General features: G+C 62.3%; 55 protein-coding genes (2 of these 55 running past the window's edge). 14 read left to right on the plus strand and 41 right to left on the minus strand.

What is annotated here, in order from left to right:
* Positions 1-608, minus strand: partial view of a 30S ribosomal protein S4 gene (gene rpsD / locus VX159_RS09655; protein ID WP_371322677.1) — the 5' portion only. Its footprint begins 16 nt before the window's first position; the window shows 608 of its 624 coding nt (coding positions 1-608); its start codon is at positions 606-608; the stop codon falls past the left edge of the window.
* 54 nt (positions 609-662) lie between these two features.
* Positions 663-947: a hypothetical protein gene (locus VX159_RS09660; protein WP_371322678.1), complete on the minus strand. Its 285-nt coding sequence runs from the start codon at positions 945-947 to the stop codon at positions 663-665.
* Positions 948-1,266: 319 nt separating this feature from the next.
* On the opposite strand from VX159_RS09660, the gene VX159_RS09665 reads away from it, so the two are divergent.
* From VX159_RS09665 to VX159_RS09700, 8 genes are all read left to right on the plus strand, one after another.
* Positions 1,267-2,133, plus strand: a complete 867-nt coding sequence (locus VX159_RS09665; RefSeq protein ID WP_371322679.1) for an ABC transporter ATP-binding protein — start codon at positions 1,267-1,269, stop codon at positions 2,131-2,133.
* 10 nt (positions 2,134-2,143) lie between these two features.
* Positions 2,144-2,653: a hypothetical protein gene (locus VX159_RS09670; RefSeq protein ID WP_371322680.1), complete on the plus strand. Its 510-nt coding sequence runs from the start codon at positions 2,144-2,146 to the stop codon at positions 2,651-2,653.
* Positions 2,654-2,666: 13 nt separating this feature from the next.
* Entirely contained in the window at positions 2,667-3,494 is an 828-nt protein-coding gene (locus VX159_RS09675) for an ABC transporter permease (protein WP_371322681.1), read from the plus strand.
* Positions 3,491-3,991: a TlpA family protein disulfide reductase gene (locus VX159_RS09680; protein ID WP_371322682.1), complete on the plus strand. Its 501-nt coding sequence runs from the start codon at positions 3,491-3,493 to the stop codon at positions 3,989-3,991. The genes VX159_RS09675 and VX159_RS09680 overlap by 4 nt, the downstream gene beginning before the upstream one ends.
* Positions 3,992-4,266: 275 nt before the next feature.
* Positions 4,267-4,788 (plus strand): PAS domain-containing protein, encoded by a 522-nt coding sequence (locus VX159_RS09685; RefSeq protein WP_371322683.1) that lies wholly within the window; start codon positions 4,267-4,269, stop codon positions 4,786-4,788.
* Complete coding sequence (locus VX159_RS09690; protein WP_371322684.1) at positions 4,763-6,043, plus strand: methyl-accepting chemotaxis protein; 1,281 nt, start codon at positions 4,763-4,765, stop codon at positions 6,041-6,043. Before VX159_RS09685 ends, VX159_RS09690 begins: the two co-directional genes overlap by 26 nt.
* 138 nt (positions 6,044-6,181) lie before the next feature.
* Positions 6,182-6,703 carry a PAS domain-containing protein gene (locus tag VX159_RS09695; RefSeq protein ID WP_371322685.1) on the plus strand — a complete coding sequence of 174 codons (522 nt, stop codon included), beginning with the start codon at positions 6,182-6,184 and terminating at the stop codon, positions 6,701-6,703.
* Positions 6,678-7,964, plus strand: coding sequence for a methyl-accepting chemotaxis protein (locus VX159_RS09700; protein WP_371322686.1), 1,287 nt, complete (start codon positions 6,678-6,680; stop codon positions 7,962-7,964). Before VX159_RS09695 ends, VX159_RS09700 begins: the two co-directional genes overlap by 26 nt.
* A gap of 40 nt (positions 7,965-8,004) precedes the next feature.
* On the opposite strand, the gene VX159_RS09705 is transcribed toward VX159_RS09700, so the two are convergent.
* Both VX159_RS09705 and VX159_RS09710 read right to left on the minus strand, forming a co-directional pair.
* Positions 8,005-10,584 (minus strand): EAL domain-containing protein, encoded by a 2,580-nt coding sequence (locus tag VX159_RS09705; protein WP_371322687.1) that lies wholly within the window; start codon positions 10,582-10,584, stop codon positions 8,005-8,007.
* 118 nt (positions 10,585-10,702) lie between these two features.
* Positions 10,703-11,014, minus strand: coding sequence for a hypothetical protein (locus VX159_RS09710; protein ID WP_371322688.1), 312 nt, complete (start codon positions 11,012-11,014; stop codon positions 10,703-10,705).
* Positions 11,015-11,198: 184 nt separating this feature from the next.
* On the opposite strand from VX159_RS09710, the gene VX159_RS09715 reads away from it, so the two are divergent.
* From VX159_RS09715 to VX159_RS09725, 3 genes are read left to right on the plus strand one after another with little or no spacing between them, the layout of a single operon-like run.
* Entirely contained in the window at positions 11,199-11,555 is a 357-nt protein-coding gene (locus VX159_RS09715) for an arsenate reductase (RefSeq protein WP_371322689.1), read from the plus strand.
* Positions 11,552-12,433, plus strand: coding sequence for an Hsp33 family molecular chaperone HslO (locus VX159_RS09720; protein ID WP_371322690.1), 882 nt, complete (start codon positions 11,552-11,554; stop codon positions 12,431-12,433). The genes VX159_RS09715 and VX159_RS09720 overlap by 4 nt, the downstream gene beginning before the upstream one ends.
* 11 nt (positions 12,434-12,444) lie before the next feature.
* Positions 12,445-13,815, plus strand: a complete 1,371-nt coding sequence (locus VX159_RS09725) for a sensor histidine kinase (protein WP_371322691.1) — start codon at positions 12,445-12,447, stop codon at positions 13,813-13,815.
* A 15-nt stretch (positions 13,816-13,830) separates the two neighbouring features.
* On the opposite strand, the gene VX159_RS09730 is transcribed toward VX159_RS09725, so the two are convergent.
* The 31 genes from VX159_RS09730 to rfbD form a co-directional block, all read right to left on the minus strand.
* Positions 13,831-14,352, minus strand: a complete 522-nt coding sequence (locus tag VX159_RS09730; RefSeq protein ID WP_371322692.1) for an OmpA family protein — start codon at positions 14,350-14,352, stop codon at positions 13,831-13,833.
* Entirely contained in the window at positions 14,349-15,806 is a 1,458-nt protein-coding gene (locus tag VX159_RS09735; protein WP_371322693.1) for an FAD-binding oxidoreductase, read from the minus strand. The genes VX159_RS09730 and VX159_RS09735 overlap by 4 nt, the downstream gene beginning before the upstream one ends.
* The gene (gene rimO, locus VX159_RS09740; RefSeq protein WP_371322694.1) at positions 15,781-17,094 is read right to left on the minus strand and encodes a 30S ribosomal protein S12 methylthiotransferase RimO; all 1,314 of its coding nucleotides are present in this window, start codon (positions 17,092-17,094) and stop codon (positions 15,781-15,783) included. The genes VX159_RS09735 and rimO overlap by 26 nt, the downstream gene beginning before the upstream one ends.
* Before the next feature lie 17 nt (positions 17,095-17,111).
* On the minus strand, positions 17,112-17,594 hold the full coding sequence (gene moaE / locus VX159_RS09745) for a molybdopterin synthase catalytic subunit MoaE (RefSeq protein ID WP_371322695.1): 483 nt from the start codon (positions 17,592-17,594) through the stop codon (positions 17,112-17,114).
* 81 nt (positions 17,595-17,675) lie between these two features.
* Entirely contained in the window at positions 17,676-19,262 is a 1,587-nt protein-coding gene (locus tag VX159_RS09750; RefSeq protein WP_371322696.1) for a peptide chain release factor 3, read from the minus strand.
* A 36-nt stretch (positions 19,263-19,298) separates the two neighbouring features.
* Positions 19,299-20,021 carry a DUF2189 domain-containing protein gene (locus VX159_RS09755; RefSeq protein WP_371322697.1) on the minus strand — a complete coding sequence of 241 codons (723 nt, stop codon included), beginning with the start codon at positions 20,019-20,021 and terminating at the stop codon, positions 19,299-19,301.
* A gap of 88 nt (positions 20,022-20,109) precedes the next feature.
* On the minus strand, positions 20,110-20,493 hold the full coding sequence (locus tag VX159_RS09760) for a hypothetical protein (RefSeq protein WP_371322698.1): 384 nt from the start codon (positions 20,491-20,493) through the stop codon (positions 20,110-20,112).
* A gap of 111 nt (positions 20,494-20,604) precedes the next feature.
* Complete coding sequence (locus VX159_RS09765) at positions 20,605-21,069, minus strand: DUF411 domain-containing protein (RefSeq protein WP_371322699.1); 465 nt, start codon at positions 21,067-21,069, stop codon at positions 20,605-20,607.
* 77 nt (positions 21,070-21,146) lie between these two features.
* Positions 21,147-21,530, minus strand: coding sequence for a hypothetical protein (locus VX159_RS09770; protein ID WP_371322700.1), 384 nt, complete (start codon positions 21,528-21,530; stop codon positions 21,147-21,149).
* A gap of 24 nt (positions 21,531-21,554) precedes the next feature.
* Positions 21,555-24,695: an efflux RND transporter permease subunit gene (locus tag VX159_RS09775; protein WP_371322701.1), complete on the minus strand. Its 3,141-nt coding sequence runs from the start codon at positions 24,693-24,695 to the stop codon at positions 21,555-21,557.
* 10 nt (positions 24,696-24,705) lie between these two features.
* Positions 24,706-25,857, minus strand: a complete 1,152-nt coding sequence (locus VX159_RS09780; RefSeq protein ID WP_371322702.1) for an efflux RND transporter periplasmic adaptor subunit — start codon at positions 25,855-25,857, stop codon at positions 24,706-24,708.
* Positions 25,854-26,396 (minus strand): hypothetical protein, encoded by a 543-nt coding sequence (locus tag VX159_RS09785; protein WP_371322703.1) that lies wholly within the window; start codon positions 26,394-26,396, stop codon positions 25,854-25,856. Before VX159_RS09785 ends, VX159_RS09780 begins: the two co-directional genes overlap by 4 nt.
* A 12-nt stretch (positions 26,397-26,408) precedes the next feature.
* Positions 26,409-27,656 (minus strand): TolC family protein, encoded by a 1,248-nt coding sequence (locus tag VX159_RS09790; protein ID WP_371322704.1) that lies wholly within the window; start codon positions 27,654-27,656, stop codon positions 26,409-26,411.
* A 137-nt stretch (positions 27,657-27,793) separates the two neighbouring features.
* The gene (locus VX159_RS09795) at positions 27,794-28,177 is read right to left on the minus strand and encodes a hypothetical protein (protein WP_371322705.1); all 384 of its coding nucleotides are present in this window, start codon (positions 28,175-28,177) and stop codon (positions 27,794-27,796) included.
* A 46-nt stretch (positions 28,178-28,223) separates the two neighbouring features.
* Positions 28,224-28,997 (minus strand): TrmH family RNA methyltransferase, encoded by a 774-nt coding sequence (locus VX159_RS09800; protein ID WP_371322706.1) that lies wholly within the window; start codon positions 28,995-28,997, stop codon positions 28,224-28,226.
* Positions 28,998-29,000: 3 nt separating this feature from the next.
* Positions 29,001-29,591, minus strand: a complete 591-nt coding sequence (rnhB, locus tag VX159_RS09805) for a ribonuclease HII (protein WP_371322707.1) — start codon at positions 29,589-29,591, stop codon at positions 29,001-29,003.
* Entirely contained in the window at positions 29,579-30,724 is a 1,146-nt protein-coding gene (lpxB, locus tag VX159_RS09810; RefSeq protein ID WP_371322708.1) for a lipid-A-disaccharide synthase, read from the minus strand. The genes rnhB and lpxB overlap by 13 nt, the downstream gene beginning before the upstream one ends.
* Complete coding sequence (gene lpxA / locus VX159_RS09815) at positions 30,724-31,494, minus strand: acyl-ACP--UDP-N-acetylglucosamine O-acyltransferase (protein ID WP_371322709.1); 771 nt, start codon at positions 31,492-31,494, stop codon at positions 30,724-30,726. The genes lpxB and lpxA overlap by 1 nt, the downstream gene beginning before the upstream one ends.
* A 1-nt stretch (position 31,495) precedes the next feature.
* Positions 31,496-31,930 (minus strand): 3-hydroxyacyl-ACP dehydratase FabZ, encoded by a 435-nt coding sequence (gene fabZ, locus VX159_RS09820; protein WP_371325509.1) that lies wholly within the window; start codon positions 31,928-31,930, stop codon positions 31,496-31,498.
* Between the two features lie 34 nt (positions 31,931-31,964).
* Positions 31,965-33,014 carry a UDP-3-O-(3-hydroxymyristoyl)glucosamine N-acyltransferase gene (gene lpxD / locus VX159_RS09825; protein ID WP_371322710.1) on the minus strand — a complete coding sequence of 350 codons (1,050 nt, stop codon included), beginning with the start codon at positions 33,012-33,014 and terminating at the stop codon, positions 31,965-31,967.
* On the minus strand, positions 33,014-33,523 hold the full coding sequence (locus VX159_RS09830) for an OmpH family outer membrane protein (protein ID WP_290896744.1): 510 nt from the start codon (positions 33,521-33,523) through the stop codon (positions 33,014-33,016). Before VX159_RS09830 ends, lpxD begins: the two co-directional genes overlap by 1 nt.
* Before the next feature lie 9 nt (positions 33,524-33,532).
* A complete protein-coding gene (gene bamA, locus VX159_RS09835; protein ID WP_371322711.1) occupies positions 33,533-35,812 on the minus strand; it encodes an outer membrane protein assembly factor BamA in 2,280 nt (759 codons plus the stop codon).
* A 3-nt stretch (positions 35,813-35,815) separates the two neighbouring features.
* Complete coding sequence (gene rseP / locus VX159_RS09840) at positions 35,816-37,192, minus strand: RIP metalloprotease RseP (RefSeq protein WP_371322712.1); 1,377 nt, start codon at positions 37,190-37,192, stop codon at positions 35,816-35,818.
* Positions 37,180-38,370: a 1-deoxy-D-xylulose-5-phosphate reductoisomerase gene (gene ispC / locus VX159_RS09845; RefSeq protein ID WP_371322713.1), complete on the minus strand. Its 1,191-nt coding sequence runs from the start codon at positions 38,368-38,370 to the stop codon at positions 37,180-37,182. The genes rseP and ispC overlap by 13 nt, the downstream gene beginning before the upstream one ends.
* Complete coding sequence (locus VX159_RS09850) at positions 38,367-39,200, minus strand: phosphatidate cytidylyltransferase (RefSeq protein WP_371322714.1); 834 nt, start codon at positions 39,198-39,200, stop codon at positions 38,367-38,369. The genes ispC and VX159_RS09850 overlap by 4 nt, the downstream gene beginning before the upstream one ends.
* On the minus strand, positions 39,193-39,954 hold the full coding sequence (gene uppS / locus VX159_RS09855; protein WP_371322715.1) for a polyprenyl diphosphate synthase: 762 nt from the start codon (positions 39,952-39,954) through the stop codon (positions 39,193-39,195). Before uppS ends, VX159_RS09850 begins: the two co-directional genes overlap by 8 nt.
* Positions 39,955-39,994: 40 nt before the next feature.
* Entirely contained in the window at positions 39,995-40,552 is a 558-nt protein-coding gene (gene frr, locus VX159_RS09860) for a ribosome recycling factor (RefSeq protein WP_371322716.1), read from the minus strand.
* A gap of 11 nt (positions 40,553-40,563) precedes the next feature.
* Positions 40,564-41,280: a UMP kinase gene (gene pyrH, locus VX159_RS09865; RefSeq protein WP_371322717.1), complete on the minus strand. Its 717-nt coding sequence runs from the start codon at positions 41,278-41,280 to the stop codon at positions 40,564-40,566.
* 16 nt (positions 41,281-41,296) lie between these two features.
* A complete protein-coding gene (tsf, locus tag VX159_RS09870; protein WP_371322718.1) occupies positions 41,297-42,196 on the minus strand; it encodes a translation elongation factor Ts in 900 nt (299 codons plus the stop codon).
* Between the two features lie 80 nt (positions 42,197-42,276).
* Positions 42,277-43,023: a 30S ribosomal protein S2 gene (rpsB, locus tag VX159_RS09875; RefSeq protein ID WP_371322719.1), complete on the minus strand. Its 747-nt coding sequence runs from the start codon at positions 43,021-43,023 to the stop codon at positions 42,277-42,279.
* A gap of 195 nt (positions 43,024-43,218) precedes the next feature.
* Complete coding sequence (gene rfbD / locus VX159_RS09880) at positions 43,219-44,133, minus strand: dTDP-4-dehydrorhamnose reductase (RefSeq protein WP_371322720.1); 915 nt, start codon at positions 44,131-44,133, stop codon at positions 43,219-43,221.
* Positions 44,134-44,265: 132 nt separating this feature from the next.
* Here rfbD and map point away from each other — a divergent pair, with 132 nt between their 5' ends.
* Both map and VX159_RS09890 read left to right on the plus strand, forming a co-directional pair.
* A complete protein-coding gene (gene map / locus VX159_RS09885) occupies positions 44,266-45,066 on the plus strand; it encodes a type I methionyl aminopeptidase (protein WP_371322721.1) in 801 nt (266 codons plus the stop codon).
* 51 nt (positions 45,067-45,117) lie between these two features.
* Positions 45,118-47,682, plus strand: coding sequence for a [protein-PII] uridylyltransferase (locus VX159_RS09890; RefSeq protein WP_371322722.1), 2,565 nt, complete (start codon positions 45,118-45,120; stop codon positions 47,680-47,682).
* Between the two features lie 50 nt (positions 47,683-47,732).
* Here VX159_RS09890 and VX159_RS09895 read toward each other — a convergent pair whose 3' ends face one another.
* From VX159_RS09895 to smc, 6 genes are read right to left on the minus strand one after another with little or no spacing between them, the layout of a single operon-like run.
* Positions 47,733-48,503, minus strand: coding sequence for an S-methyl-5'-thioinosine phosphorylase (locus tag VX159_RS09895; RefSeq protein ID WP_371322723.1), 771 nt, complete (start codon positions 48,501-48,503; stop codon positions 47,733-47,735).
* A 13-nt stretch (positions 48,504-48,516) separates the two neighbouring features.
* Positions 48,517-49,209 carry a class I SAM-dependent methyltransferase gene (locus VX159_RS09900; RefSeq protein ID WP_371325510.1) on the minus strand — a complete coding sequence of 231 codons (693 nt, stop codon included), beginning with the start codon at positions 49,207-49,209 and terminating at the stop codon, positions 48,517-48,519.
* Positions 49,210-49,214: 5 nt separating this feature from the next.
* Entirely contained in the window at positions 49,215-50,087 is an 873-nt protein-coding gene (gene galU, locus VX159_RS09905) for a UTP--glucose-1-phosphate uridylyltransferase GalU (protein WP_371322724.1), read from the minus strand.
* Positions 50,074-52,488 carry an NAD-dependent DNA ligase LigA gene (ligA, locus tag VX159_RS09910; protein WP_371322725.1) on the minus strand — a complete coding sequence of 805 codons (2,415 nt, stop codon included), beginning with the start codon at positions 52,486-52,488 and terminating at the stop codon, positions 50,074-50,076. Before ligA ends, galU begins: the two co-directional genes overlap by 14 nt.
* Positions 52,488-53,714, minus strand: a complete 1,227-nt coding sequence (locus VX159_RS09915) for a cell division protein ZipA C-terminal FtsZ-binding domain-containing protein (RefSeq protein ID WP_371322726.1) — start codon at positions 53,712-53,714, stop codon at positions 52,488-52,490. Before VX159_RS09915 ends, ligA begins: the two co-directional genes overlap by 1 nt.
* Positions 53,715-57,230, minus strand: a complete 3,516-nt coding sequence (smc, locus tag VX159_RS09920; RefSeq protein ID WP_371322727.1) for a chromosome segregation protein SMC — start codon at positions 57,228-57,230, stop codon at positions 53,715-53,717. It abuts the gene before it with no gap.
* Positions 57,231-57,328: 98 nt separating this feature from the next.
* Between smc and VX159_RS09925 the strand changes: the two genes are divergently transcribed.
* On the plus strand, positions 57,329-57,671 hold the 5' portion of the coding sequence (locus tag VX159_RS09925; RefSeq protein ID WP_371322728.1) for a nucleoside deaminase. The gene runs 131 nt beyond the window's last position; 343 of the gene's 474 nt are visible here — the first part of the coding sequence; it begins with the start codon at positions 57,329-57,331; the stop codon falls past the right edge of the window.

Raw genomic sequence — 57,671 nt, forward strand, 5'->3', positions numbered from 1 at the left:
TAGTACTCAACCACGCGCTGCAGGTCGAGCGGGAACGGGGCAGCAGTCTCGCCATCCGGCAAATGCACCAGCCGGGCCAGGCCGCTCTGGGCATCGACAGCAATCCATTCAGGCCGCTGCAGCGCAGGATCAGCCAGCGCCGCCTTGACAACGTCGAGGCGAGCAGCGGTTTCCGAGGGACCAAAAGCATCGCCGATCCGGATGCGGATCGATGGAATGGTGACTCGCCGGCCATTGAGCAGGATATGCCCGTGACTGACCAGTTGGCGGGCGGCGGGAATGGTGGTGGCAAAACCGGCACGGAAGACCAGGTTATCAAGGCGACGCTCCAGCAGTTCGACGATCTTGCCTCCGGTCGTTCCGCCGCGCTGGCGCTTGGCATCGAGCACGACGCGGCGCAGCTGGCGCTCGGAAACGCCGTAGTTGTAGCGCAGCTTCTGTTTTTCCAGCAGTTGCAGGCCGAACTCGGACTTGCGCCCGGCCAGCTTGCGGGCACCGTGCTGCCCCGGCGGCTGCGGCCGCTCCTGCATGCTCTTGCGGGCCAGGCCGGGTAGATCGACACCCAGCGCACGCATGACCTTGAGACGGGGACCGGTATAACGCGACATGAAATGACTCCTGAAACAGTTTTTAAAGGCTAGGAAAAAAGGAGGCTCGCCCGCCTAGTGCAGGCAGTTGCCGGGGACCATCGGGCAATGGCTGACCGGCACCGAGGCCGGATGACACCGGACCTGCAGCCAGCCGGCCAGCACCTCGGCCAGGGCTTCGCGCAAAGGCTCGGCCATTGCCTCCGGCGCGGCAGCGGCGGCTTCCAGGTGCATTTGCAAGGCAGCCGTCTTGTTGGCTGTTGCGCCGCGCAGGGCCGACGACGAAAGCAGGTTGAGAATTGCCGCCAGACGGAGATCGAGGGGCATTTCAGGCAAATCGCAAGGGATTGCGTCAGACATTTTCAGAATCCCCGGAAAAGCCACAGCGGCCAGCCACCACTCAGAAACAGCAACATCGCAACACTCCTGGCAGAGGAAAGCCCGGGCAGAAAAAACCAGCCGGCGCTTTCACTTCAATGATTGAAGAAGCTATCTGGCTGGCTGGCGGCAGGTGCTGGCTGGCTAGTTGTTGAGAAACATTCTCATATAAATAAAATACAAGGTCAATAGATGCGAACCATTCTCAACAATTTTTTACACCTTGCGCTGACCACCAGATGCCGGTCTTTTTGATCCAGGTTCAATGTCAGGCTGTTAGCCGCCTCCTATAATCCGCCGCATGATCGAACTCAAGAACGTAGCCAAGACTTTCCGCCGTGCCCAAGTGCTCGATGGAATCTCTCTCAACATCGGCCTCGGCGAACGCATCGCACTGATCGGCTCGAACGGTGCCGGCAAGACCACCCTGATTCGTTGCCTGCTCGGTGAATACACCCATGACGGCGAGGTCCGCATCGACGGACTCAACCCCCGCGACCACCGCACCACCGTTCTCGGCAAGATCGGCTTCGTGCCGCAGCTACCGCCGCCGCTTAAAATGCCCGTCGGCCAGCTGATCGATTTTTCCGCCTCACTGTGCGGTACCGATCCGGCGCGCATCCACGCCATCGGCCAGCGCCTCGGTCTCGATCTCGACGCCATCCTGACCCGCCAGTTCGTGCGCCTCTCCGGTGGCATGAAGCAGAAACTACTGATCGCCATCGCGCTCGGGCGCGACGCCAAAGTGCTGGTGATGGACGAACCGGCCGCCAACCTCGACCCGGAAGCGCGCAAGATTTTCTTCGATCTGCTCGCCGAACGCCTCGAAGACACCACCATGCTGATCTCCAGCCACCGTCTCGACGAAGTATCGGCACTGGTCAATCGCGTGATCGAAATGGACATGGGCAAGGTCGTGCTCGACGACAAGGTCGCCGACGATGTCTCGCTGACCGGCCGCCTGACCTGCCGGATCGAGCTCAAGCGCTTCGAACCGGCCTTCGCCAAGGCCCTTGATGGCTGGAATTTCAGCACCGACGAAGCGCAGTTGCGCTGGCAGGGCGAAATCGCCGGCCCCGACCGCCTGCGCTTCCTCGGCATTGTCTCGCGCTACACCGCGCTGGTCAGCGACCTGTCGCTGAGCGAAGCCGCCGGCAATCAGGCCTGAGGTCGGCGCCATGTGCCAGCATCACCGCCGTGAGCTTCGCCGCAACGCACTGCGCCAACTCGGCAGCCTCGGGCTTGCGCCGTTTCTGCTGTCGCCGCTGGCGTTGGCCCTTACCGGCTGCAACAAGGAAGCAGACCTGGCCGAAGGCATGGCGCCGATCAAATTTGACCGCGACACCTGCACCCGTTGCAGCATGGTGATCTCCGACCGGCGCTTTGCCGGCCAGATTCGCGGCGGCCCGAAAGACACGGTGTTCAAATTCGACGACGTTGGCTGCTTGATCTTCTGGCTGCGCGACAAGGCCGAGGCTTATCCCTGGCTGGCCGATGCGAGCACCCGGATGTGGATTGCCGACCTGAGCAGCAAACCCGGCGCTACGATCTGGCACGACCCGCGCTTGGCGCATTATTTGAACAAACTGTCGCCAATGGGCTACAACTACGCTGCCGTTGCCGCACCGCAGGCCGGCAGCCTCGACTTTGCCGGCATGCGCGACCGCGTGCTGGCAAAAGGTAAATAAAAGGAAAACAACAATGAAGCAATTGTGGCTGACCGCCCGGCTCGACATCGTCGAATCGCTGCGCGCCCGCTGGTTCCAGATCTACACTCTGGTTTTCGGCGGCATCGTCGCGCTGCTCTTCCTGTTCGGCCTGACCGAATCGCGGGTACTTGGCTTCATCGGCCTGTCGCGGCTACTGGTCACCTACATCCAGCTGACCATGGCGATCCTGCCGATCTTTGTCCTGATCACCACCGTCCGCTCGGTCGCTGGCGACCGCGAGGCGGGTGTCTTCGAATATCTGCTCTCGCTGCCAGTCGGCCTTGGCGCCTGGTTCTGGGGCAAGATTCTCGGCCGCTACATCGTCGTCTTCGCCCCGGTGTTCGCGGCAATGCTCTGCGCGGTAATCTGGGCTACGATCAGCGGCATTGAAGTCCCATGGGACATGTTCGGCTACTACACTGCACTGCTGGCGGTCATGGCTGCCTGCTTCCTCGGCATCGGCATGCTGATTTCGGCGGTCGCACGCAGCACCGACATGGCCCAAGGTGCAGCGTTCATGGTCTGGCTGGTATTACTACTGTTCCTCGACCTGATCCTGCTCGGGGTGATGATCCAGGGTAAAGTCTCGCCGGAGCTGGCGATCACGCTGGCGCTGGCCAACCCGCTGCAGGTCTTCCGCACCGCTGCGCTGGCCCTGTTCGACCCGCAACTGATCGTGCTCGGACCCTCCGCCTACGTCATCCTCGATCTGTTTGGCAGCTTCGGCTACAAGGTCTTTGCCTTGGTCTACCCGGCCCTGCTCGGTATACTCAGCGCCACTGCCGGCTACCTCATTTTCCGGCGCGGTGACCTGCCTTGAAAAAATTCCTCCTCGCCTGCCTTTTTCTGCTTTTTGGCCTGTCGACCGTAGTTAGTGCCGACGAGCAACCCTCGGCGGCCCCTCTCTTTGCCGCCACTCTGGCCGACCTCGACGACAAGCCAGTGGCACTGGAGCGTTACAAGGGCAGGCCGCTGGTGGTCAATTTCTGGGCTCGCTGGTGCGGCCCCTGCCGCGCCGAAATTCCGGAACTGATCAAGTTTCGCCAGGCGCACAAAGGCAAGGTCGAGGTGCTTGGCATCGGGATCGAGGACAAAGCCGAACCGGCGAAAGAGTTCGCCAAGGCTTACGACATGGACTACCCGGTCTTCGTCGCCAAGGATCAGGGTATCCCGCTGATGAAGGAACTCGGTAACAGCAAGGCCGGCCTGCCTTACACGCTATTCATCGACCGCCACGGCCAGGTCGTTCAGCGCAAGATGGGAACGGTCAGGAAAGCCGATCTCGATGCCATCGAAGGCGCCCTGCTGAAAAAATGATGCCCCCCGCCGGGTCCGAGGCCAGGTGCAATCCCCCGACCAAGCGGCGGCTGTCAAATCGAGCAGCCCGCACTGCCGATACCGAGAACGGCAGCACGCCCCGGTTAGTCCAATTGGACCAACAACCGGCGATTTAACCAAAGTCATATCCCGGCTCAATTCAATGAGCTAAAAAGGCTCCCGCATCAAACCGGCTCATCTCTTTCCTGCGAGCCGGGAGCCCTCCTTGGCGCCAGACTGCCCCCCAGCCGGTAGCCAGGAGGAAAGGACGCCCCGTGAAAAACAAAGCCATTCAGCCCACCTCAATCGAACGCCCGATGCGGGAAGGAGACTTCATCGTTTCCAAAACCGACACCAAGGGCATCATCACCTATGGCAATCCGATCTTCATCGAGTTTTCCGGCTACACCGAAGCCGAACTGATCGGCAGCCAGCACAACATCATCCGCCATCCCGATATGCCGCGTTCCGCCTTCAAGCTGGCCTGGGATACGATCCAGTCCGGCCAGGAGTTTTTTGCCTACGTCAAGAACCTGGCCAAGGATGGCAGCTATTACTGGGTGTTTGCCCACATTACCCCCGACTTCGATCAGCAGGGGCGAATTGTCGGCTACACCTCGATCCGCCGCTGCCCCAAGCGGAGTGCGATCGAGACGCTGACTCCGGTCTACAAACTGATGCTCGATGCCGAAAAGGCGGCCGGCGCGCGCGATGCGATTGCTGCCGGAAGCGGAGTCTTGCACGCGCTGTTGCAACAGAAAAAGGTGAGCTATGGCGCGCTGGTTGCATCGCTTTGAACGCCGGCATGGACTGTTGCCGCTGTGCCTTGGCTGCGCTCTGGCGGCGTTCTACTCCCCCTGGGCAGCGCTGGCCGTGGCCTTGGCTGCCGTTCCCTTGCTTTTTTTACCGGCAGGCCCACCGGCCTGCGACGAACTCAACCGGCTGCTCCGGGAAATCGTTGCGGGCAAACTGGAGGCTCGGCTGCCGCATGCCTTTGCAGATCCTCTCTGCGACCGGATCCGAATCACACTGAATTCAGCACTCGACCAGACGGAAACCGCCTTCCGCGAAATCCTCGGCGCCAGCGAAGCCTCAGCCCGCAACCAGCACCATCGCCGCCTGCAGCTAAGCGGGTTGCACGGCAGCTTTCGCTCCGTACTCGAAGAGATGCAGACGGTACTCGACCGGGTAGCCGACGCCCAGGCCGCCGTTGCCCGGGAAGCCCTGCTATCACGGATTTTCCTCCGCTCGGAAAAAGGTCTTTCCTGCGCCATCGCGCAAATCGGTGCAGCCTTGCACACCTTGAACCGGGAGGCTGGTGCAGTCGGCGAAATGGCAGCAGCCTTCGCCCAAACCACCAGCCAGCTTGCCTCCGACTCGGGCCGCATGGCCTCTGGGCTCGGGACTGCACGCAACTCGGCGGAAGCCGGCGTTGGCGCACTCGCAACGCTCAGCCAGGCAGCCTCGGGAATCGCCCGTCTGGCCAGCCAAGTCGATGGGATTGCCAAGCAGACCAACCTGCTGGCGCTCAATGCCGCAATTGAAGCCGCTCGCGCCGGCGAAGCCGGCAAAGGCTTTGCCGTAGTCGCCGACGAAGTACGCAAGCTGGCAGACGAGTCACAGCACGCCGCCGAGGCAATTGCACAAGCGATTGCCACAATGACCCGGACGGTGAGCGATGCCGGCACCCGGATCAGTGAGTTGAGTGCTGCGGTAGCTGCCGCGCGCGCAACCGCCGGAGTATTTGGCGAGCGCCTGGGGGCCTCGGCTACCTCGGCGGAGGAGGTGCACTTGCTGGCCAGGCAGATCGCTGCAGAAGCCGGCCAAATGGAAACTGCGATGAGCCAAGTCTCCGCCTCGCAAAAGGCCCGCAACGACGTCAACGCAATCCTGCATGGCGAAGTCATCGAAATTCACAGCCTGTCCGACATGGAACAACAAGCCTGCTCGCTGGCCAGTAGCGGACGCTGGATACAGGGAAGCGAAGACAGGGAAATGCTGATCCAGGTTTACGACCGGGTTTTTGCCAACATCGAGGCACAACTGAAATAAGCCGCGCCGGGTAGACCACACCAATGGACTAACACCAAAGGCCTAGTTCCGATGATTGGCTTCAACCCTTGCAACGTTTAGAATCGACAAAAGTGCGCAAAAGTTGCACCAATATCCAAATAATTCGGGGGAGCCGATTTGAAACGCAAGGACATTGTTCCTACCCAGACCGAACGTCTGATGCGGGAAGGAGATTTCATCGTCTCCAAGACCGATACCAAGGGCATCATCACCTATGGCAATCCGATCTTCATCGAATTCTCGGGGTACACCGAAGAAGAGTTGATCGGCAGCCAGCACAACATCATCCGCCATCCCGACATGCCGCGTTCCGCGTTCAAACTGGCTTGGGACACGATTCAGTCGGGCAAGGAGTTTTTTGCCTACGTCAAGAACATGTCCAAGGATGGCAGCTACTACTGGGTTTTTACGCACATCACGCCAGACTTCGACCAAAGCGGCCGTATCGTCGGCTACACCTCGGTACGCCGATGCCCGAAGCGCAGCGCCATCGAGGCACTGACCCCGGTTTACAAGCTGATGCTCGACGCCGAAAGAGCGGCTGGAGCGCGCGATGCGATTGCCGCCGGTACCCAGGTGCTGGTCGACATCCTGACGCAAAAAGGAATGAGTTATGAAGAGTTGGTCTTTGCGCTTTGACCACCGCTGGGGGATTCTGATCCTGCTGCTGGCTGGCGCTGTCGGAGCGTTCTGGACTCCGTGGGCAGCGGCCGCCGGCGCGGCTCTGGCAGCTGTGCTGCTGCTGTTCCCACAAACCGGGAGCAGTAGCCAGACCCGGGAAGTGCATGCGCTGCTCAAGGAAGTGGTGGAAGGCAAGCTCGAACACCGATTGCCACGCGCTTTTTCCGACCCGACCCTCGATGCCATCCGGATCAACCTGAATTCGGCGCTGGATCAGACTGAAACCGCTTTCCGCGAAATTCTCGGCGCCACCGAAGCCTCGGCGCGCAACCAGCACTACCGCCGCCTGCAAACCAGCGGCTTGCATGGCACCTTCCGCTCGGTACTGGAGCAGATGCAGAAAGTCCTCGACCGGGTCGCCGAAGGCCAGGAATCGGTTGCCCGGGAAGCCCTGCTGTCGCGCATCTTCCTGCGTTCGGAGCGGGGTCTTTCACGAGCCATTGATCATGTCAGCGGCACGCTGCAGGAGGTCAGCGGTCACGCGGACCAGGTCGGCAATCTGTCTGGAATTTTTGCCGAAGCAGCTCAATCAATGGCCATCGCTGCAGACAAGATGTCGCAAGCCCTGGGCACCGCAACCCACTCATCGGAAACTGGCGTCGCCGCCCTAGCCGCTCTGGGTAACGCCGCCGAAGGGATCAGCCGACTGACCGGACAAATCGACAGCATTGCCAAGCAGACCAACCTGCTGGCCCTAAATGCGGCGATTGAAGCCGCGCGTGCCGGCGAAGCCGGGCGGGGGTTTGCCGTGGTCGCCGATGAAGTCCGCAAACTGGCCGACCAGTCGCAGCGTGCAGCAGAGGAAATTGCCATCGCGATCAATACGATGACAACAACCATGAACGATGCGACTTCGCGGATTGGCGAGCTCAACCTCGCCGTTGGCGACGCCAAGCAGACCTCCGATCAATTCGGCCTGCAACTCGCCGACTCCGCCCGCTCGGCCGGCGAGGTTCGCTCACTGGCCACCAGCATCAGCGAAGGGGCTCTTGAGATGAATCATTCGATGGGCCTGGTTGCCTCTGCCCAGAAGGCCCGAGCCGACGTTAACGCCATCCTGCACGGCGCCGTGATCGAAATCAGCAATCTCTCGCAAATGGAACAGGAAGCCGTCGGCCTCGCCCAGAGCGGCCGCTGGACCAAGGGCAGCGAAGATCGCGAAGCCCTGATCCAAATCTACGACCAGGTCTTCGCCAACATCGAATCGCAAATGCGCTGAAACAAAAGCCCCTGAGCCCCCCCGGGGGCTTTTTGTCCGCTCAAGCGTGTCCGCACAGAACATAGGAGCCCTCGCAGGAAACACCAGCAGGGCATTGATGGTGATCGCTGCAAGCACAACTATCGGGTGTCCAGTTCTGCAAATGCGGTAGAAACTCCTGCTCGCTGAGCGGCCGCCCAAACTTATAGCCCTGCCCGATCTGATAACCCAGGCCACGAACCTTGATACATTCAGCACAGGTTTCGATCCCCTCGGCAACGACCTGCTTACCCAACCCCTCGGCAAGATGGATCACTGCTTTGGCAATCACCCCGTTAGTCGGACTGGCGTCGACCTCACGTACAAAGCGCTGATCGAGCTTCAAGGTATCGAAGGGCAAGCGACTCAGCGAACCGATGCTCGAATAACCGGTGCCAAAATCATCGAGCGCCACCGATACACCCAAACTGGCGATGGCCCCCAAGGTTCGGGCAACATCGACCTCATCACGAATGAACAAGGATTCGGTGACCTCGATTTGCAGTCGCTCCGCCGGTGCACCATGAGTAGTCAAGGCGGAACTAACCTCCTCAACCAAATTGGAGCGGGCAAACTGCAATGGGGAAACGTTAATCGCCAGATGAAAATCTTGTGGCAAGCAACCGGCCCAGCGCACCAAGGCTGAGCAAGCCTGATCGAGCACCCAATGGCCAATTTTGGCAATCAAATCGCTCTTTTCCGCTACAGGAATAAAGGCCCCCGGGGAAATCAGACCGCCGTGCGGATCTTGCCAGCGAACTAAAGCTTCCGCTCCAACGATCCGGCGACTGCCTAGATTTAGCTTGGGCTGAAAATAGAGTCGCAACTGGCCAAGCCGGATAGCGGCATCAAGCCTTGCTTCCATTTCGAGCTCCTCGACGGCAACCGCTGCCATGTTCGGAGAATAGAAACGAAAGAGATTGCCACCGGCCTGTTTCGCAGCATGCATTGCCCGCTCGGCATAAATCAGCAAGTCGTCAAACTGGCACGCAGGCAATGGATACGTGCCGACGCCAATACTTGCGGTCAGTTTCAACGCATGACCAGCCACCTGTATTGGCTGATCCAGTGCAGCCAATATCTTGCGTGCAACTAGTGCGGCATCATCGCGCTCAGCCATATCCGCAACGATTGCAACAAAGCGATCACCTCCCAAGTGCGCCAGAGTATCGTCTTTACGCATGGTGCGAACCAGACGCTGACCAACCTCGGTCAGAATCAGATCGCCAACATCGTGGCCCAAGCTGTCGTTGGTCAGGTAAAAACGATCCAAGTCGATATACAGCAGTGCCAGCGGATGACGATTACGTTCTGAACGCCTCAATGCGCGCTCCCCGAGCTCATTCAGGAACATCCGATTCGGCAAACCGGTCAGCGGATCGTGCAACGCCAGCTTCTGCAATTGTTCCTGCTGTCGCACCTGCTCCGATTCAACCGCAAAAACCCCGAGATAATTCGCCACCTCGCCATGCTCATCGCGCAGCACCCTTAAATCAAGCCATTCGAGATAGATCGAACCATCTTTGCGACGATTCCACAACAACCCACTCCAGGCATCACGCTTCTGCAACATCTGCCACATTTCACGGTAAAAAGACTCGGGATGCCGCCCCGAGGCCAGCAGGCGCGGCGTCTGCCCGAGAACTTCATTAGAAGCATAGCCGGTCAATGCCGAAAACGCAGGATTAACGTAGACGATACGCTGCTCAGCATCTGTCAGCATCAATCCACGGTCAATCCCCTCGATAATCCGCTGCGCTGAGAGCAAATCGAGAGCAGGAATAGTCCCTTGTTCTCGCGGTTGTTCGCTGGCCGCAGCTGAATCCCCCAAAGGAGCCAATGGTAGCGGAATCATCACCGCGCTGACGTCATCATGGGCTAACTCGCGATGCTGTTCTATCAACGAACACATCTCGGCAAAACCACCTTCACAGCCAACAAGCGTCATCTTCTCGCGGATTCGTTCGGCCAGAGAAGTGTCCTGCCCATACTCGGCCAAGCCGTCTGAATACAACAACAGCGCCGCTTGTTCGTCGCGTCCGAGCCGGTAGTATTCGCTTTCCGGGGGAGTCGACTGGGAGATGCCGAAAGGCAGATCACGCGAAACGAAGCGGTGCAAGGCTCGCCCCCGGCGATCCTGCAACCAGGCGTCGGGCATGCCGGCATTGACCACCTCGATTTCGCGACCGCGAATCCGCAGCAACATGCCGCAAACAAAATACTGCTCGATCTTCTGGCGCAGCAAAAACCGGTTGATCCGCTCGTAGATGGCCGCCAGCGACATGCCGAGCATCGCCGCCTCGCGAAACATCACCGGAATGTGCAGAGCAAAAATTGCCGGCGCCAGCCCATGCCCGGTCGCATCGGCCAGGAAGCCGAACCAACCGTGCTCCGGATGCTCGGCTGTACAGAAGAAATCAGCGCTGACCTTACTGGCCGGCAAGGACCAGTACAAAGCCTTTTCTTGCCCTGGATGCATACCGGCACTGCGAAGACTATGGATCAGCTCCACCGCTTGGGCATATTCGCTACTGATTGAATCCAGCTCGCGACGTGCCACTGCGCTTTTTTCCCGTCGATTTGAAACCTTGTCTTTTTTCATGGCGATCTCCTTGGATGCAATATGAATCTAGGTGATTGCCAACCGGTTTCACAATAGAGAAAAAAGACCACTCATATGAAGTGGTTTATTTTAAAAAATCGGAGGCGAGCAGAGAAGCTCAACGCAACTTGCGGCAAAACTCCGCCGCAGCCTCATCGAAAACCTCGCCTTGCTCCGGCGTCAGCAGCGGACGCAGTTTGCTGCAAAAATGGTTGAACGCCGCCCGTACCCGCACATCGTCCTCTCGCACCCGCCCCCCTCCTTCGCCCGCCGTTGGCGAGGCCTCGACATCAAGCGGCTTGAGATCGGCATAACGCGGAATCATCCGCTGCCCGCCCTGCTCGGCCGATGCCGTCAATGGCCCGGTCTTGACGTAAACCTGCCCCTCGTACTCGAAGCGGGCGCCAATCGCCAAATGCTGCAACCTCATGGGAAAACTCGCGCAAAAACTTAAAGGCGGAATTGTAGTGCGAAGCAAGCAACTTGCTTTTCCGGATGCTTGACCATGAACCTCAAGCAAAGAGCCACGGTCGACAGACGGATACTGAGCCCCCCCTATCTCACCCCGGGGCAAGCCAAGGTAAAATCCTGCCTTTGCCCGAATTTCGATTCCCATGAGCGTACCTCTCTGCCGTGCTTACGGCATCAAAAACTGCGACACGATGAAGAAGGCGCTGGCCTGGCTGGCTGAACACGGTGTGGCGCATGAGTTTGTCGATTACAAGAAGGCCGGCGTGGTCGAAGCGCATCTGGCGGACTGGATGACACGGGCGGGGTGGGAAACCCTGCTCAACAAGCGCGGGTTGATGTGGAAGAAATTGAGCGAGGCCGAGCGTGCCGATGTGGACGCGGCCAAGGCGGCGCAGCTGATGATCCAATATCCGGCGCTGATCAAACGGCCGGTACTGGATACCGGCAGCCAGTTGCTGGTCGGTTTTGCGCCTGAGGTCTATGCGGAGAAGTTGAAATGAGCGAGAGCACGGTTCGCCGTTTTTTGTTTGAGCATCTCGATATTCGGGGTGCCGTGGTGCATCTTGGCGATACTTGGCAGCAGATGCAGGAAGGTCGTAACTATCAGCCGACCGTGGCTCAACTGCTCGGTGAACTCGCGGCAGTGACGGCCCTGATTGCGGCGCAGCTGAAGCAGCCGGGGCGGCTGACCTTCCAATTGCGCGGCGGCGGCCCGATCCAGATGCTGGTGATGGACTGCGACGAACAGCTGCGCATGCGCGGCATGGCGCGCAGCAACCCGGTCGTGTTGCCAGCAGCCGCCTCCGAGCTGCTCGGCGCGCACCAGGGTGGCCAGTTGATGCTGACGCTCGATCTGCCGACCGCCCGCCAGCCCTACCAGAGCTTTGTACCTCTGGTTGGCGACAGCATGGCAACGATTTTCGAACATTACCTGGAGCAATCCGAGCAGCAGCCATCGCGGCTGTTCCTGACGGCGAATTCGCAGTCCGCTGTGTGCCTGTTCCTGCAGAAGATGCCGGAAGCCGACCAGCGCGACCCGGATGGCTGGCACCGCATCACCCAGCTGGCCAGCACGGTCAAGACCCAGGAACTGCTTGAGCTGGATGCCGAAGCGCTGCTCTCCCGACTGTTCCACGAAGAAGTCAGCGGCGAGGGGATTCGCGTGTACGATGCACGCCCGGCCGTGTATTACTGTCCGGAAAACCGGGCCAAGGTGGCCGACATGATCCGCGGCCTGGGCCGTGCGGACGCCGAAACCCTGCTTGCTGAACATGGTGAGATCGTGATCGCCGACGAAATCTGCAATCGTGAGTACCGCTTCAGTGCCGAAGAAGTTGCCGCACTGTTTGCCGAAAGCGAAGGCCACAAGCTGAACTGAATCCCCGGCCAATGACTGAACAGTCCCCCATTGTCGTCGCCCGCTGCAACGAACTGATCTACCGCAACCAGTGGCTGGGGCAGATCGTTTCGATCGTCAATGCACTGCTTTTGAGCGTCATCGCCTGGCTTGTCGCACCCGCCGGGCTGGCGCCAGTCCATCTGCTCGGCTGGTTGCTGCTGGCCATCGCGACGGCCGGCCTGCGCCTGGGCATGGCCCGCCGCTTTCAGCAACTCGGCAGCGAGGTCCGGCAGGCCGATGCTACCGGCTGGCGCCGCCGTGCCCTGCTCGGTGCGCTGGCCAGTGGCTGCGTCTGGGCGGCAGGCGGCTTGCAGATGATGCTGGCTGGCGACACCGTACTGCAGATTTTTGTCGCTTTCGTGCTCGCGGGGATGGTCGCCGGTGCAGTGCCGGTGCTTGCCGCCGACCGCATCGTCTTTCGCTGCTATGCCTGGCCGGTAGTAGGCGCCGCGATCATCGGCGGAATTGGCGGCGAACCGCTGCAAATCGCCTATACGGCGATGGCGGCAGTATTCCTGCTGACCGCCACCCGGAGTGCCGACAATTTCCATGCCGTGCTGCACGACAGCATCCGTCTCGAACAGGAAAAAGCCGCGCTGGTCGATGGACTCGAAGCCGCACGAATCGAGGCTGAATCCTCGAACCGGACCAAAACCGAATTCCTGGCCAACATCAGTCACGAGTTGCGTACCCCGATGAATGGCATCCTCGGGATGACCGAACTGCTGGCGCTGGAAGAACTGCCGCCCGAACAGCATGAAATGCTGGAGCACCTGCACGAAGCGGCTAGGCTGATGAACCGGCATGTCGACGCCCTGATCCTTCTCTCCAACCTGGAGGCCGGCCAGATCCAGCCTCGGTCGGCCCCCTTTGCCCTTGCTGAACTGGCGGAGGCAATTCTGGCCGGGCGACGGCTGCAGGCTACTGTCCGCCAGCTGCGGCTGATTGAAGAAATTGACCCAGCCTTGCCCGAGTTTCTTGAGTGCGATGCCGAGCAGCTGCGATCAGCCTTGCAACACCTGCTCGACAACGCGATCAAATTTACCGATCACGGTGAAATCCGCGTTGCCATCCGTCTGCTCAGCCGGTCAACAGAGCAGGCCGTGGTTGAATTCAGCGTTGCCGATAACGGTCCCGGAATTGCCGCGCCGATCCTCCAGGCCTTGCGCAAAGGCCTGATGCTGCAGGCTGATGGCTCCTCGATAAGGCGCCATGGCGGCATCGGACTCGGCCTGCCTCTGGCCCGCAAGCTGATCCGTCTGCTCGGTGGCGAATTGCAGATCGACAGTGAGCCAGGGGTTGGCAGCCGCTTTCACTTCAGCCTTGCGCTGCCGCTCGGACAGGCTCCGGAACAAGCCTGACCGCACCACCGCCGCTTACCGCGGGTACTGGAACTCGACTCGCCGCAACTTGCTGCGGCAGGTCTCCTGGCGGCAGCCGGCAGGGGCCTTTTCGCTACCCACCGGGTAACGACGCAGCTGATTGCGACCAACCCCCAGGCTGCGCAAGGCATCGAATACCGCATCCACCCGCTGCTGCGCAATCGCCAGGTTATAGGCTGGACTACCGAGATCATCGGTATGGCCGACCAGAGTCACGCAGAGTTTTGGATCGGCCTTGAGGCGGGCTGCATGGGCGGCCAGCTTGGGCTGTTCTTCGCTATCGATGCGCGCCTCGCCGAGGGCAAAAAAAACATCCTCGTCACTGATCCCCGGAGCCGGCAACTGGACACTGCTTGCCTGGCGCAAAGCCAGCGGTCGCCCGCCATCGGCCGGCGCAACGTCGTTGCGCCCCTGCCAACGCTCAATCAGCGGCTGCGGGCCACCGGCACAACCAGCGAGCAACAGCACGGCGACCAGCAGCAGTGGCGACAACAGGATCGGAGAGTCAGGTTTCATCGGTGTTCGGTGGAAGGCGGCAAAGCGGCCGGAAACGGGTCGGCAGCGGCGAACAGCTTGCCCGGATTCATCAGGCCCTGCGGATCAAAAGCCGCCTTGAGCCGGCGCATCAGCGCCAGTTCCAGCGACTCCTTGTAATGCTGCAATTCGCCGATTTTGAGCTGGCCGATGCCGTGCTCGGCGGAAATCGAGCCGGACAGCGCGTCGACCGTGTCATGGACGAGGCGATTGACCTGCGGCTGGGCGGCAAGGAAGGCGGCGTTGTCCTGGGCGTCGGCTTTCGACAGGTTGTAATGCAGGTTGCCGTCGCCGACATGGCCGAAGGCGACCACGCGGATGCCAGGAAAAGCTGCGGCCAATTCACCGTCGGCACGGCGCAAAAATTCGGGAATCGCCGAGACCGGTACCGCGATGTCGTGCTTGATGCTGACGCCTTCGATCTTCTGCGCTTCCGAGATGTTTTCGCGCAGCGCCCACAGCGCCTGCGCCTCGCGCTCCGACTGCGCCAGCACGCCGTCGGCGACCCGCCCGGCGGCGATCTGTGCCGCCAGCCAGTCTTCGACCGCTGCCGGCCCCGCGTCGGAAAACTCGGCGAGCACGTACCAGGGGCTGGCTGCCGTCGGCCGCCGGGTCTGCGGAATATGTTGCAAGACCAGCCCGAGCGCGACCTCGGAAATCAGCTCAAACGCGGTCAACTGCGCATTGAAGGCATTTTTCGCGGCCTGCAGCAGCGCCACGGCGGCGGCCGGATCGGCGACGTTGAGCCAGCAGGTGCTCTGCCGCTGCGGCAGCGGAAACAGTTTGAGCACGGCGGCGGTGATGATCCCGAGCGTGCCTTCGGCGCCGATGAAGCAGTGCTTCAGGTCGTAGCCGGTATTGTCCTTGCGCAGCCCGCGCAGGCCGTTCCACACCTCGCCGTCGGGCAGCACCACTTCCAGCCCCAGCGTCAGTTCGCGGGTATTGCCGTAGCGCAGCACCTGCACGCCGCCGGCGTTGGTCGACAGGTTGCCGCCGATCTGGCAGCTGCCTTCGGAGGCCAGCGCCAGCGGGAACAGGCGGCCGGCGGCGCGCGCAGCGGCCTGAACTTCGGCCAGGGTGCAGCCGGCGCCGACACAAATCGTGTCGTTTTCGGCGTCGACCGTGAAAATGCGCTTGAGCCGCGCCAATGAGATAACGACAGCGTCACCGCCGGTATCCGGGGTTGCCGCGCCGCACAGGCTGGTGTTGCCGCCCTGCGGCAGCATCGGGACGCCAGCCGCAGCGCAGGCCCGCACCACTGCCGCCACTTCGGCGGTATCGGCCGGGCGCACTACGCAGCGCGCCGCACCGCGATAACGCCCGCGCCAATCGGTGACGTAAGGTGCGACGTCGGCCGCCGCCGTCAGCACCTGCCCGGCACCAACGATGGCGACCAGCTCGGGGATCAGGTCAGACGACCTCGGCGTAGAGGTCATGGTGGTCGGCGTCGATGACCTTGACCTTGAGGAAGTCGCCCGGTTCGGCGTCGAAGTGGCCGTCGAGATAGACCAGGCCATCGATTTCCGGCGCGTCGGCCTTGGAACGGGCAATCGTGCCTTCCTCGTCGATTTCGTCGACCAGCACGTCGATCACGCTGTCGATCTTGGCCGCCAGCTTGTCGGCGGAAATATCTTCCTGCACCTGCATCAGCCAGCGGCGGCGGTCTTCGCGCACGCTCTCCGGCAGCAGCAGGCCGAGCTCGTTAGCCGCCGCGCCTTCGACCGGCGAATAGGCAAAGGCACCGACGCGGTCGAGCTTCGCGTCTTCAAGGAACTGGATCAGCTGGTCGAAATCCTCGTCGGTTTCGCCGGGGAAGCCGGTGATGAAGGTCGAGCGGATCACGATTTCCGGGCAGATTTCGCGCCACTTGGCGATCCGCTCCAGGGTGTTCTCCGCCGAGGCTGGACGCTTCATCGCCTTGAGAATCTTCGGGCTGGCGTGCTGGAAAGGCACGTCGAGGTAAGGCAGGATCTTGCCTTCGGCCATCAGCGGGATCACGTCGTCGACCGAGGGATAGGGATAGACGTAGTGCAAGCGGACCCAGATGCCGAACTGCGCCAGCGCGTCGCAGAGTTCGCGCAGTCGGGTCTTGACCGGCTTGCCGCCCCAGAAACCGGTGCGGTATTTGACATCGACGCCGTAGGCCGAGGTGTCCTGCGAGATGATCATGATTTCCTTGACCCCGGCGCGCGCCAGGTTCTCGGCTTCGGCCAGCACGTCGCCGACCGGACGCGAGACCAGCGGCCCGCGCAGGCTGGGGATGATGCAGAAGGTACAGCTGTGGTTGCAGCCTTCGGAAATCTTCAGGTAGGCGTAGTGATCCGGGGTCAGGCGCACGCCCTGCGGCGGCACCAGATCGGAATACGGGTCGTGCGGCTTGGGCAGGTGCTGGTGCACGATGCCCATCACCTCGTCGGCAGCATGCGGGCCGGTGACGGCCAGCACCGACGGGTGGGTGCTCTTGACAATGTCGCCCTTGGCGCCGAGGCAGCCGGTGACGATCACCTTGCCGTTCTCGGACAGCGCCTCGCCAATCGCGTCGAGCGACTCCTCGACGGCGGCGTCGATGAAGCCGCAGGTATTGACGATCACCAGATCGGAATCGTGGTAGCTCGACGACAGCTGATAGCCTTCGGCGCGCAGCTTGGTCAGGATCAATTCGGTATCGGTCGAGGCCTTCGGGCAGCCCAGACTGACGATACCAACGGTCTTTTCAGTACTCATAATCTTTACTCAATCTCTCAATCGTTCTGCGGGTCGGCCGGCATGCCAGCACTTTGCCAGCGGGCGGCAGCGGAATCGTCGCTGTCGCGGGCATCGACCCAGCGACCGCCGTCCGGAGTGTCTTCCTTCTTCCAGAACGGCGCGCGGGTTTTCAGGTAGTCCATGATGAATTCGCAGGCGGCAAAGGCTTCGCCGCGATGCGCGCTGCTCACCGCGACCAGCACGATCTGGTCGCACGGTTTGAGCGGCCCGACGCGATGGATCACCAAAGCGTCGTAAATGTTCCAGCGTTGTTTGGCCTCGGCGACGATGGCTTCCAGCGCCTTCTCGGTCATCCCCGGATAGTGTTCCAGGGTCATCGCCGAAACGCTGGCACCGTCGTTCAGGTCGCGCACCAGCCCGAGGAAGCTGGCGACGGCACCAATCCGCGCGTCGCCGGCGCGAAACACGGTCAACTCCGCACCGAGGTCAAAATCCGCCGTTTGTATCCGTACCGTCACGTTTGTCGTTCGCTGTTAAAAGTTGATGCTCGGCTCCGGGTCGCTCGCCGCCAATCACGGACAGCGAACCACCCCGCAGGATCAGGCCACTTCGCGCGCTTCGAGGAAGCGCAGGTTGGGGTATTTTTCCTGGACCATGTTCAGGTACACATTGTTCGGCGCCAGATAGACCGGATCGTCCGCGCCGTCGAGCGCGACGTTGGCGCTGTAGCGGTCGGACAATTGGCGCAATTCGCTCTGATCGCCGGTAATCCAGCGCGCCGTCGCGCAGTTGTAGTGCTCGAAGATCACCTGCACGCCGTATTCGTGCTCCAGACGGTGTGCGACCACGTCGAACTGCAGCGCGCCAACCGCGCCGAGAATCATGTCGGAACCGGAAATCGGCCGGAACAGCTGGGTCGCGCCCTCTTCCGCCAGCTGCTGCAAGCCCTTCTGCAGCTGCTTGATCTTGAGCGGGTTGGCGATCCGCGCCAGGCGGAACATTTCCGGCGCAAACGAGGGAATGCCGGTGAAGCGCAGTTCCTCGCCTTCGGTGAAGGTTTCGCCGAGACGGATGGTGCCGTGGTTGGGGATGCCAATGATGTCGCCGGACCAGGCTTCGTCAGCCGTCGAGCGGTCGCGCGCCATGAAGGTAATGGCATTGTTGATCGACAGGGTCTTGCCGGTGGCGACCTGCTTGACCTTCATACCCCGGTCGAAGCGGCCGGAGCAGACGCGCAGAAAGGCGATGCGGTCACGGTGCTTGGGGTCCATGTTGGCCTGGATCTTGAACACGAAGCCGGAGAACTTGCCTTCGTTCGGTGCCACTTCGCGGGACTCGCCCTTGACCACCGCCGGCCGCGCCTTGGGCGCCGGCGACAGTTCGACCACCGCGTCGAGCAGGCTCTGGACGCCGAAATTGTTCACCGCCGAGCCGAAGAAGACCGGCGTCTGCTTGCCCGAGAGATAAGCCTCGGCATCGAAGGGATGCGAGGCGCCGCGCACCAGTTCGATGTCGGTACGCAGTTCGTCGGCCTGGCTGCCGATCAGTTCGTCGAGACGCGGGTTGTCGAGGCCCTGGATGATTTCCGCCGTGCCCTTCTCGGCCTGCGGGTCGAAGAAGGCGATGGTGTCGTCGTAGAGGTGATAGACGCCACGGAAGCGCTTGCCCATGCCAATCGGCCAGGTGATCGGGGCGCACTGCATGCCGAGCACCGACTCGATTTCGTCGAGCAGGTCAATCGGCTCCTTGCCTTCGCGGTCGAGCTTGTTGATGAAGGTCAGGATCGGCGTGTCGCGCATGCGGCAGACGTTCAATAGTTTGATCGTCTGCGCTTCGACGCCGTTGACCGAGTCGATCACCATGGTCGCCGAGTCGACGGCAGTCAGGGTGCGGTAGGTGTCTTCCGAGAAATCCTCGTGGCCCGGCGTATCGAGCAGGTTGATCATGCACTCGCGGTAGGGAAACTGCATCACCGACGAGGTCACCGAGATGCCGCGCTGCTTTTCCAGCTCCATCCAGTCCGAGGTGGCATGGCGCGAGGCCTTGCGCGCACGGACTTCGCCGGCAACCTGGATGGCGCCGCCGAACCACAGCAGCTTTTCGGTCAGCGTGGTTTTACCCGCATCGGGGTGAGAAATGATCGCAAAAGTGCGGCGGCGGGAAATTTCGGTATCGAGGGCAGTCACGGCAAGTTCGGGCAGGAAGCGGGAAAAAACCCTGCATTATACCCCTGCCGGCAGCACCTCCTTGTAAAGTTCCCGACTGGCGCAAGCCAGCCAGGGCAGGGTCAGCGGCAACAAGGGCAACAGCAGTGCGCTGGTGATCAACAAGACGCCCAGCCAGGCGCCCCACAACAAGGACCAGGGCAGATTGCCAAAAACCAGACGAACGCTGGTCGCGACCGCCGCCACCAGACCGCAGCGGCGCTCGCAGAGGAGCGGCACGGCAAAGGCCGAAACGGCAAAGAGCAAGAGCGCGACGACCAAACCGGAAACCGCCGACCACAGCACAAAGCGCTCGACTCCGGCCGCCCCCCAGCTCAGCACCGGCTCGCCACCGACCATGTAGGCGTAGAGGATCGCCGCGTCGGTGACAAAGATCATGAACAGCAAGGCGCAAACCAGCGACAAAACCCATAGCGCGGGCGCTGCCGCGCGAAAACCGGCGAGTACCGCCCCCGCATCGGCCCGGCCGTCGCGCTCCCAGGCGGCGGCCATGCCAAAGAAACCGGCCAGGATTACCGGCCCGATCAGCATGAAAGCACCGGCCGCCGCCAGCATGAAGGGCAGCCAGCCCTGCCACAGCAGCAGACCGCCGATCAACGCGCCGCCCGCGACAAAGCACAGCGAATACAGAATGCCGACGCTGCGCGTCGCCGAGGCGACGACCCAGCCGCGCTGCAGGGCCTGGCGCAAACTCGCAGCATTAAAAGGGCGAAGCATCATCGAGGCGCTCTCCGGAAAAATCCCCCTGCAGTCGCAAGGGCAAAGGCGCAGCCTAGCGCCAGCCGCCGTCAGGCGACTGCGATGCAGATCAATTTCCGGCGTTTTCGTCGCTGGTGGCGAGCAGCCGGGCGCACTCGTCCATGATCGCCTCGCCGATCTCGGAGTGATAGTTTCTATCCAGCGATTCCATCATTTCATGAGCGGTAAACAAGCCGGCCTCGCGCGACACGCTGCCGGCAACCTGACGCGCCAACATATCGGCCAGCTCGGCCAGTTGCTTGCGCTCGGCCTGCGCCAGGCTGCGCTGCGAGCGAGCCAGCCATTCGGCACAGAGGCTGGCGCCCTGATTCACGGTCAACCACTGTCCATGTTCATAAAAGGCAGTCAAGGCCTCGGCAACCAGCGCATAAATCAGCGCCAGACGGGTGCCCTTGTCTTCAGCAGGCAGGTGTTCGGTTTTTTTCAGCAGCATGCGGCAGACCGGAAGAGAAAGCGCGGCAGTATAGCGGCTGCCGCCGACTGGCGCAGCCGGCGGATCCAGGCCTCAACCCGGCCGGCTGCCGGCCGCCTGCCGCACTGTCGTTCAGCGATGACTGGCAAAGACCCGGCTGCTGCCGTCAAGGTTCACCAGCAGAACGTCGTAGGCATCGCGCCGGCCACCATAAGCCGGGCCGTCCATCCCCGGCGCGCCGACCGGCATGCCCGGTGCGGCGATCCCGAGCGCCTTGGGTTTTTCGCGCAGCAGGCGGCGGATATCGGCGGCTGGCACATGGCCTTCGACCACGTAGTCGCCGACCTTGGCGGTATGGCAGGAGCCGTAACGCTCGGGCAGACCAAGGCGCTGGCGCGCTGCCTGGTTGCCCTGATTGAAGACGCGAACGGCAAAGCCCTCGCGTTCCAGATAAGTGATCCAGTCCTGGCAGCAACCGCAATTCGGGTCTTTCCAGACGTCGACCGTGATTTTTTCGCTCGTGGCCAGCGCCGGCATCACGCAGCCGGCAAGCAGGCCGCCCAACAGGCGGCGGCGAACAGGTGAGAACAAGGACATCGCATGACTCCCGACAAAATCCTGATCAAAAATTGGCGGCGGCCGGTGCATACTGCGCAGCCGGCCGCCGCCCCGGCTTATTTGGCGACAGTGCGCGCCTGCAGCGGCTTCTTGCCCGGCAACTGCACCTGCAGCAGCAGCTTGGCACCGGCGACGTAGGCGCCCTGCCCGCTCAGCCGGTTATCGCCTGCCGGTTTGAGCTCGACATCGCTTTTTTCGGCACCGGCCAGGATGCTCAGCTTGCCGCTGGCGCCGGCAGTCGCCACCGGTTTACCGTGATCGCTGACGTGGACCGTGATTTTCCCGTCCTTGCCGACGATTTCGAATTGCGCCTCGCCGGCCTCGGCAACGACGCCGCCAAATTGCGCCTGGCCGTGCTCGGCGTGGGCGTGAGCATCGCGCAGCGGCAGATTCAGGGCCAACAGCGCGGCAACTACGGTCAACAGGGTTTTTGCATGCATTTTCGGACTCCTTGAAAAAGTTGATCAGAAATTGTCGTCGCCGCCTTCGGCGAGCAGACGTTCGGCAGGCTTACGGCCAAACAGCCAGAACAGCGCCGGGGTGACAAAGGTGTCGAGCAGGGTCGAGCTGACCAGCCCGGAGAAAATCACCACCGCCACCGGGTGCAGGATTTCGGTCCCTGGCTGCTCGGCCTCGAATAGCAGCGGTGCCAGTGCAAAGGCGGCCACCAGCGCGGTCATCAGCACCGGCGCCAGGCGCTCCAGCGAGCCGCGCACAATCATCAGCACGCCGAAGACCTCGCCTTCGAAACGCATCAGGTTGAGGTAATGGCTGATTTTGAGAATGCCGTTGCGGGTGGCGATCCCGGCCAGCGTGATGAAGCCGATCAGCGCCGCGACCGACAGCGGCTGCCCCGACAGCCACAGCCCAATCACGCTGCCGACCAGCGCCAGCGGTACGTTGGCCATGATCAGCGCGGCGAGCACGCCGGAGCGGTAGCGGCTGTAGAGGACCATGAAGATCAGCAGCGCCGACCCCAGCGCCAACAGGGAAATCAGCCGCGCCGCCTCTTCCTGCGCCTGGAACTGGCCACCGAGGGTGATGAAATAGCCCTCCGGCAACGGGAAGGCGGCAACCGCGCCGCGTAACTCGTCGACCACGTCGGACAAGGCCCGGCCCTGGACGTTGGCCGAGATCACGATCCGCCGCCGGCCTTCGTCGCGGGTGATCTGGTTCGGCCCGTCGGCGTCCTCGATGCTGGCCAGCTTGGATAGCGGCACGCGGCCGCCCGGGGTTTCGATCAGCAGCTTGTCCAGCCCTTCGAGCGAACGCCCGCGTTCCGGCAGGCGGACGACCAGGTCGAAACGGCGGTTGCCTTCGACGATCTGGGTCACCTTCTCGCCATCGACCAGGGTCTGCAGGCTGCGCGTCAGTTGCGCGGTCGAGATCCCGTAGCGGGCGGCGGCGTCGAAATCGACGCGCACCTTGATCTGCGGCGCCAGCACCTGCTTTTCGATTTCCAGATCGGCCATCCCGGGAATCCGCGCCAAGCGCTCGCGCAGCAAGCCAGCCTGCGAACGCAGGGTATCGAGGTCTTCGCCGAACAGCTTGATCGCGATCTGTGCGCGGACACCGGAAAGCATGTGGTCGATGCGGTGGGCAATCGGCTGGCCGAGGCTGAGGCTGGCCGGCAGGTCCTTGAGGCGCTGGCGGATGTCGGCATAGACCGCCTCCTTGGGCCGCCCGCCCGGCTTCAGCTTGATCTCGAACTCGGTCACATGCACGCCTTCGGCATGCTCGTCGAGCTCGGCCCGCCCGGTCCGCCGACCCATGTGCTGGATTTCCGGCAGGCCGCGCAGGGCCTGTTCCGCCGCACTGGCGATGCGGATCGACTCGGACAGCGTGGCCCCGGGATTGAGACGCAGGCCGAGGGTGATCGAGCCTTCGTTGAACGGCGGCAGGAAGGTGGTCGGGAAGAACGGCACCGCCGCCGTCGCCAGTACCACGGCCACCGCCGCCGCAGCGACCGGCCCCTTCGGGGCGGCGAGAACGGCCTGCAGGGCGCGTTGGTAATGCCCCTTGAGCCAGAGCAGCAGCCGCGTTTCCCCATGCGCCTCGCGGACCAGGGCCGGCAACAGCAAGGAAGACAGCACCGGTGTCACCAGCACCGAGACCGCCAGCGAGGCCAGGATCGCAACGATGTAGGCGACGCCGAGCGGCACAAACAACCGCCCTTCGATTCCCGGCAGCGCGAACAGCGGCACGAACACCAGCGCGATGATCAGGGTCGCGTAGACAATCGCGGTGCGCACTTCCAGCGAGGCGGCGATCACCGTTTCGCGCAGCGAGTAGGCGACGCCGTTCGCGGTTTGGTTGGCAGCTTTCTCCTTCAGCCGGCGCAGGATGTTCTCGACATCGACCACCGCATCGTCGACCAACTCGCCGATGGCAATCGCCAGCCCGCCCAGGGTCATGGTGTTGATCGACAGCCCCAGCCATTTGAAGACCAGGATCGCGGTCAGGATAGACAGCGGGATCGCGGTCAGCGAAATCAGCATGGTGCGGAAGTTGCCGAGGAAGAAGAAGAGCACGCCGGCAACGAAGCACGAGGCGAGCAGCAGCTTCATCTGCAGGTTGCCGAGCGAGGCCTCGATGAAATCGGCCTGACGGAAGATCACCTGCGGCGCACTCATCCCGGCCGGGACGCTGGTCTTCAGTTCGGCCAGCGCATTTTCCAGGCGCCGGGTCAAGTCGACCGTGTCGGCCGTCGGCTGCTTCTGAATACTCAGGATCACCGCCGGCGTACCGCCCTCGGCATCGGCAAAACCGCCGTCGCCGCGCTTGATCGCCGCCGCGAAGCCGACCTCGGCGACCTGCCGGAGCAGGATCGCCTGGGCGTCGCGGGCGGTCAGCGCCAGATTGCGCAGATCGTCGAGACGAGCGCTACGGCCGAGGTGGCGGATCAGGTATTCGCGGCCGTTGAGTTCGAGGAAGCCGCCCGAGGTGTTGGCGGCAAAGCCGCGCACGGCGTCCTCGATCTGCGCCAGCGAAATGCCCAGCGTCGCCATCTTCTGGGTATCCGGCTGAACCTGGAACTGGCGCACTTCGCCACCGATCGGGATCACCTGCGAGACGCCGGCAATCGCCATCAACCGGGGCCGCAGCACCCAGTCGGCGTATTCGCGGGCGGCCTTGGGATCGGCCTCGACGCCGGGCTGGGCACTGCGGATCGGAATCGCCACCAGCATGATCTCGCCCATGATCGACGAGACCGGCCCCATGCGCGGCTGGCTACCGGGTGGCAGGCTTGCCTCCATCGCGCTCAAGCGTTCGCTGACCATCTGACGGGCGCGATAGACGTCGACGCTCCAGTCAAAGGTGAGATAGACGAAGGACAGGCCGGCGCTCGAAATCGAGCGCACGTTGGCGATCCCCGGCAGGCCGCTCATCGCGGTTTCGAGCGGGAAACTGAGCAGTTGCTCGACCTCTTCCGGCGCCATGCCGCCGGCTTCGGTCATCACCGTCACCGTCGGCTTGTTGAGGTCGGGAAAGACGTCGACCGGCAAGCGGGTTGCCTGCACCGCGCCCCAGACCATCAGCACGACGGCAGCGACCAGCACGAACAGACGACTGCCCAGGCTTTTTTCGACTAACCATTGAAACATCGCTCGCTCCTTACCGGATTTGCGCAATCAGGCTGGCACCCTGCACCACCACCCGTTCGCCGGCCTTGAGGCCACCGGTGACCAGGACGCGCACGCCGTCGAGCGGCTCGCTACGGATCGGCCGCGCCTCGAAACGTTCGGGCGCGGTCTTGACCCAGACCACCACCTGGTTGGCTGTATTGCGGGCCAATGCGCTTGCCGGCAAGGGCAAGCCGCTCACGGTCGACTTCAGTTTGACCAGAACTTTCACCGGCAAGCCAAGCGGCAAGGACAGCGCAGCCCCGGCCGCATGATTCTCGAAAATCAGCGGCAAGGCCTGCTCGCGCAGACGCCGAGGTGCGCCGACAAAATTCAATTCGACCGCACGCTGCCGGCCCCCATCGCCGACGGTAACCGTAGCGGCGGCCACCTGATCGAGCGGAAGCGGATCAAAAGCCGTCGCCTCGATATGCAGACTATCGGGGTCAATCACCTCGAAAATCAACTCCTTGGGCTCAACTACCTGCCCGACCACGGCGTTGCTCGCGGCAAGTACGCCGCCCACTGGCGCGATCAGCGCCTCGCGCCCGGAAAGCCCGCCACCGACGGCGGCAATCCTCCCCTTGAGGCTGGCCAACTCGCTTTCGGCAGCATCAATATCCTTCCTCGGCACGGTATCGGCCAGTTCCTTGAGCCGGGCGACGCGCCTTTCGGCCAAACCGAGGCTGGCCTTCAGTTCGGCCAGCAGCGCCGACTGGTTGGAACGCTCGATGGCCCCCGAGGCTGGCACCACCCAGGCCAGAACCTCGCCCTTCTTGACCTTGCTACCGGCGGCCGGCAAGCCATGCGCTCCGGCCGCCTCGATCCGCCCGGGAATCATTGCCTGGACACGACCGCCGACGTGCGGATCCATGATTACCCGGCCCGGCAATTCAAACGTGCGCGGCAGGCTTTCTTCGGCCACGCGGACGGTCAACACCCCCATCCCGCGTTGTGCCGACTTGGGCAGGAAGACCGCGCCATCGGGCAAGCGCTGCGGCGCATTGCCGGGTGCCGACTGGATTTTCTTCTCGTCACCATGTTCATGACCCTCGTGCGCCGCCAGCGGCAGCGCGAAGCCAGCGCACAGAATGGCGGTCAACAAGGCAGCAGTTACGCACGGCCGTTTGCTTGAATGGTTCATGCGGCACCTCCACGGCGCTGACGCAGAATCCGCTGCCGCCCCCAGCGCAAACCCAGGATGCCGAGCAGCAAACCGCCCAGCATCCAAAAACCGGTAGCCAAGCCACCGGTCAACTCGAATTCCACGGTCGACGCCGCAGCAGCGGCATTTTCGACCTGCAGTTCGCCAGCCAGCAGGTCGCTGTCTTCACCGGCGATCAGGGTCAGCGCCAGCGGATGATGACCAACGGCACGCAAGGGCTGCAGCCACTCGCGGTCGGCGATCAGGTAGTCGCCGTGCTCGGGGCGAAACAGCGCCTTGGCGGTTTTACCGGCGCGCTCGACTTCCAGCGTCGCACCAAGGACCGGCGCATTGGTATCGGCGCGGTCTATCCACCAGACCAGGCCTTCGTCGCCCAGCCGGCCAACCGCCTCGAAGGACTCGCTTTCGATCACGACCAGCGGCGTTACCGCTGCGGCCGCTGCCGACGCAGCGCCGGCCAGCACCGACCGGGACAGCAGCGCAGCCACGGTCAACCACAAAAAAATCCGGAATTTCATTTTGTTCGCTCCTTATTCAGGCAACAGGCCGAGGCTCTGCCGCCATTGCGAAATGCCCTGTGCCAAGGCAATCCGCGCCCGGCCCAAGGCCCGCTCCGCCTCAAACGCCTCAGCCTCGATCCGCAAGCGGGTCGGCAAGTCGCTTTCGCCAAGGCGGAAGGATTTGTCGTAGAAGGCGCGGTTTTCCCGCGCCAGTGCCGCCCGGCTTTCGGCGGCTGCCAGTTGTTGCCGCGCCGCTGCCACCTGACTGGCGGCCAGTTCGCCTTCGTAGCCGAGGCGTTCCTGCAGACGTTGCGCCTCGCCCTGCAGCTCCAGGGCTTCGGCACGAGCGGTAGCAATCCGCGCTTCCTGACGCGGCCCGGCCCCGAACGGCAGACGCAGCGACAGCGCCCAGGTCTGGTCGACCGCTTCGCCGCTGGCGCCGCGATCACGCCGGGTCGACAAGGCGATTTCGGGATTGGCTCGGGTTTGCTGGCGCGCCAGTTCAACTTCGGCGTCAGCCCGCTGCGCCCGGGCTTGCAACTCGAGCCACTGCGGATGCTGATCGGCCGCGAGCACGCCACCTCCCGCCGGCAGCGGCTCGGCTGCTGCGCCGGCCAGCGCCTCGGGCAAGCGACTGCCGGTCAGGTTGCGCAAACGGAAGGCAGCCAGCGCGGCGGCGCTACTCACTTCGGCGGCCTGTGCCTCGGCCTGCGCCAGCGCGCCGGCAGCGGCATTCAGGTCAGCCCGCGACAGATCGCCAGCGCGAAAGCGTCGCGCCACATCGTCACGCAGACGGGTCGCCGCTGCCACCCGCTCGCTGGCCAAGGCCACTTCGTTATGCGCCGCTTGCCAGGCCCACCAGGCCTCGCGCAAGACCTGCGCCAATTGCAGACGTAAGGCTTCGCTGCGGCGATCGACTGCCGCCACTGAAGCAGCGGCAAGGTTCTGGCTGGCATCGCGCTCGCCGGGTAGCCACAGCGGCAGCGCCAGACCGAGCTCTTGCTCGACGGCGCCGCGATTGCGGTTGAAACGGTCGCTACGGGTGCCGACTTCAAGACTGGGTGGCGCCGCAGTCCAAGCAGCGGCAACCTGTTGCTGCGCCTGCGCCGCCCGGGCCCGCTCGCCCAGAGCTGCGGCCACCGGCTGGCGTTCCCAGGCAGCGGCGAAGGCCTGTGCCAGAGGGGTTGCGGCCTGCGCCGGCAAGCCGGGCAAAACCATCAGTAAAAACAAGCAGGTGCGTTGAATGGCGCCGCAAGCGGCGCTGATTGTAAAACGCATGGGGAATTCCTCCGGTTGTTGAACAGAACAACCGGCGGCATGCCGCGCTCCCGGTCAGACCGGGAACCGCACCAAGCGCCTGCAGAGCAGGACCGGGCGCAGCAAAAACGGGAAAAAGCGAGGGATGCCGCCGCCGATCAGGCGGCGAGGCGGGGCGGGCGTTCCAGCCCTTCGGGAATACGCGACGAGAACGGGCCGCTGTCACGCGCAACCGGCAAGGAGGCAGCTTGGGGCAAAGCCAGGCGACCGACTTCGCCAACCCCTCCCAGCAAATGCCCGAGGACATGGCCGGGGCAGCAATGGTGGCTGAGATCGCTGGTAGCGCCAGCCTCGTCGTTCTGGACGTGGCCGTGGCATTCGCCATCGGTAGCCGCCACCAGCCGCATCGCGGCGGCATCGTCGTGCGGCAGGCTGCCTTCGACAATCTCCCAGCCGAAAGACGGCGAGAACACGGTCGCCAGCATCACCATGAGGAGAATGCGCGACAACATGCGGGAGAAGGTCGGAACGAAACGCAACATGGGGCGAACTATAAACCAGCTCGGCAACAAATGAAAATGACTCGCATCAAGTCAGACGCCGGCGCAGGGCTTCGAACAGGCAGACCGCAGCGGCCGCAGCGACATTCAGCGACTCGACCGCGCCCGGCATCGGAATACGGATGCGCAAAGCGGCGGCGGCGATCAGTTCCGGGCGCACGCCCTGCCCTTCGGCGCCGAAAATCCAGGCCAGCGGCCCTTGCCAATCGGCGGCGTACAGTGAAGTCGCGCCGTCGAGACAGGTCACCGCCGTGGTGCCGTTATAGCTGTCGACAAAAGCGGCGAGGTCGGCCTCTTCGACGATGTCGAGGACGAAATGCGCGCCCTGCCCGGCGCGTAGCACCTTGGGCGACCAGGCGCTGGCACAGCCTGGCCCGAGCAGCGCCTGTTTGACACCAGCCGCCGCCGCCGTGCGCAGCAAGGTGCCGACGTTGCCGGGGTCCTGCACGCCGTCGAGCAGAATTGCATCCGCGTCGAGGTCGACCGTGGTCGCATCCGCTGCCGGCAGCGGCACCACCGCCAGCACCCCGCTCGGGGTATCAACCAGCCCGAGTTCGCGCAGCAGCGCATCGGCCAGCACCACCGGCGGCGTTTTCACGGTCAACGCGGCAATTTCGGGATTTTCCAGCGCCGCTTCGGCGACCACCAGGGTTTCAACCGGCCCCCGTGCTGCCTCCCAAGCGGTGACCAGATGCGCGCCGTCGAGCAGGGTCAGGCCACGCTTGCGCCGCTCGCGCCCGGATTCGGCCAGCTTTTTCAGCTGCTTGTAGAAGGCGTTGTCACGCGACTGGATCAGCTTCATCGCTTACAGCAGCGACAACTGCCGGGCGACCGGCCCGAAGCTCTTGCGATGCACCGGCGAGGCGCCGTGGGCGGCCAGCGCGGCACAATGCGCGGCGGTCGGGTAGCCCATGTGACGGGCAAAACCGTATTGCGGATAGAGCGCATCGAGTTCGAGCATGCCGGCATCGCGCACGGTCTTGGCCAGGATCGACGCCGCAGCGATTGAGGCAATCTTGCCGTCGCCCTTGACCACGGCCTCTACCGGAATCGCCAGCTTGGGGCAACGATTGCCATCGACCAGCGCTGCCTCGGCCGCGACCGGCAAGCCGGCCACCGCCCGCTGCATCGCCAGCATCGTCGCGTGCAGGATATTGAGGCGGTCGATTTCCTCAACGCTGGCTTCGGCCACCGCCCAGGCCAGCGCCTTGGCGCGGATTTCGTCGGCGAGGACGAGGCGCTTCTTTTCCGAGAGCTTTTTCGAGTCGTTGAGCCCGGCAATCGGCCGCGCTGGATCGAGAATCACCGCCGCCGCGACCACCGGCCCGGCCAGCGGCCCGCGCCCGGCTTCGTCGATACCGCAAACCAGACCGACGGGGACGATCAGTTCAGGCATGCGATCACCGCCCGCGCCGCCGTTTCGGCGTTGTTCTGGCGCAATTGCAGATGAATGTCGGTGAACGCTTCCTCGATTTCCTCGGCTTTGTCCTTGTCGGCGTAAAGCGCCAGCAAGTGCTCGGCAAGCTTTTCCGGATTGGCGTCGTCCTGCAGCACTTCGGGCACCACGAAACGGCCGGCGAGCACATTGGGCAGACCGACGTAGGGCAGATACGCCATCCGCTTCATCAGCCAGTACGAGAATCTGGCGATCTTGTAGGTGATCACCATCGGCCGCTTGTACAGCGCTGCTTCCAGCGTCGAGGTACCGCTCTTGACCAGCGCCACGTCGCAAGCCCCCAGCGCGTCCTGGGCATGGCCGAAGAGCAGGCGGAAAGGCAGGTCGCCGGCCTTCTCTTCATAGATCGCCATCTCGAACTGCAGGCGGGTTTCGCGAGTCGCCAGCGGAACAACGAACTGGGCATTCGGCAGTTGCTCGCGGATACGCTGCGCGGTCTGGACAAAGGTTGCCGCCATTTGCGTCAACTCGCCGCGCCGGCTACCCGGCAGCATGGCGAAAATCGGGATGTCGCGCGGTAACTGCAACTTGTCGCGAACCAGATTGCGATTGACCTCCAGCGGAATCGTGTCGGCCAGCGGGTGCCCGACGTAGGTCACCGGTATCCCCGCCTGTTCGTAAATCGGTGGTTCCATCGGGAACAGCGCAAGCACGCGGCTGACGGCCTTGCCGATCTTCTTGATCCGGCCACCGCGCCAGGCCCAGATCGACGGACTGACATAGTGGATGGTCTTGATTCCGGCGCGCTTCAGATCGTTTTCCAGCCCCAGGTTGAAGTCCGGCGCATCGACACCAATGAAGATGTCCGGCTTGTCACGCAGCAGGCGCTTCTTCAACTGCCGGCGAATCCCGGCAATCTCGCGGTAATGCTTGAGCGCATCCCAGTAGCCCATCACCGACAAGGTGTCCATCGGCCACCAGGTGTCGAGCCCTTGCGCCTGCATCTTGGGGCCGCCAATACCGACGAATTCAACCGCCGGCAGACGCGCCTTGAGCGCGGCCATCAAATGGCTGGCAAGCAGGTCCCCGGAGGCCTCGCCCGCCACCAGTGCGATACGAACCCGGCCCTGCATCAGCGAATAATGCCCCGCTTGGAGACTTCGAGAAAATCAACAAAGCGCTGAACATCGGGCTGGCTCTTGGCGTCCTCGGCCAGCTTGACCTTGGCCTCTTCCAGCATCAGGCCGGATTTGTACAGGGTGCGGTAGGCGCGCTTCAGCGCCAGCAGCGAATCGGCATGGAAGCCGCGCCGCTTGAGGCCTTCGACGTTGATTCCGTAAGGCTGGGCGGTGTTGCCTGCGGCCATCAGGTATGGCGGCACATCCTGCAGGATCACCGTGCCGACAGCAGTCATCACGTGCGCGCCGATGCGGCAGAACTGGTGCACGCCGGTAAAGCCGCCGAGAATCGCCCAGTCTTCGATGGTGACGTGACCGGCCAGCTGCGAATTGTTGGCGAAGGTGCATTTGTTGCCGACCACACAGTCGTGCGCGATATGCACGTAGGCCATGACCCAGTTGTCGTCGCCGATGCGGGTCACGCCCTGATCCTGCACGGTACCGAGATTGAAAGTACAGAATTCGCGGATGGTGTTGCGGTCGCCGATTTCCAGCCGCGTCGGTTCACCGGCGTATTTCTTGTCCTGCGGCACTTCGCCGAGCGAACAGAACTGGAAGATGCGGTTGTCGCGGCCGATCCGGGTATGGCCCTTGATCACGGTGTGCGGACCGATCACGGTGTTGTCACCGATCTCGACGTGCGGACCGATGATCGCGTAAGGACCGATCTCGACGTTGGCACCGATCCTGGCGCCGGGATCGACAATGGCAGTCTGGTGAATCATTTTACAGATCCCGCTTGGCACACATCAGCTTGGCTTCGGCGACGATCTGGCCATCGACCCGGGCTTCGGCCTTGTACTTCCAGATTCCGCGCATCTGCCGCTCGACTTCGACATGCAGGTGCAACTGATCGCCCGGCATCACCGGCTTCTTGAAACGACATTCGTCGATCCCGACAAAGTAGAACACCGAATTGGGATCGGGCTTGCTTTCCATGGTCTTGAACGACAGGATGCCGGCGGCCTGGGCCAGGGCTTCCATGATCAGCACGCCGGGCATCACCGGATGATGCGGAAAGTGGCCGACAAAGAACGGCTCGTTGATGCTGACGTTCTTGTAGGCATGAATCGACTTGCCGACTTCGTAGCTGACGACGCGGTCGACCAGCAGGAAGGGATAACGGTGCGGCAGGTGTTCGAGAATTGCGTGAATGTCCATTTCCATGGCAAACCCCTTGATAGATCTTTAGTTTTTATTCTGCATCCGGCACGCTGCCGGCCTGCAGTTGCTTTTCAATGGCGGCAAGACGCTCGGCCAAGCGCGGCAGGCGCCGCACCAGCGACGCGTTGCGCGCCCATTCGTCGTGTTCGTCGAGCGGGAACAGGCTGGTATAGACCCCCGGTTCCTTGATGCTCTTGGTCACGAAGGAGCCGCCGGAAACCGTGGTTCCTGGCGCCAGCGACAAATGCCCAGCGAGCATCGCGGCGCCGCCGACGACGCAGTGATCGCCGAGGGTGACGCTGCCGGCGATCCCGGCACACCCGGCGATCACGCTGTGCGCACCGATCCGGCAGTTGTGGGCAATCTGTACCTGATTGTCGATCTTGCAGCCGTCACCGATCACGGTGTCGTCGAGCGCACCACGGTCGACCGTGGTATTCGCACCGATTTCAACATCGTTACCGATCACGACGACGCCGACCTGCGGAATCTTGACCCAGGCACCGGCATCGGGAGCAAAACCGAAGCCGTCGGCCCCGATCACCGCGCCACTGTGAATGATTGCCCGCTCGCCAATGCGGCAGCCGCGATAGACACTGACCCGAGGGTAAAGCAGCGAACCGGCACCGATCTCGACGTCATCCTCGATCACACAGCCGGCACGGATTACCACGCCTTCACCCAAGCGGACATGACGCCCAATGCAAACGCCGGGACCGATGCTGACGGAAGCTGGCAGTGGCGACTCGACCACTGCCGAAGGGTGAATTCCGGGCGGCACTGCCGGCGGCGGGTTGAGCATGGCAGCAACCCGGGCGTAGGCCGCGTATGGATTGGCAATCACCAGACGGGGGCCGGTAAAGGCATCGGCGACCTTGGGCGACAGAATCACCGCTGCCGCCGTGGTCGTTGCCAACTGGCTGCGATATTTGGGATTGGCGAGAAAGGCAATTTCCTCGGCACCGGCCGACGCCAGCGTCGCGACCCGACGAATCCGGGTTGCGCCGTCACCAAGTACATCGCCGCCCAGGCGGGCGGCGATCTCGGCAAGCGTCAGGACGATCCCGCCGGAATCCGGCATTACTTGCCGTCCGCGAGCGCCTTGATCACGCGCTCGGTGATGTCCAGGCGCGGGCTGACCCAAACCACATCCTGCAGGATCAGGTCATACTTTTCGGCTTCGGCGATCTGTTTGATGGCCTTGTTGGCCTTCTCGATCACGGCGGCGTTTTCCTCGTTCTGACGCAGGTTCAGGTCTTCGCGGAATTCGCGCTGACGGCGCTGGAATTCACGCGACAGTTCGCCGAACTCCTTCTCCTTGGCGCGACGCTCGCTCTCGGACATCGTCACCGCGTTCTTCTCGAGGTTTTCCTGCAGGCCCTGCAGTTGCTTGGCCATCCGCTGCAGTTCCTGGTCGCGCTTGGAAAATTCGCTTTCCAGCTTCTTGGCAGCCTTCTGCGCAGCCGGAGCATCGCGGAAAATGCGCTGGGTATTGACGTAACCGATCTTGACTTCAGCAGCCGCAACGCTGCCGGCAAACAGTGCCGGGATCAGCGAAGCCAGAACGAGAGACTTGATTTTCAACTTGATACTCCTGGATCAAAAAGTGGTGCCCATCTGGAACTGGAAGGTTTCCGACTTGTCGCTTTCCTTCTTGTTCAGGGGCATACCAATACTGAACTTCAACGGCCCGATGGGTGAGACCCACGCGGCCGACAGACCGGCAGAATACCTCAATTGCCCCAGATCGAGTCGATCAGAACTGCCATAAACCTGGCCACCATCGACAAAAGCCCCCATCCGGAAGGACTTGTCCATGCCCGGCAAGGACCACAGGATTTCGGCCGTACCGACGACGCGGCGATTACCGCCGATGCGGTACTCGTTACCGTTATCGCGGATCAACGGCCCCAGCGAGGAGGTCTTGAAACCGCGCACCGAAGTCACACCGCCAGCATAGAAATTCTTGAAGAAAGGCAACTCCTTGCCCCCGTACCCATTTGCATAGCCGACCTCACCGTTAAGCATCAGGGTAAAGGTCTTGGTCAGCGGGAAGAATTGCTGCCATTGGAAATTGGCGCGGTAATAGGTGAGATCGCCGCCCGGCACCGCAACCTCCAGGCCGGCACGCTTGAACGCACCGCTGGTCGGGAAGAAAAAGCTGTCCTTACCGTCACTCACCCAACTGACGGTGAGGGGAACGGAAAGATTGGTATCGCCGTTTTTACGGACGAAATCCTTGTAGTAAATCGGACTGTCGTCGTAAGTGGTGATGGAAGTGGAATCAAGGCCGACCCCCACCCCGATCGACTCCTTTTCGCCGATCGGGAAACCGAAGCGCAACGCGCCGCCGGTAGACTGGGTGGTGTAATTGGCAATTGCCGTGGTCGCCGCATTGAAAGTGCGGTGATAGATGTCATACCCCTGACTGATGCCATCAACGGTGAAATAGGGGTTGGTATACGAGAAAACGTAAGTACGATAGGTCTTGGCCGAATTCACCTGCATGGTCACGTTGTTACCGCTGCCCATGAAGTTGTTCTGCGAAATCGAACCGGAAAGGATGATCTTGTCGGTGCTCGACGTCCCCACCCCGAGCATCAAACTGCCAGTGGGCTTTTCGGTGACCTTGACGTTGACATCGACCTGGTCGGAAGTGCCAGCCACCGCCGGAGTCTCGACGTTTACATCGGTAAAGAAGCCGAGTCGGTCAAGCCGCATCTTGGAATTGCTGACCTTGTCGGCATCGTACCAACCGCCTTCCATCTGCCGTAATTCACGGCGTACCACCTCGTCGCGGGTCTTGGTATTGCCGGTGACATTGATACGCCGGACATAGACGCGCTTGCCCGGGTCGATGAAAACGGTGAAGGCCACCAACCGCTTTTCCTTGTCGATTTCCGGTGCGGCATTGACGTTGGCGAAGGCATAACCCTCCTGCCCCAGACGTTCGCTGATTGCCTTGGTCGAATCATTCAGCTTTTCGCGCGAAAACACATCGCCGGGCGCGATCTTCATCAGTTTGCGGATTTCGCTTTCAGGAATCGAAAAATCCCCTGCCAGCTTGATCGAGGAAACCTGATAACGCTCGCCCTCATTCACGTTGATGGTGATGTATACGTCCTGCTTATCAGGAGAAATCGAAACCTGGGTGGACTCGACGTTGAACTCGAGATAGCCCTGATTCATGTAAAAGGACTTCAGCTTCTCCTGATCGGCTGACAGCTTCTGCCGGGAATACTGGTCATTTTTGCTGTACCAGGTCAGCCAGCCCGGGGTAGTCAGCGTAAATTGCTCAAGCAACTGTTTCTCGGAAAAGGCCTTGGCGCCGACAATCCCGATCTGCTTGATTTTGGCGATGGCGCCTTCATCGATCGCAAAATCGACACTGACCCGGTTGCGCTCCAGCGGCGTCACCGTGGTCCGGATTTCAACCGCATACTTGCCGCGGGTCAGGTACTGTCGCTTGAGCTCCTGCTCGGCTTTTTCCAGCAGAGCCCGGTCAAAAATGCGACCTTCTGCAATACCTGTTTCCTTGAGCGCCTTGGTAATAACATCCTTGTCGAACTCCTTGAGCCCGGAAAAGGCGATCCGGGCCACTGCCGGACGTTCCTGAACGACCACAACCAGAACACTGCCATCGATCTCGACGCGCACGTCCTTGAAAAACCCCGTGGCAAACAAGGCCTTGATCGATTCGGAAATCTTGTCGTCGCTGACGGTATCGCCGACCTTGACCGGCAGATAGCTGAAAACGGTACCGGCTTCGGTCCGCTGAATACCCTCGACCCGGATATCCTTGACAGTAAAAGGCTCAATCGCCATTACCGGCGTCGCAAACAGGCTGGCCAGCGCTACGGACAACAGGGTTTTTTTCATCATTCAGCCAGAAAACAGGCGATTCAGGTCGTTAAAAAGTGCAAAAGCCATCAGGACCAGCAGCACTGACAGCCCGATTTGCTGCCCGATCTGCATGGCGCGCTCGGAGAGCGGACGCCGCCTGACGACTTCGATCATATGATACATCAAATGCCCGCCATCCAGCACCGGTAGCGGCAGCAGATTGAGCACGCCAAGACTGACCGAGACCAGGGCCATGAATTTCAGATAATAATCCAGCCCAAGGCGAGCCGACTGGCCAGCATAATCGGCGATTGTCACCGGCCCGGAAAGATTTTTCAACGAAGCTTCCCCGATCAGCATCTTGCCCATCATCACCAGGCTGAAAACCGACTTTTCCCAGGTTTCATCGATCGCCCGAGTCATCGCCTCAAGCGGCCCGTGGCGGACGAAAGTGCGAAGTTCGCGCAGCCCCCCTTCCGGCTCGGCGACGGCGACCCCGATCTTGCCGACGGTGCGGCCGCGCTCGGAAACCTCGTCAGGAACCAGGTTGACCGTAAAAGTCTCGACGCCCCGCTGCACCTCCAGAGCCAGATTACGACCACCGGCATCACGTACAACGGCGACAAATTCGTGCCAGTACTCAACCGGCTGCTGCGCGACCGCAACAATTCGGTCGCCGCTCTGCAACCCGGCCTGCGCTGCCGGACCACCGGCAAGGACCTTGCCCAGCCGGGGCGGCAGGCGCGGGCGATACAGAGCCAGACCCAAGTGTTCAAAAGCGTCGCCTTGCCAGCCCTGATCGGCCACGGCTGCAAGATGAAGTCGCCGCAAGGCAATCTCGTGACGCTCGTTGATCACCTCCAGGTCGACGCTTTCACGGTCGACGGCGCGATTGAGCAAAATCCAGCGCAAGTCGGCCCAGGTCGCAACCGGTTGACCATCGACACTACGCACCTGCTCGCCATCCTGGAGGCCGGCCTGTGCAGCCGGGGTTCCGCCGGGCGGCTGCCCCAGTACCGGCAGCAACTCATTGCTACCGAGCATGAACACGCACCAGTAGAGCAATAGCGCGGCCAGGAAATTGGCCGCCGGACCGGCACCAACGATCAGGCTGCGCCGCCCTACCGACTGCCGGTTGAAACTACGGGATAACTCAGCGGGTGGCACCGTGCCTTCCCGCTCGTCGAGCATTTTGACGTAGCCACCGAGCGGCACCAGGCTGAGCGCCCACTCAGTCGCATCGGAACCGAAGCGGCGTTGCCAAACCACTGGGCCAAAACCGAGGGAAAAGCGGAGCACCTTGACCCCGCACCAGCGGGCGGCCAGGTAGTGACCAAGCTCATGAATGAAAACCAGGACTCCGATCACCACAACGAAGGCGGCGATGTAGAGCAACGGGGTATTCAGCGTATGCATCGGTCGCGCAGCAGACCTGCCGCCCGCTCACGGGCCTTTGTGTCAGCCGCGATGACATCGTCCAGACCATGCACTGGACACGCAGGCAAGGCGGCAAGCACAGCCTCGTTAAGAGCAGCGATACCCGGAAAGCTAAGCTGCCCATCGAGAAAAGCGGCCACCGCAACCTCGTTGGCGGCATTGAGGATGGCCGAAGCGGTACCGCCCTCGCGCAAAACCTGATAAGCCAGAGCCAGACAGGGAAAACGCTGAAAATCCGGCGCAAAGAAATCGAGGCGGCCAACCTTGAACAGATCCAGCGCCCCGACACCGGCTGCAATTCGCTCTGGCCAGGCCATCGCATAGGCAATCGGAGTTCGCATATCGGGGTTGCCGAGTTGCGCCAAAACCGAACCGTCAACGTACTGAACCGCAGAATGGATCACGCTTTGCGGATGCACCACCACCTGGATCATCTCCGGCGGCGCAGCAAACAACCAGTGCGCCTCGATGACCTCAAGCCCCTTGTTCATCATCGTTGCCGAATCAACCGAAATTTTGCGTCCCATGACCCAATTGGGATGGGCACAGGCTTGCTCCGGGGTGACGGAAGACAATTCGGCCAGCGGCTTTTCACGGAAAGGCCCGCCGGAAGCGGTAAGCAGGATTTTCTCGACGCCGCAAACCGCCAAGCCTCGTGAAAAATCAGCGGGCAACGCCTGGAAAATGGCATTGTGTTCGCTATCGACCGGCAACAAGGCTGCACCGTGCGTCTGCACTGCCTGCATGAACAGTTCGCCGGCCATCACCAGCACTTCCTTGTTCGCAAGCAACACCCGCTTGCCAGCACGCGCTGCCGCCAGGGTAGGTGCCAGGCCGGCAGCACCAACGATGGCCGCCATCACCATCTCGACTTCCGTGGCTGCCGCCATTTCGCACAAGGCCTCTATGCCGTAGCGAACTTCCGTCGACAAACCGGCGGCACAACAACGGGCCTGCAAATCCGCAGCCAGAATGGCATCGGCAACGACCGCAAACAGCGGACGAAACTCGCGGCATTGCTCAAACAACTTGTCGATCTGGCGATGCGCACAAAGGGCAAAAACGCCATAGCGATCGGGATGGCGGCGAATCACATCGAGGGTACTAACCCCGATTGATCCGGTCGATCCGAGAACGGTCAGCTGACGCACACTCATCCTGCGACACCTACGAACAGCAACCAAAGCAGCGCAGCAAACGGCAAGGTTGAAGTCAGGCTATCCACCCGGTCCAGCACCCCGCCATGACCAGGCAGGATATTGCTGCTGTCCTTGATTCCGGCTTGCCGCTTGAGCATTGACTCGAAGAGATCGCCAATGATGCTGACCACGGTCGTCAATAGCAGCAGCGGAGCCCACAACCAGGCTGGCAATAATTCGACACCTGCCAAAGCCGGCACTGCAAAACCATAGGCCAGCACCCCAAGCACTGCGCCAAAGGCACCTTCCCAGGTTTTACCGGGGCTGATGTTCGGCGCCAGCTTGCGGCGCCCGAACGCCCGACCACTGAAATAGGCGGCAATATCAGCCATCCAGACAACAGCCAGCACGGCCAGCAAAACACCAGGCCCCAAAGCACGCAACTGGACCATCGCCAACCAGGTTGGAAACAACAGGACTGCTCCGACCAGTAACCCGGGCACACCGGTCACACGCCATTTTCTGCGCAGCCAGAGGGGAACCACCACGCCCCAGAGTACGGCGGACGCACCGTAGGCCAGCCAGACCCAGTTCATCGCCGGGGTGAATTGCCCCACCCCCAGCGCAGCCGGATCAAACAGGGCCACCACCGCACAAAAAACCGCAAAGCCCACACCCAACCCGCGCCTGGCCGATGACTGCCAACCCAGCAAAGCCCCCCACTCCCAGGCAGCCACCCCAACTACGGCAGCCATCAGCAAGGCCCAACCGGCTTGCGGCAGAAAAAACAAGGATGGCAGCAGTAGCGCCAGCAAGGCCAACGCCGTAATCACCCGAGCCTTAAGCATCGGAAGTCCCCTGAAGTTGCTCGCTGGTCCGCCCGAACCGCCGTTCGCGAGTCTGGTAGGAGGCGATAGCCCGGTCAAATTCGGCCGTATCGAAATCCGGCCATAAAGTTGGGGTGAAATAGAGTTCGCTGTAAGCCAGTTGCCAGAGCAGGAAGTTACTGATCCGCTGCTCGCCTCCGGTGCGAATGAATAAATCGGGCTCCGGCGCAAAAGCCATTGCCAGCCAGGGTTCAAGATCGGACTCCAGCCAACCTGCGCGTTTATCGGGCTGGGCAGCCAGCATGCGGTTGGTTGCCTGCATGATGTCCCAGCGACCGCCATAGTTGGCCGCAATGGTGAGTTGCAAGCGGCTGTTGCCGGCAGTCCGCGCTTCGGCGGTACGGATCAATTCCTGCAAACGGGGCTCAAAACGCGAAAGGTCCCCGATGATGCGCAAGCGCACTCCATTTCGATCAAGCTTTTCAACTTCCTGCTCCAAAGCCTTGACGAACAACTGCATCAGCAGGGTCACCTCTTCCTGCGGTCGACGCCAATTTTCGGAAGAAAAGGCAAACAGGGTCAGATAGGAAATATTGCGCTCCAGACAGGCACGCACCATTTCGCGAACCAGTTCGACGCCCTTGATATGCCCGGCAACCCGAGGCAGGAAGCGCTTTTTGGCCCAACGGCCATTCCCGTCCATGATCACTGCAACATGGGCGGGAACAGCCGCGACGACCGGCACCTGGCGGGTGGAACTGGAGAACAGACCCATGCAGAGAAAAACCGGTCGGGATGGAGCGGGGGTTACCGGCTCAAACCTGCATCAGCTCGGCTTCTTTGGCCGCGAGCATCTTGTCGATCTCGGCGATGTGCTTGTCGGTCATCTTTTGCACGTCGTCCTGGGCGCGACGCTCATCATCCTCGGGAATTTCACCCTTCTTCAGTGCGTCCTTGAGATGATTATTGGCATCGCGACGGAGATTGCGGATTGCCACCTTGGCGCCTTCACCTTCCTGCTTGACCACTTTGGTCAAATCGCGGCGACGCTCTTCGGTCAGCATCGGCATCGGAACACGGATCAACTCGCCCTGGGTCGCCGGGTTAAGACCAAGATCGGAGTCGCGGATCGCTTTTTCGACCTTGCCAACCATGTTTTTTTCCCACGGCTGCACCCCAAGCGTACGGGAATCCACCAAAGTCACGTTGGCCACCTGATTCACCGGCACCGGCGAACCGTAATAATCAACCATCACGTGATCCAGCAGGCCGGTATGGGCACGGCCGGTACGCACTTTCTGAAGATCGTTCTTCAACGCCTCCAGAGTTTTCTGCATTTTGGTTTCGGTAGTCTTCTTGAGTTCGGCAATCATCTGTCTCTCCCTCAGCAATAGACCAGCGTACCTTCGTCTTCACCGCACACCACACGCTTCAGCGCGCCGGCCTTGAAGATCGAGAAGACGTTGATCGGCAATTTCTGGTCGCGACACAACGCAAAGGCGGTTGCATCCATGACCGCAAGATTTTTCGAGATCGCTTCATTGAAGCTGATCTTGTCGAAACGGGTAGCAGCCGGATCCTTTTTCGGATCGGCAGTGTAAATTCCGTCAACCTTGGTCGCCTTGAGCACGATCTCGGCGCCAATTTCCGAACCGCGCAAGGCTGCAGCAGTGTCGGTGGTGAAGAAGGGGTTACCGGTACCGGCACCGAAGATCACGATCTTGCCTTCTTCGAGGTAGCGGATGGCCTTGCCGCGAATGTACGGCTCGATCACCTGCTCGATATTCAGGGCTGACTGCACACGTGCATTCAAGCCGATTTGACGCATCGCATCGGACAACGCCATGGCGTTCATCACCGTCGCCAGCATGCCCATGTAATCAGCAGTAGCGCGATCCATCCCGGTGGCCGTACCGGCCATGCCACGGAAGATGTTGCCACCGCCGATCACCACACCGATTTCCACCCCCAGGTCGGCAACCGCCTTGATCTCACCGCAAATTTCCGAAATCACCTTGGGGTTGATGCCATAAGCATCAGAACCCATCAGGGCTTCGCCGGAAAGCTTAAGGAGAATGCGCTTGTACTTGGGAGTGGTCATCAGTATTCCTTGTCAATTACTTCTTGGCAGCAGCAGCGGCAGCCTGGGCAGCAACTTCAGCAGCAAAGTCGTCAACCTTCTTCTCGATGCCTTCACCCACGACAAACAGGGAGAAGCCGGCGATCGAAGCATTCTTGGACTTCAGCAACTGTTCGATCGTCTGCTTGCCGTCTTCTGCCTTGACGAACACCTGGCCGAGCAGGGTCACGTCCTTCAGGTACTTTTGCACGGTACCTTCGGCGATCTTTTCCAGCATCGCTTCCGGCTTGCCGGCTTCGCGCGCCTTCTCGATGGCAACGCGACGCTCGGTTTCGAGCAGGTCGGCCGGCACACCAGAGGCGTCGAGGGACTTCGGCTTGGAAGCGGCGATGTGCATCGCGATATCCTTGCCCAGTTGCTCATCGCCGCCAACCAGGTCAACCATCACGCCAACCTTGGCGCCGCCGTGGATGTAGGAAACCAGCTTGCCGGTCGCTGCGAAACGCACGAAGCGGCGGATGCTCATGTTTTCACCGATTTTACCGACCAGCGCGGTACGGGTCGATTCAACCGTGCCCTCGCCCATCGGCAAAGCCGACAGAGCAGCCACATCCGCCGGGTTGTTGGCGGCGACCAGAGCGGCACAGCCGTTGGCCAGGGCGATGAAATCGTCGTTCTTGGCAACGAAGTCGGTTTCGCTGTTGACTTCGATGATCGCGCCGGTCTTACCATCAGCAGCGATGCTAACGGCAACGATACCTTCTGCGGCAACGCGGGCAGCGGCCTTGGAGGCCTTGTTGCCCAGCTTGACGCGCAGGATTTCCTCAGCCTTGGCCATATCGCCATCGGCCTCGGTCAGCGCCTTTTTGCATTCCATCATCGGTGCGTCGGTCTTGCCGCGCAGTTCTGCAACCATGCTTGCGGTAATAGCCGCCATAACTTGATCTCCTGAATTTGTAAGAAAGGCGGAACCCGAAGGCTCCGCCAGCAACAGTCTTTCAACCGGAAGAGGTTGCCTTATTCGGCAGCGGCTTCCTGAACTTCGACGAACTCGTCGTCGCCAGCGGCAACGATTTCCTGAACGGCCAGGGAACGGCCTTCGAGGATGGCATCAGCAACGCCACGGGCGTACAGCTGGATGGCACGGGAAGAGTCGTCGTTACCCGGGATGATGTAGTCCACGCCTTCCGGGGAATGATTGGTATCGACCACGCCGATAACCGGAATACCCAGCTTGGCAGCTTCGGTAATGGCGATTTTGTGGTAACCGACGTCAACCACGAAGATGGCGTCCGGCAGGCCGCCCATTTCCTTGATGCCGCCGATGGACTTCTGCAGCTTTTCCAGTTCACGACGGAAGTCCAGGGCTTCCTTCTTGGACATGCGCTCCAGATCACCGGCTTCAACCGCCAGTTCCATATCCTTGAGGCGCTTGATCGAGGTCTTGACCGTCTTGAAGTTGGTCAGCATGCCGCCCAGCCAGCGCTGGTCGACATACGGGGCACCGGCGCGGGCTGCTTCTTCGGCGATGATTTCGCGAGCCTGGCGCTTGGTACCGACAAACAGGATGTTGCCGCGATTGCCGGCCAGCTTCTTGACGAATTCCATCGCCTCGTTGTATTTGACCAGGGTCTTTTCGAGGTTAACGATGTGAATCTTGTTGCGGGCACCGAAGATGTACGGGGCCATCTTGGGGCACCAGAAACGGGTCTGGTGACCGAAGTGAACACCAGCTTCCAGCATTTCGCGCATGGTAACGGACATTTGAAACTCCTATAAGGGTTGAACCGCCATCCACCGTCATCGCCGCCGGGAACCCGGCAACACCCTTAACTGGCGGATGTGAGGATTTGACAGCTTGCACCACGCAAACTGCCATCTTTCCGGAAATACGTAACCGGAAAAACTTTTCGATTATAGCAAGCCTGGCAACACTCAGGAAGCCCCACCCGCCGAAGCTCAATACCCATTGCGCTGTTTTAGGGCCAGCAGTTGCAGCATTCGCCGCAAATAGGGCTGCCAGTCCGGCATCTGCAAGCCGAAATCCTGTTCCAGACGCGAACAGTCAAGACGGGAGTTAAGCGGGCGCTGGGCTGCGCAGGGATATTCCGCCGAAGATATCGGATGCACCCCCTCCGGAGCCAGCGTCAACGCAAACCCCGGGGTCTGCAACGCCTCGGCCACAATGGCCTGAGCAAACTCACACCAACTCACCGGGCGCCGGGCTGCAAGATGGTAGAGCCGCTGCTCCGCCGTCGCCATACCCTGCCCATGCCTGAGCATCGCCAGCACCACCCCGGTCACTGTCGCGATCAACGCAGCCGGCGTCGGCGCACCGATCTGGTCATTCACCACCCTCAGGTTTTCCCGTTCTGCGGCCAGACGCAGGATTGTTTTCACGAAATTATTACCACGCGCCCCGAACACCCAACTGGTACGGAAAATCAGCGACTTGCACCGCTGGGCCCGAATTGCCGCCTCACCAGCCAGTTTGCTGCGCCCATAGAGGTTAAGAGGCGCCACCGGATCGTCTTCGACATACGCGCCGATCTTGTCGCCAGCAAATACATAGTCGGTTGAATAATGCACCAGCAAGGCCCCGCAAGCCGCCGCCTCGCCAGCCAGAACTTCAGGTACCACGGCGTTGAGTTGCCAGGCCAGTTCGCCTTCGCTTTCGGCCCGGTCGACAGCCGTATAAGCCGCCGCGTTAACGATCACCTGCGGCCGTTCCCGTCGCAGCACAAGCCGCAGTGCATCCAGATCAGTCAGGTCGCAATCGCGGCGACTGCAGGCCACCACCTCGCCATGCGGCGCCAGAGACCGCTGCAACTGCCAGCCCACTTGCCCATCACTACCAAGCAACAGGGTCTTCATCCGATTCACTCCCGAAAACACAGTCCGCCAGTATGCCAGTCAGGCGCCGGCGGCGGACGCCTGAGATGCTTTCTTTGCGATTCACCGCCCATCATTTATCCTTCGAGGTTCCCAACGCAAGCAGAAACTCCTATGAGCATCATCATCAAGACCCCGGAAGAAATCGAAAAAATGCGCATCGCCGGGCGTCTCGCCGCAGAAGTCCTCGATTACATCGAGCCCTTTGTCAAACCCGGAGTCACCACCGAGGAACTGGACCGGCTTTGCCACGACTACATGGTCAAGGTTCAGGGCTGCATTCCCGCCCCCCTCAACTACGCCCCCTCCGGTCATCGTCCCTACCCCAAGTCGATCTGCGCCTCGATCAACCAGCAGGTCTGCCACGGCGTTCCCAACGACCGCGCCCTGAAGAACGGCGACATCGTCAACCTGGACATCACCACGATCAAGGACGGTTACCACGGTGACACCAGCCGCATGTTCATCGTCGGCGAAGGCTCGATCCAGGCAAAACGGCTGTGCGAGATCACTTTCGAATGCATGTGGCTGGGGATCAATGCCGTCCGCCCCGGCGCCTTCCTCGGCGACATCGGCGCCGTGATCCAGAAACATGCGGAAAAAAGCGGCTACTCGGTCGTCCGTGAATTCTGCGGCCACGGCATTGGTGCCAAGTTCCACGAAGAGCCGCAAGTACTGCATTACGGCAAGGCCGGAACCGGCCCCAAACTGCAGCCGGGCATGATCTTCACCATCGAGCCGATGATCAATGCCGGCAAGGCAGCAATCCGCGAAATGGCCGACGGGTGGACCATCGTCACCAAGGACCGCAGCCTGTCGGCGCAGTGGGAACATACCCTGCTGGTCACCGAAACCGGCTATGAAATCATGACCCTGTCGGCTGGCACCCGCGCCAAGCCTGACTGGATCAAATAAGCCGCCTTTTTTCATCAAGCCCCTGCGGGGGCTTTTTTTGAGTCCTTTTTGATGACACTGGACATTGCCGCGCTGCGCGCCGAGGTCAAGACCGGCCTAGCCCAACTCAAGGAACAATTCGCCCGTGACGGCGACACCCTGGCCTTACTCTGCAATCGCAGCCAGCAGGTTGACGCAGTCCTGCGCAAACTCTGGGCAGCCTTTGACTTTCCCGCCGGAATTTCCCTGGCGGCGGTGGGTGGCTACGGTCGCGGCAAGCTTTACCCGGCTTCCGACATCGACCTGCTGATCCTGCTCCCGCGCGAAGCCGGGGCCGCAGTTCAGGAAAAGCTCGAACGCCTGGTCAGCTGTTTCTGGGACATCGGGCTGGAAATCGGCCACAGCGTTCGCACTGTCGCCGAGTGCATCGACGAAGCCAACAACGACATCACGGTCCAGACCGCGCTGCTCGAAGCCCGCCTGCTGACCGGCTCGGAACGCCTGTTCGCGACCTTCAGGAAGCGTCTTTGCGGCAACCTCGATCCACTGGTGTTTTACGAAGCCAAGCGCTTGGAACAGCAGGAGCGCCACCTCCGTTTCAACAATACACCCTACAGCCTGGAGGCCAATTGCAAGGAAGCACCGGGCGGCCTGCGCGACCTTCAGGTCATTTTCTGGATTGCCCAGGCAGCCGGCTACGGGGCAAGCTGGCCCGAGCTGGAAGCCAGCGGCCTGCTCAGCAGCGAGGAACGCGAGCATGCCGAAACCTGCGCAGCCTTTGTTCGTGAATTGCGGATCCGCCTGCACCTGACCGCCAACCGGCGCGAGGATCGACTGCTGTTCGACTACCAGAACGCACTGGCAGAACAGTATGGCTACGTCACCACTCCCGAGCGGCGAGCCTCCGAGCAGTTGATGCAGGCCTACTACCGCAATGCCAAGGCGATCACCCTGCTCTCCTATACCCTGCTGCAAAAAATGGGGGCCGCGCTGGCGCCGGAGAACGAACAGACGCCGCAGCCAATCAATGAAGATTTCCAGCGCGTCGGCAACCTGCTCGACCTGTGCGACGAAAATCTGTTCCAGAAACGCCCCGCCGCCATCTTCGAATGCTTCGCGACGATGCAGGCGCAACCCGACCTGCACGGGATGACCGCGCGTACCCTGCGAGCCCTGTGGCGTGGCCGTGAACGGATCGACGACGACTTCCGCGCCGACCCGGCCAACCGTGCTGCCTTCCTGCAACTATTTCAGCGCGAACGCGGCATCGTCCATGAATTCCGGCGAATGAACCAGCTCGACATCCTCGGCGCCTATCTGCCCAACTTCGGGCAGATCGTCGGCCAGATGCAGCACGATCTGTTTCACGTCTACACGGTCGACCAGCATATCCTGCAGGTTTTCCGCAATCTGCGCCGGTTCACGATGAGCGAATTCGCGCACGAGTACCCGCTCTGCTCGCAGATCGCCAGCGAATTCGAACGTCCTTGGCTGCTCTACGTGGCGGCCCTGTTCCACGACATCGCCAAGGGGCGTGGCGGCGACCACGCCGAAAAAGGCACCGTCGATGCCCGTGATTTTTGCGAAAAACACGGGTTGACCGTGGAAGATACCGAACTGGTGGTCTGGCTGGTCCGCCAGCATCTGACCATGTCGCAGGTGGCACAGAAATCCGACCTCAGCGACCCTGACGTGATCGAGGAATTCGCGGGCCTGGTCGGCGACACCCGCCACCTGCAAGCGCTCTACCTGCTCACCCACGCCGACATTCGCGGTACCAGCCCCAAGGTCTGGAACCAATGGAAGGGCAAGCTGCTTGCCGACCTCTACCAGCAAACCCGCTACGTGCTCGGGCGCGAAAACGGACAACCCCCCGCCCGCCAAGGGGTTATTGCCGAACGGCAGGCCGAGGCAATGCGCCTGCTGCGTTACTTTGCGCTCTCGGCGACGGTGCACGAACGGCTGTGGAAACAACTCGACACGGTGTATTTCCTGCGCCATTCGGCCGAGGAAATTGCCTGGCACACCCGTTCGCTGCACTACCGCATTGCCAACGACAAGCCGGTCGTGCGCGCCCGTCTGCAAGCCGAAGGCGACGGGGTCCAGGTCATGGTGTACACCCAGGACCAGCCGGACCTTTTCGCCCGCATCGTCGGCTTCTTCGCGCGCACCGGCTACAGCATCGTGGATGCCAAGATTCACACCACGGCGCACGGCTACGCCCTGGACAGCTTCGTCCTGCTCGATGTCGAAGGCCGCGAGAGCAACCGGGAAATGGTCCCGTTCATCGAGCATGAGCTTGAAGAACGCCTGATCCGGCAAACGCCGCCGGAAGCACCGAGCGGCGCGCGCCTGTCACGTCAGGTCAAGCACTTCCCGATCAAGCCGGAAGTCAGCATCCGGCCCGACGACAAAGGCAGCAGCTACATCCTGTCGCTGATCGCGGCCGACCGGCCGGGCCTGCTCTACACCGTCGCGACCAGCCTGACCGCCCACGGCGCCAGCCTGCACACGGCCAAGATCGCAACCCTGGGCGAGCGCTGTGAAGACGTGTTCCTGATCGGCGGCGGCGACCTCGGCTCAGCCGCCAAGCGCATCCGCCTGGAACAGGAACTGACGGAAAAACTGAAAGTGTGAAGCCGGCATGGCGGCGCGGCAGCCTAGCTGCCCGCCGCCACCAGCCATTCTCAGACCGACATGCCCAGCGGCCGGCAAGCGTCCTGACAGCCAACCAGACGCTCGATCAGGGAGCGTACTCGGCCCATGGCCTCCTGCAGCACCGGTTCCAGACTCTCGAAATGGATGCCGTTACTACTGTGGCCGCGACCAGCCGCATGGTTGGCGACCACATTGATCGCCGCGTAAGGAATCCCCAGTTCACGCGCCAGCACTGCCTCCGGCATCCCGGTCATCCCCACCACATCGGCGCCGTCGCGCTCCAGCCGATTGACTTCGGCGGCAGTTTCCAGACGCGGCCCCTGGGTCGCCGCATAGACCCCGCCGACCTTGATCGCCACCCCGAGTTCCTCGCCAGCCTTGATGATCCGCTGCCGCAAATCGGCATCGTAGGGCTCAGTGAAGTCGACGTGGGTCACCGGGCTGCCGACTCCGTCGAAAAAGGTCGAATGCCGCCCCCAGGTGTAGTCGATGATCTGGTCGGGAACGACGATATCGCCCGGATCGAGGTCACCGCGAATGCCACCGACCGAAGCCACCGAAATGATCCCGGTCGCCTGGTGGTGATGCAGCGCCCATAAATTGGCCCGGTAATTGACCATGTGCGGCGGGATGCTGTGGCCGTAGCCATGGCGCGGCAGGAACATCGCCGGCTGACCGCAGATCTGGCCGAAGACCAGAGCCCCGGAAGGCTCACCGTAGGGGGTACGCGCGACTTCGCGGTGCGAAACGTCAAGATTCGACAGGGTGGTTAACCCGCTGCCACCGATGATTGCCAGCATGTTCTTCTCCTCGTTAGTGAGCGCGCCGGACCAGCAGGGAAGCCAGCACCGGAACCACGCTGCGCAGCGACGGGTGCGCCAGACGCGGCGCGCCAAAAGCCACGACATTGCCGTCCAGCTTGCGGTAAGCGGCATCCCGCCGACTGGCCTGCCAGGGCAGACCGGCCAGGGTCTTGCCCAGATGATAATTGACCAGCGTATCGCGACCGATGTCCTTGGCCTGCCAAGGAATCGCGGTGCGATCAACCAGATGCAGCAAAGTCGCGGCCGGCAGGCTGGCTGCCAGTTCGGCGACCGCCCGGTGCACCCCTTCGCGGTAGGCCGCGACCGCCTTGCCACCATCGCTGGCCGTGGCGCCAGTGGTTTCGGCCGGCGCTCCCATCAACCAACAGACCACAGCTTCCGGCGAAAAATCCATGATTTGCTGCCGCGCCTCTGCCGAGAGCTCACTCACGTCGGCCTGCAAGGCCTCCAGCGGGGCATTGCCGCAACGCTGACGAGCGGCGGCCAGGCACTCGTCCAGGGTATCGACCACCAGCACCTGACAGCCAGCCTGGATCAGAGCAGCTGTGCCAAACCCCGGGCCACAGCCGATTTCGAGCACCCTCCGGCCGGCGACCTGGGCCGCCATCCAGGCGTAGTCGCCGCGGCGGAAATAAGCTTCGCCCTCTTCCTCCCAGTAAGCGAGGAATTCGGCGACATTCATTCCGCTCACGCTTTCCCCTGCGTTGCCAGGTAAGCAGAAAACGCCGGACCAACCTCGGCGTGACGCTGGCCGAAAACCACCGTTGCCTGCAGGTAGCCGAGCTTGGAACCGCAATCGTAGCGGGTGCCGTCGTAGCGATAGGCCAGTACCTGCTCTTCGGCGAGCAGTGCGGCAATCCCATCGGTCAACTGAATCTCCCCGCCGGAACCCGGTTTGATCGTTTCCAGATGATGGAAGATGCGCGGCGTCAGGATGTAGCGACCGACCACCGCCAGCGTAGACGGCGCTTCCTCGGGCTTCGGCTTCTCGACGATGGCGTTGATCTGCTCCAGACGCTCAGCGACCGGCTTGGCGTCAACAATCCCGTAGCTCTTGGTATCGGCGCGCGGCACGTCTTGCACGCCCAGCACCGAGCAACGGTAATAGTCGTAGGTGTCGGTCATCTGCTTCATGACGGCCGTTTCGCCGTCGAGCAGGTCGTCAGCCAGAATCACCGCAAACGGCTCGTCGCCAATCACCGGCTTGGCGCAAAGCACGGCATGGCCGAGACCGAGCGCTTCCGGCTGGCGAATGTAGATGCAGTTGATGTTCTTCGGAATCATGTTGCGCACGAATTCCAGCATCTCGTTCTTGCCACGGGCTTCCAGTTCGCTTTCCAACTCGTAGGCCTTGTCGAAATGATCCTCGATCGCCCGCTTGGAACGGCCGGTCACGAAAATCATGTCAGTGATGCCCGCCGCGACCGCTTCCTCAACCGCGTACTGGATCAAGGGCTTATCGACGATCGGCAGCATTTCCTTGGGGCTGGCCTTGGTCGCTGGCAGGAAACGGGTCCCCATCCCGGCGACCGGAAAAACGGCTTTTCTAACTTTTTTCATCTGCAACTCCCTGAGAATTCAACAACTGCAACAAGGCCGCTTCGTCGAGCACGGCAACGCCAAGTTCCCGGGCCTTGTCGAGTTTGGAGCCGGCCTCTTCGCCGGCAACCACATAATCGGTTTTCTTCGAGACCGAACCGGAGACCTTGCCGCCCGCAGCTTCGATCAGCACCTTGGCCTGGTCGCGGGTCAGCGTCGGCAAGGTACCGGTCAGGACACATGTCTTGCCGGCCAGCGGTGCAGCGTCCGCAGCCGTCGGCGAGGCCAGCGGTACGGCAGCCAGCAAATCGTCCCGCTGCCGGGCCAAAGCCGCCAGCAGGCCGCGCTTGCCGGGCTGTGCCAGCCAGGCAACCAGCGCATCGATCACCTCGCCGGGCAGTGCCGCCGCCGACAGGCGGGCAGTATCGACACCGCTTGCCGCCAGGGTTGTGCCATCGACCAGCGCCGCCAGTTGCCTGGCACGCAAGGGGGTCAAGCGCGGGATGTCGAGTGCGACGTACAACTGCTCCCAGGCCAGCCGCTCGGCCAGCGCCGGATGCGGCGGATGTTCATCGGCAGGCACCACACCGACTTCCGGACAAAGCAGGTCGTCAAGCGCCCGCGCATTCCGTTCCTCGGCAAAAAAATCGGCAATCGCGCTCGCGACCGTCGCCCCGATGTCCGGCAGCACGGCCAGCAAGGGAGCCGGCGCCCGGCGCACCCGCTCAACGCTGCCCAGCCAGTCAGCCAGGGTTTTGGCGGTACTTTCACCAACGTGACGAATCCCCAGCGCAAAAAGCAAGCGGGCAAGACGCGGCCGCCGGCTGGCGGCAATCGCCGCCAGCAGGTTTTCCGCCCAGCGAGTGGCGACCTGTCCGGCCTTGACCGTTTCCGGCACGACGCCGTCGCGCTCGTCAGCGCGCCGTTTCATTTCCAGCAAATCAGCGAGGGTCAGGCGATACAGGTCGGCCACGCCGTGCACGTAGTCGAACTCGACCAGCCGCTCGACGTAGCGCTCGCCCAGGCCGTCGATGTCCATCATCCGCCGACTGGCAAAGTGCAGAATCGCCTGGATTCGCTGCGCCCGGCAGGAAAAGCCGCCGGAGCAACGAGTCACCGCTTCGCCTGGCTCACGCACCACATGCGCGCCACACACCGGACAGGCATCGGGCATGACGAAAGCCACTGCGTTCGCCGGCCGCCGCTCTGCAACCACCGCCACGACTTCGGGAATGACATCGCCGGCCCGGCGCACACTGACTGTATCGCCGACGCAGATGCCGCCCTTGCGCGCGACTTCGTCGGCGTTGTGCAGGGTTGCATTGGTCACCGTCACGCCGCCGACGAAAACCGGCTGCAGACGGGCGACCGGGGTCAGCGCGCCGGTACGGCCGACCTGGATGTCGATCGCCTCGACCACGGTCAACGCTTCCTGCGGCGGATATTTGTGCGCCACCGCCCAGCGCGGCTCACGACTGCGAAAGCCGAGGCGCGCCTGCAAGGCCAGGGAATTGACCTTGTACACCACGCCGTCGATATCGAACGGCAACTGTTCGCGCAAAGCCGCAACCCGGCGATGAAAGTCCGCCAGTTCCTCAGCACCGCGCACGACCGCCCGTTCGGCACAGACCGGCAGACCGAAAGCCGCCAGCGCATCGAGGACGGCGGCGTGGGTTTTCGGCCATTCCCAGCCTTCGACCGCGCCAACGCCATAGGCGAAGAAACACAGCGGACGCGCTGCCGCAATTGCCGGGTCCAGCTGGCGGATGCTGCCGGCAGCCGCATTGCGCGGATTAACCAGGGTCTTCTCGCCGCGAGCGGCAGCGGCGGCGTTATAGCGGGCCAGATCGTCGCGGCGCATGTACACCTCGCCGCGCACTTCCAGCACGGCGGGGGCGGCACCGTGCAGACGCAAAGGAATCTGCCGCAGGGTGCGCAGATTTTGCGTCACATCCTCGCCGGTACTACCGTCGCCTCGGGTCGCGCCGCGCACCAGGATGCCATGTTCGTAGCGCAGGCTGACTGCCAGCCCATCGAATTTGAGCTCGGCCGCGTACTCAACCGGCAGCGCGCTGTCAGGCAACTCCAATTCACGCCGGATACGGGCATCGAAATTGGCCGCGCCGCTGGCCTCGGTATCGGTTTCGGTCTGGATCGACAGCATCGGCTGTGCGTGTACCACCGGCGCGAACTCGGGCAGCGGTCGCCCGCCGACACGCTGGGTGGGAGAATCCGGTGTCGCCAGTTCAGGATAATCGCGCTCCAGTGCCTGCAGTTCGCGGAACAAGCGGTCGTACTCTGCATCCGGAACGGTAGGCGCATCAAGGACGTAGTAGGCCCGATCATGCGCCGCCAGTTCACCTCGCAAGGCGGCGGCCCGCAGCGCGGCGGCGCGCGCTGCGGCAGCATCTACCAGCGGCATCAGGAGAATAGCCGCAGGGCTTGCGGCGACCCCGCCGGCAGGCCGAAACTGGCCATCGCCGCCTGTGGCTTGCCGATGAACTCCCGACGGATATGATCCAGTTGCGGCTCCCCCAGCGGCTGGCGATTGTCATCGACCAGCGAGCCCTGCAGCGCATCGGCAAAACGTTTGGCCAGTTCGGTCATCTGCATGAAGACTCGTTCGCCGTGCGCGACGCGCGGAACATCAAGCAGGAAAGTCAGACCATGAGTGCTGATGCCGCGGATATTGTCGAGCGAGAACTGTGCGGTCTCGTAATTCTGCAGGCTGAACTGCGCCCGCCCCTCTTCGTCGTAACGGGTGAACAGGCCGTTCAACCCGAGCGCCATGCCCGAAGCTTCGGCCAGAGCGCGAATCTTGGTTCCCGAAAAAGGCACGCCGCGCGAGATCAGGTTGATCCCGATTTCGAGGTCGACCGCAGCACAGAAGCGGTCCACTTCGGCGGCCTGCGCCAGCACGTTCTTTTCCGGCAGGTCGGCAACCACCATCAGATCTTCGGCCAGTGCCTGCATGGCGGCGGCAAATACCGCCAGATCGGCCTCGGAAACCGGCCCAAGGCGGTTGCACAGCTGCAGCCCGATCCGCAGCCGACTGATCGGCTGTTCGCCGTCGGCCTGCAAGCGTTCCCATTCACGGCTGACTTCATTGAAACCGATCCAGTGCACCGGCTTGCTCAAGCGCGCGAGCGCCTCTTTCTGAGCGGCGAGAATCTGCTTGGCCGGCACGTTATCGACCAATTCCATCGCCACCACATATTCGATCCGCGCATCGAGCATGCTGGCCGGGAGGCTGGGCGGCGGCGCATGCTCGTCAAGCGCCGGAGCCACCACGGCTGCAACCGGGGCGGCAACCACCGGTGCCGGCGGCACTTCCTGCACCGGAGCAAGCGGCGGCTCAGGCTGCTGCTCGTCGCCGGCGTCCTGGTTCAATACGGGTTCGCTGCGCTCGACAGCTGCAAACGGTGGTTCGTCGTCAAACCCGGGCTCATGCCGGGCCGCCACTGCCGGCTCTGCCGTAGCCGCAAGCCCGGAGGCTACGCCGTCCGCCAGCAGCACATCGTCCTCACGCGGCGCAAGCATCGCCTCGGCCACCTTGCGGTGCCGATACTCCTGCCATTTGTTGTAGCCGACTACCCCGACCACGGCGATCACGCCGAGGCCAATCATTCCCATCTGAAGTTCGGTCATTTAGGCCGCGTCCCTCATCTTCAAAGCTTCTTCAATATCCACTTCCACAACGCGCGAAACACCGGATTCCTGCATCGTGACGCCAACCAACTGTTCGGCCATTTCCATCGCGATTTTATTATGAGAAATAAACAGGAACTGCGTAGCCCCCGACATTTTCTTGACCATTCCGCAAAAACGCTCGGTATTGGTGTCGTCGAGCGGTGCATCGACCTCGTCGAGCAGGCAGAACGGCGCCGGATTCAACTGGAACATCGAGAACACCAGCGCAATCGCGGTTAGCGCCTTTTCCCCGCCCGAGAGCAGATGAATGGTCGAATTCTTCTTGCCTGGTGGCTGCGCGATCACCTGCACCCCGGCGTCGAGGATTTCGTCGCCGGTCATCACCAGTTCGGCACGCCCGCCCCCGAACAATTCGGGGAAAAGTTTGCCGAAATGGCCGTTGACCGTGTCAAAGGTACTTTGCAGCAATTCACGGGTCTCGCGGTCGATGCGGCGGATCGCATTTTCCAGCGTTTCCATCGCTTCGTTCAGATCGGCCGCCTGCATGTCGAGGTAGCCCTTGCGCTCGGTCGCAGTTTCCAGTTCCTGCAAAGCAGCGAGGTTCACCGCGCCGAGTTCGGCAATCGCGTTGTTGAGCCGGGTAATTTCGCCCTGCAGGCTGCTCGCCCGCGCTTCGCCAAGCAAGGGCGCAAGCGCCGCTTCGTCGGCGCTGGCCTCCAAGAGTTGCAACGCCAACTGCTCGGCATTGAGCGCCGCCGCCTGTTCCTTGAGCTTGAGTTCGCCGATCCGGGCGCGCAAGGGCTCCAGCCCCTGCTCGATTTTCAGCCGCTGCTCTTCGAGTTGGCGCAAGGCATTGGTCGCAACTTCCAGCGCATCACGCGCCGCAGCCAATGCCAGTTCCTTCTCCTGCCGCGCTTCAAGCGCCGCCTGCAACTGGTCTTCCATCACATCGGCCGGCGCGGCGGCGGCCTGCTCGGCGCACTGCCGACGGTCGCCCTCGATCCGGTTGAGCTCGCGCTGCGCCATCGCCTGCTGCGCAAAAATATCCTGCAGCTTGCTCTCCGCCTCACGCGCCGAGAATTGCGCCTCGCGCAGCGCGCGGTCGAAGTCGGCATTGCGCTCGCGTTCGGCGCGCACCGCCCGCTCACATTCATCCAGCCTTGACTGGGCGCCGGCGACCAGGACGCGGATGCGTGCCAGGCCGTCGCGGATTTCCTCAATCCGCTCGTCAGCCGACATCTCGCGTTCGCGCTCGCTCTCCTCCTCCTCGGCCAGTTCGGCCAACTGCTCGGCGAGGCGTTCCTTCATCTCGCGCTGACGCTCGATCGCCTGCGCCAGCTTGACCACTTCCAGTTGCACCGCATGCACACGTTGCTGGCGGTCCTGCACGTACTGGCGGACTTCGCTCATTTCCTCGCGCTTGTCGTCGAGTTGTTCGTCGAGCACGGCCATCTGCTCACGCACCGCATCGGCCTGCTCTTCTGCCGCAGCAATGCCGCCGGCCAACTGCTCGATTTCGCGCTGGCGTTCGAGCAGACCATGCTCGCCCTTGTCGGGCGCAAAGAAGGTCAGCGAGGCACGGCTCAGCAAGTCGCCGCCAGCAGTGACGATGACCTCGCCGGGGCCCAGCGTCGCCCGTTCAGCCAGCGCTGCATCGAGCGAGGCAACGGCGCGCACCGGCGCCAGCCAGTCGGCGAGGATCGCCGCCAGCGCCGGCCGCTCGCAGCGGATCTGCTCGGCCAAAGAACCCGCTTTCACGGTCGACGCCGGATTTCCGCCATTTTCAGCCGCCGGCAGCAGCACCGCGAGGCGGGCGTCGGGGCGGTCGTGGAGCCATTCATCGAGTTTGCCGGGATCGCTGCAGGCAATTGCATTGAGCCGCTCGCGCAGCACCGCTTCGACTGCGTTTTCCCAGCCTGCCGCCACCTGAATCTGTTGCCAGAGCGGGATTGCCTCGCTCAGGCCGTGCCGCGCCAGCCATTCGGGCAGCTTGCCGCCCTGGCGGCTCTTGGCCTGCATCTGCTCCAGCGCGGTCCGCCGCGCCTGGCCGGCGGCGAGTTCGCGTTCGAGTCGCTGCAACTCGCCCTGCACTTCGCGCCGGCGGGCCTCCAGCTGCGGCAATTCCTGCTGCAACTGCTGCAAATGCTCCTGGTCGCCGGCAATTTCCTCGCGCAGCAAAGCCAGTTCTTCTTCCTTCTCGGCCAGATCAAGCGGATCGACCATGTCGCCGCCACCGGTTTCCTCGCGCAGGCGTTCGCGCCGCTGTGCCAGCGACTGCAAGGCCCGCTGCGCATGCGCCTTGTGCGTCAGTTCGACTTCCAGCTTCTGCTCGCCGTTGGCGGTACGAGTCTTCAGCCGCTGCAATTCCTCGATCGCATGCTGGTGATCCTCTTCCACCTGCGGCGCCAGGTTCATCTGGGCGTGCAGCCGCTCCTCGGCCTCGTCGACCTTCAGCTTGGTGATCTCGCGCTGCTCTTCCCAGCGTTCGCGGTCTTCCGCCAGTTTTTCGGCGGTCTCGCTCCAGTGCGCCAGTTCGCCTTCGAGTTGCGCCAGGCGCATTTCCAGCGCCCGCCGCGATTCATGGCGATGACGAATTTCGGCTTCGAGCCGGGCGACCTCGGCATTGGCGGCGTACATCTCGCTCTGCGCCTGATGCAGGGTGTCGCCGGCAGCAAAATGCGCTTCCCGCGTTGCTTCGGCCTCGGTTTCGGTGGTGCGCAGCGCGGCGCTTTGCGCTTCCAGTTCGGTCCCGGCCCGCTCGACTTCAAGCCCCAGCCGCTGCCGCTCCGCCTCGGCCTCGCGCCGGCGCAGCAGCCACAGCAACTGCTGCTTCTGCACCGCCTGCTCGTTGAGCGCGTGATAGCGGCGGGCCACTTCGGCCTGGGCTTCGAGCCGGCCGATCTGGTGGCCAAGCTCCTCGCGGATGTCCTCGACGCGCAGCAGGTTTTCGCGCGTATCTTCGAGTCGACCGTGGGTTTCCTTGCGCCGCTCCTTGTAACGGGTGACGCCGGCCGCTTCTTCGAGAAAAACGCGCAGGTCGTCGGGCTTGGCCTCAATGATGCGCGAGATCATGCCCTGACCGATGATGGCGTAGGCACGCGGACCAAGACCGGTACCAAGGAAGAGATCGGTGATGTCCTTGCGCCGGACCTTGAGGTTGTTGATGAAGTAGTCTGACTGGCCGTTGCGGGTCAATACCCGCTTGACCGACAGTTCGGCGTACTGCGACCACTGGCCGAGCGCCCGCCCGAGCGAATTGTCGAAAATCAGCTCGACCGAGGCTCGCGATACCGGCTTGCGGTTGGTCGAGCCGTTGAAAATCACGTCCTGCATCGACTCGCCACGCAATTCGGAAGCCTTGGATTCGCCCAGCACCCAGCGCACGGCGTCCATGATGTTGGACTTGCCGCAACCATTGGGGCCGACGACGCCGACCAGCTGTCCGGGCAGGGCTACGGCAGTCGGATCGACAAAGGATTTGAAACCGGCGAGTTTGAGTTTGGTCAGACGCATGCGAGATTCACAAAAGCCCGCTTGGCGGCGGGGGCCGTATAATAGCACTGACCTGATTTTCCGGCGTTTTCCGGAGACCTGCCGCAGGGAGACCCGCGATGCCCGATGACGATTTCTTTCTCGCCCGCGCACTTGAGTTGGCCGCCGCCGGCAGCCGCAGCCAGCAGGGCGGCCCGTTTGGGGCCGTTGTCGTGATCGGCGGCCGCATTGTCGGCGAAGGCTGGAACCGCGTCGTCGCCAGCAAGGACCCGACCGCCCATGCCGAAGTTGGAGCCATCCGTGCCGCCTGCATTGCGCTCGACCGCTTCCATCTGGCCGGAGCCACCTTGTACGCCTCCAGCGAGCCTTGCCCAATGTGTCTGGCGGCCGCTTACTGGGCCCGCATCGAACGGATCGTCTATGCCAATCCGCGTAGCGCGGCGGCGGCGATAGGTTTTTGCG

It is taken from the genome of Dechloromonas sp. ZY10 (genome assembly GCF_041378895.1).
GTDB classification, from domain to species: Bacteria; Pseudomonadota; Gammaproteobacteria; order Burkholderiales; family Rhodocyclaceae; genus Azonexus; species Azonexus aquae.

Coding starts and splice junctions, on each gene's coding strand:
- VX159_RS09660 (WP_371322678.1), bottom strand. CDS start 947: ATGTCTGACGCAATCCCTTGCGATTTGCCTGAAATGCCCCTCGATCTC.
- VX159_RS09665 (WP_371322679.1), top strand. CDS start 1,267: ATGATCGAACTCAAGAACGTAGCCAAGACTTTCCGCCGTGCCCAAGTG.
- VX159_RS09670 (WP_371322680.1), top strand. CDS start 2,144: ATGTGCCAGCATCACCGCCGTGAGCTTCGCCGCAACGCACTGCGCCAA.
- VX159_RS09675 (WP_371322681.1), top strand. CDS start 2,667: ATGAAGCAATTGTGGCTGACCGCCCGGCTCGACATCGTCGAATCGCTG.
- VX159_RS09690 (WP_371322684.1), top strand. CDS start 4,763: ATGGCGCGCTGGTTGCATCGCTTTGAACGCCGGCATGGACTGTTGCCG.
- VX159_RS09700 (WP_371322686.1), top strand. CDS start 6,678: ATGAAGAGTTGGTCTTTGCGCTTTGACCACCGCTGGGGGATTCTGATC.
- VX159_RS09705 (WP_371322687.1), bottom strand. CDS start 10,584: ATGAAAAAAGACAAGGTTTCAAATCGACGGGAAAAAAGCGCAGTGGCA.
- VX159_RS09710 (WP_371322688.1), bottom strand. CDS start 11,014: ATGAGGTTGCAGCATTTGGCGATTGGCGCCCGCTTCGAGTACGAGGGG.
- VX159_RS09715 (WP_371322689.1), top strand. CDS start 11,199: ATGAGCGTACCTCTCTGCCGTGCTTACGGCATCAAAAACTGCGACACG.
- VX159_RS09720 (WP_371322690.1), top strand. CDS start 11,552: ATGAGCGAGAGCACGGTTCGCCGTTTTTTGTTTGAGCATCTCGATATT.
- VX159_RS09725 (WP_371322691.1), top strand. CDS start 12,445: ATGACTGAACAGTCCCCCATTGTCGTCGCCCGCTGCAACGAACTGATC.
- VX159_RS09730 (WP_371322692.1), bottom strand. CDS start 14,352: ATGAAACCTGACTCTCCGATCCTGTTGTCGCCACTGCTGCTGGTCGCC.
- VX159_RS09735 (WP_371322693.1), bottom strand. CDS start 15,806: ATGACCTCTACGCCGAGGTCGTCTGACCTGATCCCCGAGCTGGTCGCC.
- rimO (WP_371322694.1), bottom strand. CDS start 17,094: ATGAGTACTGAAAAGACCGTTGGTATCGTCAGTCTGGGCTGCCCGAAG.
- VX159_RS09755 (WP_371322697.1), bottom strand. CDS start 20,021: ATGATGCTTCGCCCTTTTAATGCTGCGAGTTTGCGCCAGGCCCTGCAG.
- VX159_RS09760 (WP_371322698.1), bottom strand. CDS start 20,493: ATGCTGCTGAAAAAAACCGAACACCTGCCTGCTGAAGACAAGGGCACC.
- VX159_RS09765 (WP_371322699.1), bottom strand. CDS start 21,069: ATGTCCTTGTTCTCACCTGTTCGCCGCCGCCTGTTGGGCGGCCTGCTT.
- VX159_RS09770 (WP_371322700.1), bottom strand. CDS start 21,530: ATGCATGCAAAAACCCTGTTGACCGTAGTTGCCGCGCTGTTGGCCCTG.
- VX159_RS09775 (WP_371322701.1), bottom strand. CDS start 24,695: ATGTTTCAATGGTTAGTCGAAAAAAGCCTGGGCAGTCGTCTGTTCGTG.
- VX159_RS09780 (WP_371322702.1), bottom strand. CDS start 25,857: ATGAACCATTCAAGCAAACGGCCGTGCGTAACTGCTGCCTTGTTGACC.
- VX159_RS09785 (WP_371322703.1), bottom strand. CDS start 26,396: ATGAAATTCCGGATTTTTTTGTGGTTGACCGTGGCTGCGCTGCTGTCC.
- VX159_RS09790 (WP_371322704.1), bottom strand. CDS start 27,656: ATGCGTTTTACAATCAGCGCCGCTTGCGGCGCCATTCAACGCACCTGC.
- VX159_RS09795 (WP_371322705.1), bottom strand. CDS start 28,177: ATGTTGCGTTTCGTTCCGACCTTCTCCCGCATGTTGTCGCGCATTCTC.
- VX159_RS09800 (WP_371322706.1), bottom strand. CDS start 28,997: ATGAAGCTGATCCAGTCGCGTGACAACGCCTTCTACAAGCAGCTGAAA.
- rnhB (WP_371322707.1), bottom strand. CDS start 29,591: ATGCCTGAACTGATCGTCCCCGTCGGTCTGGTTTGCGGTATCGACGAA.
- lpxB (WP_371322708.1), bottom strand. CDS start 30,724: ATGCAGGGCCGGGTTCGTATCGCACTGGTGGCGGGCGAGGCCTCCGGG.
- lpxA (WP_371322709.1), bottom strand. CDS start 31,494: ATGATTCACCAGACTGCCATTGTCGATCCCGGCGCCAGGATCGGTGCC.
- fabZ (WP_371325509.1), bottom strand. CDS start 31,930: ATGGACATTCACGCAATTCTCGAACACCTGCCGCACCGTTATCCCTTC.
- lpxD (WP_371322710.1), bottom strand. CDS start 33,014: ATGCCGGATTCCGGCGGGATCGTCCTGACGCTTGCCGAGATCGCCGCC.
- bamA (WP_371322711.1), bottom strand. CDS start 35,812: ATGAAAAAAACCCTGTTGTCCGTAGCGCTGGCCAGCCTGTTTGCGACG.
- rseP (WP_371322712.1), bottom strand. CDS start 37,192: ATGCATACGCTGAATACCCCGTTGCTCTACATCGCCGCCTTCGTTGTG.
- ispC (WP_371322713.1), bottom strand. CDS start 38,370: ATGAGTGTGCGTCAGCTGACCGTTCTCGGATCGACCGGATCAATCGGG.
- VX159_RS09850 (WP_371322714.1), bottom strand. CDS start 39,200: ATGCTTAAGGCTCGGGTGATTACGGCGTTGGCCTTGCTGGCGCTACTG.
- uppS (WP_371322715.1), bottom strand. CDS start 39,954: ATGGGTCTGTTCTCCAGTTCCACCCGCCAGGTGCCGGTCGTCGCGGCT.
- frr (WP_371322716.1), bottom strand. CDS start 40,552: ATGATTGCCGAACTCAAGAAGACTACCGAAACCAAAATGCAGAAAACT.
- pyrH (WP_371322717.1), bottom strand. CDS start 41,280: ATGACCACTCCCAAGTACAAGCGCATTCTCCTTAAGCTTTCCGGCGAA.
- tsf (WP_371322718.1), bottom strand. CDS start 42,196: ATGGCGGCTATTACCGCAAGCATGGTTGCAGAACTGCGCGGCAAGACC.
- rpsB (WP_371322719.1), bottom strand. CDS start 43,023: ATGTCCGTTACCATGCGCGAAATGCTGGAAGCTGGTGTTCACTTCGGT.
- rfbD (WP_371322720.1), bottom strand. CDS start 44,133: ATGAAGACCCTGTTGCTTGGTAGTGATGGGCAAGTGGGCTGGCAGTTG.
- map (WP_371322721.1), top strand. CDS start 44,266: ATGAGCATCATCATCAAGACCCCGGAAGAAATCGAAAAAATGCGCATC.
- VX159_RS09890 (WP_371322722.1), top strand. CDS start 45,118: ATGACACTGGACATTGCCGCGCTGCGCGCCGAGGTCAAGACCGGCCTA.
- VX159_RS09895 (WP_371322723.1), bottom strand. CDS start 48,503: ATGCTGGCAATCATCGGTGGCAGCGGGTTAACCACCCTGTCGAATCTT.
- VX159_RS09900 (WP_371325510.1), bottom strand. CDS start 49,209: ATGAATGTCGCCGAATTCCTCGCTTACTGGGAGGAAGAGGGCGAAGCT.
- galU (WP_371322724.1), bottom strand. CDS start 50,087: ATGAAAAAAGTTAGAAAAGCCGTTTTTCCGGTCGCCGGGATGGGGACC.
- ligA (WP_371322725.1), bottom strand. CDS start 52,488: ATGCCGCTGGTAGATGCTGCCGCAGCGCGCGCCGCCGCGCTGCGGGCC.
- VX159_RS09915 (WP_371322726.1), bottom strand. CDS start 53,714: ATGACCGAACTTCAGATGGGAATGATTGGCCTCGGCGTGATCGCCGTG.
- smc (WP_371322727.1), bottom strand. CDS start 57,230: ATGCGTCTGACCAAACTCAAACTCGCCGGTTTCAAATCCTTTGTCGAT.